Origin of the sequence: Comamonas serinivorans, assembly GCF_002158865.1 — a bacterium.
GTDB classification, from domain to species: Bacteria; Pseudomonadota; Gammaproteobacteria; order Burkholderiales; family Burkholderiaceae_C; genus Comamonas_E; species Comamonas_E serinivorans.
Window position 1 is genome coordinate 1,933,207 of sequence record NZ_CP021455.1, and the last position, 57,671, is coordinate 1,990,877.

Genomic DNA, 57,671 nt, shown 5'->3' on the forward strand with positions numbered 1-57,671 from the left:
ACTTCCATCATGACCTTGGCGCGCTCTTCGGGGCTCACGGCGGCGCTCTGGCGCTTGAGGTCCGGGTCTTCGGCGCCGAACAGCTCTTGCGTGAGCTTGAGCATGCGCAGCTCGTCTTCAGGCGGCACGCCCAGGATGTCCATGATGACGTGCAGCGGGTAGTACAGCGCCACGTCGTTGACGAAGTCCACCACCTGGCCCTGGGCGCTCAGGCTGCTCAGCTTGTCCACGCTGGTCTGGGCCAGCTGCTTGATGCGCTCGTCGAGCTTGAGGATGCTGTTCGGCATGAACCAGGCCTGCGTCAGGCCGCGCAGCTCCTTGTGCTCGGCGCCGTCCACGTGGATCAGCGATTTGATGGGGTGGCGCGTGCCCTGCGTGGCCAGCACATGGTCCAGGTAGGCCTGCGGGGCGCAGGTGGGCGAGTACGCGCCATTGGTGAACAGCGCGTTGTCGCGCGAGATGGCCATGACGTCGGCGTGCTTGGTCACCACCCAGAACGGGTGAAACGCGGGGTGGTTCAGCCGCCCCAGCGGGTTGTTGGCGCGCATCCACGCATAGGTCTCGCACAGCCCATCGACGTTGGCGTAGTGCTTGTGGTCGACGATGGCCGCGGCGATGTGCTCGGGCAGGTCCACGGGGGCTTGGGCAAGGGCGGTGTTCATGGTGGGTCTCCAGGGGCTGTCAGCGTGCTTTCAGGGGTATGGCCACCAATCCGTTGATCAAAAATAGGCAGCCAGTGTGTACTGCTGGGTGTGAGACGGTGAATGTGAGATGGTGCGTGAGGTGCGGCGGCGTCAGGGCAGCAGCACCGGCTTGATGCACAGGCCTTGGTGCTGCTCGGCCACGGCGCGGTTGATGTCGGCCAGGGGGTAGGTGGTGATCAGGCGGTCAAACGGAAAGCGCCCTTGGCGGAACAGGTCGATCAGCTGGGGGATGAACACGTCGGGGTCGCTGTCGCCTTCGATGATGCCGCGGTAGGTGAAGCCCTTGCCCATGGCCTCGATCAGCGTGCCCGGCAGGCTCATGCCCACGGCATGCAGCGGCGGGATGCCGACGAAGCCGAAGGTGCCCTTGGGGATCAGCACCTGCGGCGCGATGGCGATGACGGCGGGCTGGCCGCTGGTGTCGAGCATGAAGTCCACGCCGTCGGCCTCGATGGCGCGCACGGCGGCGGCCAGGTCGGTGTGCGCCGCGGGGTCGATGACGTGCGTCGCGCCCAGCGACAGCGCCATCTCGCGCCGCGCCGCGTTCGGCTCAACCACGAGGATGGTGCGGCAGCCCTGCACCACGGCCGCCATCACGGCCGACAGGCCCACCGCACCGCCGCCGGTGACCAGCAGCGACGAGCCGGCGGGGCAGGCGAACGAGCGCATGACGGCGCCGGCCCCCGTTTGGATGCCGCAGCCCAGCGTGCCGGCGATCTCCAGCGGCACGTCGTCCGGCACCTTGACCACGTTGCGTTCGCGGGTCAGCGCATGGCTGGCAAACGACGATTGCCCAAAGAAATTGCCCGAGACCTGGGTGTCGCCCTGCCGCAGCGACTTGCTGCCGTCGGGGCGCACGCCAGCGTAGTTCAGCGCGCCCATGGTGTGGCAATAGGCCGGATCGCCGTGCGCGCAATGGGCGCAGTGGCCGCAGGACGCAAAGCTGATGGTGACGCGGTCGCCCACCTGCACCTTGCGCACGTCTTCGCCGATCTGCTCGACCACGCCTGCGCCCTCGTGCCCCAGCACGGCCGGGAAGGTCAGCGGCATGATGCCCTGCGTCGCCGCCAGATCGGTGTGGCACAGGCCCACGCCCACGATGCGCACCAGGATCTCGCCGGCGCGCGGCGTGTCCAGCTCCACCTCCTGCAGCTGAAATGGGGCGTGGGCTTCGGGGGTGAGGGCGGCCTGAATCTTCATGGTGGATGGGGGTTGCGGGTGGCGGACCGCTTGCGTGCGAGATCGTCACGCAAGCGCAGGACAGACGGCAGGATCAATAAGGGATCGGTATCGTTTCCTTTTCGGGATTATTCGAACTTGCCCTGTCGGCGGACATTCGGGAATACCCATTGATGGGGTTCGTGGTTCGATCTTTAACCGCAGTACACATCGGTTTGCGATCAGCAGTGATCGAGGATGGCGGTGTACTGCCCAATGAGGGTCACCCGCAAAACGTGCTGGGGTGTACGGCCGGCGACAGCGCCGGCCGTTTCGCCATGGCGAGGCGGCGTGCTCGCTGCCTGGCGCTCGCGCTTGACCTGGGGGCGTGCGGGCCGGTGGCCCATGGGCGCGGTGCGGGGGCATGAGCCAGCAGCCGTGGAGGGTGGCGGGCCGGCTTGCCGGGCGCGGCGGCGGGCCTCTCAGTGCAGCCAGTCAAGGTGCGGGCAGACCGCGAGGCGGGAAGGGCAGCACGAGCCGGCTGATCAGGCCATCGCGTGGGGGCGTGACGCACGCCATCAGCGGGCCGCGATGACAGGCCATGACGGACAGGCCATGACGCCCGCGCGTCCTGTGCGGCCCAGCGGCCAACAGTTGGCGCTGGCCGCGCCGTGGGTCAGCTGGTGACAGCAGGGGGCGAGGCGGCGGCCTCCAGCCCTGAGGCGAAATGCGCCTGCATGACGGCGCGTGCGTCCGCGGGCTGGCCGGCGCGCAGGGCGGCCATGATCTGCTCGTGCTCGTCAAACGACTGCGAGATGCGGCCGCGCTTGAGCAGCGAGTGGTGGCGGTGCAGCTTCATGAGCTTGCGCAGGTCCTGCACCATCTGCGTGCGCCAGCGGTTGTCGGCCAGCTGCAGCAGGCGCAGGTGAAAGGCCTCGTTGATGCGGAAGAACTCGGTGCTCGAGGCCGGGATGCGGGCGGCCGCGGCGCGCAGTTGCTCGTGCAGCGCCTCCAGCTCGGCCATGGCGTGGCGGCCGGCCTCGGTGTCCGAGGCGACCAGGCGTGCCAGCTCGGCCGATGCGTCGCTTTCGAGCAGCCCCAGCAGGTGGTAGATGTCGTGCAGGTCCTTGGGCGACGACTCGGACACGTAGGCGCCCCGGCGTGGCTTCATCTGCACCAGGCCCTCGGCGGCCAGCACCTTGATGGCCTCGCGCATGGGCGTGCGCGAGATGTCCATCTCGCTGGCGAGCTTGAGCTCGTCCAGCCAGTCGCCGGGCGACAGCTCGCTGCGAAAGATGCGGTCGCGCAGCTGATCGGCGACCTCTTCGTACAAGGGCCGGCGGTTCAAGGACATGGGGGCGTCATCACGGGTGGGTGGCGGAGCGGGTTGGGTCGAAGCGTCTCACAGGCGACAGGGGGCGCGCCACCGGCCAGGGCTGCAGGCGGGCGGACGGCGGCCGATTCACGGGCAAACCCTTGGATTGACGCGCAAAACGCCGCCAAATGCGTGCAAGAACCGGCCGGTGAGCGCATGCGATGCCATTCAAAATTCATAATTACAGACGTGCGGCGCAGTGTACACTCAGCACCCGCTGAACCTGAAGCGGTAGGACAAACTTGTGCGCGCATGGGTGTTCAGCCCCCGTCGGGCCGTTGCTCTGGGGTCTTCTGCATGCCGTTGTGCCCAGCACAGCCCGCGGATCCGGGTGGTGAACGCCACCACCGGGTCCGGGCGGGCATGACATGCAGACGATCTCCGATCGACCGGACCGGCGCTTCCTCGCCAATTCACGGACCTGACCCGATGAGCAACGCCCCCGAATTCAAACCCGCAACCCTGGCCGATTGGGAAAAAGCCGCCAGCAAAGCCGCGCCCGAGGGCAAGCTGGAGAACCTGAATTGGGTCACGCCCGACGGCATCACCGTCAAGCCGCTGTACACGGCCGAAGACACGGCCAACCTGGCCTACACCAACACGTTGCCGGGCCTGGAGCCCTTCATCCGCGGCCCGCAAGCCACCATGTACGCCGGCCGTCCCTGGACGATTCGCCAGTACGCCGGGTTTTCCACGGCGGAGGAATCGAATGCCTTCTACCGCCGTGCGCTGGCGGCAGGCGGTCAGGGCGTGTCGGTGGCGTTCGACCTGGCCACGCACCGCGGCTACGACTCGGATCACCCGCGCGTCGAAGGCGACGTGGGCAAGGCCGGCGTGGCCATCGACTCGGTCGAGGACATGAAGATCCTGTTCGATGGCATCCCGCTGGACAAGGTGTCGGTCTCCATGACCATGAACGGCGCCGTGCTGCCGATTCTGGCCGGCTACGTGGTGGCCGCCGAAGAGCAGGGCGTCTCGCAGGACAAGCTGGCCGGAACGATTCAGAACGACATTCTGAAAGAGTTCATGGTGCGCAACACCTACATCTACCCGCCCGAGCCGTCGATGAAGATCATCGGCGACATCATCGAGTACACGGCGCAGAACATGCCCAAGTTCAACTCGATCTCGATCTCGGGCTACCACATGCAGGAAGCCGGCGCCAACCAGGCGCTTGAGCTGGCCTTCACGCTGGCCGACGGCAAGGAGTACGTGAAGACCGCCATCAACAAGGGCATGGACGTGGACGCCTTCGCCGGTCGCCTGTCCTTCTTCTGGGCCATTGGCATGAACTTCTACCTCGAAGTCGCCAAGATGCGCGCCGCCCGCCTGCTGTGGTGCCGCATCATGAAGGGCTTCGACGCCAAGAGCCCCAAGAGCCTGATGCTGCGCACGCACTGCCAGACCTCGGGCTGGTCGCTGACCGAGCAGGACCCCTACAACAACGTGGTGCGCACCACCATCGAAGCCATGGCCGCCGTGTTCGGGGGCACGCAGTCGCTGCACACCAACGCCTTCGACGAAGCCATTGCGCTGCCGACCGATTTCTCGGCCCGCATCGCCCGCAACACCCAGCTCATCATCCAGGAAGAGACGCACATCACCAACGTGATCGACCCCTGGGCCGGCTCGTACATGATGGAGAAGCTGACCCAGGACATGGCCGACAAGGCCTGGGCCATCATCGAGGAAGTCGAAGCCATGGGCGGCATGACCAAGGCCGTGGACAGCGGCTGGGCCAAGCTCAAGATCGAAGCCGCCGCGGCCGAGAAGCAGGCCATGATCGACTCCGGCAAGGACGTGATCGTCGGCGTCAACAAGTACAAGCTGGCCAAGGAAGACCCGGTCGACATCCTCGAGATCGACAACGTCAAGGTGCGCGAAGGCCAGATCGCCCGCCTGAACCAGATCAAGGCCACGCGCGACCAGGCGGCGGTGGACCAGGCGCTGGCCGCGCTGTCGGCCTCGGCCGCCAGTGGCCAGGGCAACCTGCTGGACCTGTCCATCCAGGCCATCCGTGCCCGCGCCACCGTGGGTGAAGTCTCCGACGCGATGGAGAAGTCCTTCGGCCGCCACCGCGCTGACACGCAAAAGGTGACCGGTGTGTATGCAGCCGCTTACGACTCGGCCGAAGGCTGGGAGCAGATCAAGCAGGACATCGGCGCCTTTGCCGAGCGCGAAGGCCGTCGCCCCCGCGTGATGATCGCCAAGCTGGGCCAGGACGGCCACGACCGTGGTGCCAAGGTCGTCGCCACGGCGTTCGCTGACCTGGGCTTTGACGTGGACATCGGCAGCCTGTTCCAGACGCCCGAAGAGTGCGCCCGCCAGGCCATCGAAAACGACGTGCACGCCGTGGGCGTCTCCACGCTGGCCGCCGGTCACAAGACCCTGGTGCCCGCCATCATTGCCGAGCTGAAAAAGCAGGGCGCCGATGACATCGTCGTCTTCGTCGGCGGCGTGGTGCCGCGCCAGGACTACGACTTCCTGTATGCGGCCGGCGTCAAGGGCATCTATGGCCCCGGCACCGCGATCCCCGAGTCGGCCAAGCACGTGCTGACGCAGATCGAGAAGTCGCTGGGCGTCAAGGCCTGACCGGCGATGCCCGCGGCCGCCGCGGGCATCGGCGGCTGCGCCTTGGCATGGCCGCTTCTCCAGGCCCGTCCTGTCGTGGCCTGTTGTACATTGTGTTGCAGGGGTATGGGTCTGCTGCCGTTGAAACCTGAACGGAAAGCAGCCCATACTTCTATGATCGAGCATGAGATCCCGCTTTGATTGAGGCCATGGACACCACGGACCGCATCCAGCACCTGACCGCCCCGGCATCGCCCGCGCAACAGCGCCGGGCCATGGCCAAGGCCATCACGCTGCTGGAATCGACGCGCGCCGACCACCGCGAGCAGGCCGATGCGCTGCTCAACGCGCTGCTGCCGCACACCGGCCGATGCCTGCGGCTGGGCATCAGCGGCGTGCCCGGCGTGGGCAAGTCCACCTTCATCGAAGCGCTGGGCGTGTACCTGATCGAGCAAGGCCTGCGCGTGGCCGTGCTGGCCATCGATCCCTCGTCCACCGTGTCGGGCGGTTCCATCCTGGGCGACAAGACGCGCATGGAGCGCCTGTCGGTGCTTGAAAGCGCCTACATCCGCCCCAGCCCGAGCAGCGGCAACCTGGGCGGCGTGGCCGAGAAGACGCGCGAGGCCATGCTGGTCTGCGAGGCCGCGGGTTACGACGTGGTCATCGTCGAGACCGTGGGCGTGGGCCAGAGCGAAATCGCCGTGCACGGCATGACCGACATGTTCGTGCTGCTGCAGTTGCCCAACGCGGGCGACGACCTGCAGGCCATCAAGAAGGGCGTGATGGAGATCGCCGACCTGGTGGTCATCAACAAGGCCGACATCGACCCCGACGCCGCGACGCGCGCCCGCGTGCAGATCCAGTCGGCCATGCGCCTGCTGGGCATGCACGGCAACCCCGACCACATGCACCAGGACACGGTGTGGCAGCCCCAAGTCATGCAGATCAGCGGCTTGCTGGGCCAGGGGCTCGACGGCTTCTGGGCCGCCGTGCAGGAGTTTGAGCGCCTGAACCAGGCCAACGGCCGCTTTGCCGCCCGCCGCCAGCAACAGGCCACCCGCTGGATGTGGGAGCGCATCGAGGCCGGGCTCAAGCAGGCCTTCCGGGCCAACCCCGCGGTGCAGGCGGCCCTGCCGGCGTTGCAGCAGGCGGTGCTCGACGGGCAGTGCGCGCCCTCGGTGGCGGCGCGTCAGCTGCTGCAGGCCCACGCCGCCACGGTGACCGAGGCGGCTGGCGCCAGCGGCGCGTTGGCCTCATCGGTAAATTGATTTGAGTTGAGTATCCATGTGTTTGCGTTTGATAGTGAACGGAAAGACCGGGATACCCCATTGTTCATTGTTCTGAATTTCGCGTTTGACTGGACCCCTTCACCATGAAACACATCCTGCAAGAACTTGAGAAGAAGCGCGCCGCAGCCCGTCTGGGCGGTGGCCAAAAGCGCATCGACGCCCAGCACGCCAAGGGCAAGCTGACGGCGCGTGAGCGCATCGAAGCCCTGCTGGACGAAGGCAGCTTCGAGGAATGGGACATGTTCGTGGAGCACCGCTGCCACGACTTCGGCATGGCCGAGAACAAGATCCCCGGCGATGGCGTGGTGACGGGCTACGGCACCATCAACGGCCGCCTGGTCTTCATCTTCAGCCAGGACTTCACGGTGTTCGGCGGCGCGCTGTCGGAAGCCCACGCCGAAAAAATCTGCAAGGTGATGGACCAGGCCATGAAGGTCGGGGCCCCCGTCATCGGCCTGAACGACTCGGGCGGCGCCCGCATCCAGGAAGGCGTGGCCTCGCTCGGTGGTTATGCCGAGGTGTTCCAGCGCAACGTGATGGCCAGCGGCGTGATCCCGCAGATCAGCCTGATCATGGGCCCCAGCGCCGGCGGCGCCGTGTATTCGCCGGCCATGACCGACTTCATCTTCATGGTCAAGGACAGCTCGTACATGTTCGTGACCGGCCCCGAGGTGGTGAAGACCGTGACGCACGAAACCGTGACGGCCGAAGAGCTGGGCGGTGCCATCACGCACACGACCAAGAGCGGCGTGGCCGACATGGCCTTCGAGAACGACGTGGAGGCGCTGCTGATGATGCGCCGCCTGTTCAACTACCTGCCGCTGTCCAACCGCGAGAAGCCGCCCGTGCGCCAAAGCGGCGACCCGATCGACCGCAAGGAACTCTCGCTCGACACCCTGGTGCCGGACAACCCCAACAAGCCCTACGACATGAAGGAGCTGATCGCCAAGACGGTGGACGACGGCGACTTCTTCGAGCTGCAGCCCGAGTACGCCAAGAACATCATTATCGGCTTCGCGCGCATGGACGGCCAGACGGTGGGCATCGTCGCCAACCAGCCGCTGGTGCTGGCCGGCTGCCTGGACATCAAGTCGTCGATCAAGGCCGCGCGCTTCGTGCGCTTTTGCGATGCCTTCAACATCCCCGTGGTCACCTTCGTCGACGTGCCCGGCTTCATGCCCGGCACCAGCCAGGAGTACGGCGGCATCATCAAGCACGGCGCCAAGCTGCTGTACGCCTACGCCGAGTGCACGGTGCCCAAGATCACGGTGATCACGCGCAAGGCCTACGGCGGCGCGTACGACGTGATGGCGTCCAAGCACCTGCGCGGGGACGTGAACCTGGCCTGGCCCAACGCCGAGATCGCGGTGATGGGCGCCAAGGGCGCGGTGGAGATCATCTTCCGCGAGGACAAGAACGACCCCGTCAAGCTGGCCGCGCGCGAGGCCGAATACAAGGACCGCTTTGCCAACCCCTTCGTCGCCGGCGCGCGGGGCTTCATCGACGACGTCATCCTGCCGCATGAAACCCGCAAGCGCATCTGCCGCTCGCTGACCATGCTCAAGGACAAGAAGGTCGAGAACCCCTGGCGCAAGCACGGGAACATCCCGCTGTAAGGCATCGGCATGCTGCCCCGACACGCGCCTGCTTGCCGTCGTTTCAGCGGTCCCGTCCCGGAGTGGGCGGTGGCTTCTGGCCGGCTGGATGAAGCCGCCCGCCCCGTGTTGGCGGGCGAGGCGGCGCGTGCGCGTGAACAGGGTGGCGCTCGCCTGGTTCCGGTCGCTGATTCAGGGGCCGGTGCTCCGGTTTTCAGGGTGCGATTCGGTCGGCCGCTGTGCACGCAGGACACGCCATGGAACCGCGCCTGACCCTGATCACCCTGGGCGTGGCCGATGTGGCCCGTGCGACGGCGTTCTACGAGCGCCTGGGCTTCGTGCGCGGTGCGAGCAGCAACGCGCAGATCAGCTTTTTTCAGGCTGGCGGCGTGGTGCTCGCGCTGTTCGGCCGCCAGGCCCTGGCCGAAGATGCGCAGATCGCCGCCGACGCGCCGGGTGTGCAGGCGCCGACCGGATTTGCCGGCGTTTCGCTGGCGCACAACGCGCGCAGCGAGGCCGAGGTGGACGCCGTGCTGGCCGAAGCCGTGGCCGCGGGTGCGCACTTGGTCAAGCCCGCGCACCGCGTGTTCTGGGGCGGCTACTCGGGTTACTTCGCCGACCTCGATGGCCACCTGTGGGAGGTGGCCCACAACCCGCATTTGCCGCTGAATGCGGCGGGTATGCCCGTGTTGCCGATGAAAGATGATCGGTAAACCATGCATACCCCTGAATTTTTCATGCAACGACTGAACGCCCCGGCACCTGCCACGGGGCGCAGTCGCGTGGTCGTGGCGCCGCCGCCGTCGCCTGGCCGGGCCTCGGCGGTTTGGGCCATGGGCGCTGGCGCGCAGGCTGTTGGTGCGAACCCAAGTACCTCGCACACGGGCGGGGACCGGACATGAGCGGGGCCGCCATCACGTCCACCCGCCGGGCTGTGGTGCTGCCGCCCCGCACGCCGATGCGTGCGTGGCCGCCGTCGTCCTGGCTGCTGGCCGCGGTGGGCTCGGTGCTGGCGTTGGATGGGCTGGCGCTGCTGCTGTTCAAGGGCATGGCCAGCCTGGGCGTGACGCTGCCGCTGGGGATCGGCGTGGCGCTGCTGGTGTTCGTGGTGTGGCGCCCGGCCGTGCAGACCTGGATGCGGGCCAGTCGTTGGCGGCGCGTCGTCTGGCAGCTGGCACTGGCCGCCGCGGTGCTGTGGTTGCTCAGCCTGGCGGTGTTTTTCGTCCGCCTGGCGCAGCTGCCGCATGGGGCGCAGGCCGTGGCACAGCTGGCACCGCACGCGATCATCGTGCTGGGCTCCAGCACACCCCAGGGCCAGCCCTCGCCAGCCCTGCAGGCGCGCCTGGACCTGGCGCACGAGCTGGCGCAGCGCTTTCCGCAGGCCGTGGTCGCCGTGAGCGGCGGGGTGGACTTTGGCGAGACCGTGAGCGAGGGCCAGGTGATGGGCGACTACCTGCGGGCCCAGGGCCTGCCGGCCGCGCGCATCGTGCAGGAGGAAGCCAGCACCAGCACCGACCTGAACCTCAAGCTCAGCCAGCCGCTGCTGGCCGCGCGCGGGGTGGCGGTGACCGACGCCGTGGTCGTGGTGACCAGCGACTTCCACACCGCGCGGGCGCAGGCGATTGCCCAGCGCCAGGGCTGGCAACAGGTGCAGACCGTGGGCGCGCCCACGCCGCTGTACCTGCGCTACAACGCCTGGCTGCGCGAGTACTTTGCGCAGGCCTCGAGCCGCCTGCTGGGGGAGATGTGATGCGCTCATGCACCCAGTCGAGCTCAGCCTGTGCCTGTGCCGCCCGCCGTGAAGTGGGCGGCGCGCCGTGTGGGCTGCGGGTTGGCGCGCTCACGGGCCCTGGCCCTCGTGATGGCAATGGCCAGCCCAGCGCTGGTCCACCGACTTGTTTTGTTCCGATTCCGCGCTGAATGCGCACCGATTCAACCGATCCACCTTTGTTCGAAAGCCAAGCATGTTCACCAAAATCCTGATTGCGAACCGCGGCGAAATCGCCTGCCGCGTGATTGCCACCGCCAAGAAGATGGGCATCCAGACGGTTGCCGTGTATTCGGAGGCCGACGCCGAGGCGCGTCACGTCAAGCTGGCCGACGAGGCCGTGCTGCTGGGCCCGGCGCCCTCGCGCGAGTCCTATTTGGTGGCCGACAAGATCATTGCTGCCGCCAAGGAAACCGGCGCGCAGGCCATCCACCCCGGCTACGGCTTCCTGAGTGAGAACGAGGCCTTTGCCAAGCGCTGCGAAGACGAGGGCATTGCCTTCATCGGCCCCAAGGCGCATTCGATCGCCGCCATGGGCGACAAGATCGCCTCCAAGAAGCTGGCGAACGAGGCCAAGGTCAACACCATCCCCGGCTACAACGACCCGATTCCCGATGCGCAAACCGCCGTGGGCATTGCCAAGGGCATCGGCTACCCGGTGATGATCAAGGCCAGCGCCGGCGGCGGCGGCAAGGGCCTGCGCGTGGCCTACAACGACAAGGAAGCGCTGGAAGGCTTCACCGCCTGCCAGAACGAAGCGCGCAACAGCTTCGGCGATGACCGCATCTTCATCGAGAAGTTCGTGCAGGAGCCGCGCCACATCGAGATCCAGATCCTGGGCGACAGCCACGGCAACGTGATCTATTTGAACGAGCGCGAGTGCTCGATCCAGCGCCGCCACCAGAAGGTCATCGAAGAGGCGCCGTCGCCCTTCATCAGCGACGCCACGCGCAAGGCCATGGGCGAGCAGGCCGTGGCCCTGGCCAAGGCCGTGCAGTACCAGTCGGCCGGCACCGTGGAATTCGTGGTCGGCAAGGACCAGGACTTCTACTTCCTGGAGATGAACACCCGCCTGCAGGTGGAGCACCCGGTGACCGAGTGCATCACCGGCCTGGACCTGGTGGAGCAGATGATCCGCGTGGCGGCCGGCGAAAAGCTGGCCATCACCCAGGCCGACGTGAAGCGCGATGGCTGGGCCATCGAGTGCCGCATCAACGCCGAAGACCCGTTCCGCAACTTCCTGCCCTCGACCGGCCGCCTGGTGCGTTTCCAGCCGCCCGAGCAGACCATGTGGCAGGGCGATACCGGCCACCTGCAGGGTGTGCGCGTGGACACCGGCGTGACCGAAGGCGGCGAGATCCCGATGTTCTACGACTCGATGATCGCCAAGCTCATCGTGCACGGCAAGGACCGCAACGAGGCCATCGCCAAGATGCGCGAGGCGCTGAACGGCTTCGTGATCCGCGGCATCAGCTCGAACATCCCGTTCCAGGCCGCGCTGCTGGCCCACCCCGACTTCGTCTCGGGCAAGTTCAACACCGGCTTCATCGCCGAGCACTACCCGCAGGGCTTCACGCTCGAGCACGCGAACGCCGTCGACAAGAACCTGCTGGCTGCGCTGGCCACCTACGTGCACCGCCGTGCCCGCGTGCGTGCCACGCTGATCACGGGCCAGATGCAGGGCCGCAACTATGAGCCGCGCCAGGTCTATGCCGCCATGTGCCTGGGCGAGGGCGGCAAGGTCGAGCGCAAGGACGTGCGGGCCATTCCGGGCGACAGCAAGACCGCCATGACGCTGGAGGTGGACGGCCAGACCTACGTCATCGACGCCACCTGGCAGCTGGGCGAAATCCGCGTCAACGGCACCATCAACGGCCAGCCGTTCACGGCGCAGGTCGAGCGCGGCACGCCCAAGAACCCGCTGGCGATCCGCGTCATCTACAACGGCAGCCAGCTCGATGTGCTGCCGCTGCTCGAGCGCACGGCTGACCTGTTCGTGCACATGCCCTACAAGGCACCGCCGGACATGAGCAAGTTCGTGCTGTCGCCCATGCCCGGTCTGCTGGTGGACGTGACCGTGCAGCCCGGCCAGAAGGTCGAGGCCGGCGAGCGCGTGGCCGTGATCGAGGCCATGAAGATGGAGAACGTGCTGTTCGCCACCGCCGACGGCGTGGTCAAGTCCGTCACGGCCGCCAAGGGCGAAAGCCTGGCCGTGGACCAGGCCATCATCGAATTCGAGTGAGGACTTTCGGCTAACGGTCGGCAAAGCAGCGCTTCATGCGCTGTTTTTTTCAACAAAGATTCGCTGAAGTTGGTGCGCGTTGAAGGCATCTGCTGCAGGTGCTGGAGCCAAGTGAGTGCATCTGTGTCGAACGGGCCCTTTTGCGCATGAACAGCGCTGAACAGCTCCGCAGAAGGTGTTTGGCGATTTTCGGCGTGCTGGGTATAGTGCTTTTTACGCCTTGTTTTCATGGCTTGTGGGCCTGAACTCCACTTGTCCATGCAAGGCGGCATGCGCGGTGAAGGGTGAACCCAACCCTGCACCACCCGGTAGCTTGTGATTCAACGGCCGCCTTGCACGGCCGATGGAGAGATTTTGAAAGTGAACATGGAGACCGTGAGCGCCCCCATCACGCTGCATCGCCGCTCGGCAGCGGCATCCGCTCAGACAGCCGGTGCGCCGGCAGCGCAGACCGAGGGACAACCCCGGTGGTCGGTGGAGTCCATCCAGGCCCTGCTCGATCTGCCCTTCAACGAGCTGCTCTACCGCGCCCAGAGCGTGCACCGCGCGCATTGGCCGGCCGGCGATGTGGAGCTGACCACGCTGCTGTCGGTGAAGACCGGCGGCTGCCCCGAAAACTGCGGCTATTGCCCGCAGTCGGCCGAGTTCGACACGGACGTGAAAGCACAAAAGCTGATGAGTGTCGATGAGGTGACGCGCGCTGCGCAGGCCGCCAAGGACGCAGGCGCCACGCGCTTTTGCATGGGGGCTGCCTGGCGCGCGCCCAAGGACCGCGACATCGAGAAGGTCAGCGAGCTGATCCGCGCCGTCAAAGGCCTGGGCCTGCAGTCGTGCGCCACGCTGGGCATGCTGGAAGGCCACCAGGCGCAGGCGCTGCGCGAGGCGGGCCTGGATTACTACAACCACAACCTGGACACGGCGCCCGACTACTACGGCGAGATCGTGGACACGCGCACCTACCAGGATCGGCTGGACACGCTGGCCCACGTGCGCGCGGCCGGCATCAGCGTGTGCTGCGGCGGCATCGTGGGCATGGGGGAAACCGTGGCGCACCGCGCCGGCCTCATCGCCGAGCTGGCCAACCTCGACCCCTATCCCGAGTCCGTGCCCATCAACAGCCTGGTGCGCGTGCCCGGCACGCCGCTGGCCGATGCACCGCCCATCGATCCGCTGGACTTCGTGCGCGTGATTGCGGTGGCGCGCATCACCATGCCCACCTCGCGCGTGCGCCTGTCGGCGGGCCGCCAGCAGCTGGGCGATGCGGTGCAGGCGCTGTGCTTCCTGGCCGGCGCCAACTCCATCTTCTATGGCGACAAGCTGCTGGTGACCGGCAACCCCGATGTGGAGGCCGACCGCCAGCTGCTGGCCAAGCTGGGCCTGCAGGGCCGTGCCACGCAGGTGCAGCCCGACCACCACCATGCCTGAGGCAAGGTGCCGCGCATTCGTCGTTGCAAGGAGTATGGCCGGGTTGCCGTTTGTTTTGAAACGAGCATGGCTGCATACTGCTTGCACATTGGCCTGATGGGCCATCCCGATTCATTGAGGAGAAATCATGGTTAGCCTGGAAAAACGCCCGTTCAAAGTCTTGGGCATTCAGCAGATCGCCATTGGCGGCACCGACAAGCAGCGCATGAAAACGCTGTGGGTGGACATGTTCGGCCTGGAGCAGACCGGCACCTTCAAGAGCGAGAGCGAGAACGTGGACGAGGACATCCTGGCCATGGGCAGCGGCGCCCACAAGGTCGAGGTGGACATCATGCAGCCGCTGGACATCAACAAGAAGCCGGCCGTGCACACCACGCCGCTGAACCACATCGGCCTGTGGATCGATGACCTGCCCAAGTGCGTGGAATGGCTCACCGCCAAGGGCGTGCGCTTTGCGCCCGGCGGCATCCGCAAGGGCGCGGCGGGTTTCGACATCTGCTTTCTGCATCCCAAGGCGAACGACGAGTTCCCGATTGCGGGCGAGGGCGTGCTGATCGAGCTGGTGCAGGCGCCGGCCGAGGTGATTGCCGCGCTGGGGTGAGCATGGCGCAAGCTGGTGCCGAAGTGGCGCCAGCTTTTCGTCTGAAAAGGATGCGAAAGACAAAGCCGCTCTTGGAGCGGCTTTTTTGCGTCGGCGTTTCGCGGCGGCGACCCGGGTGCCCCGTCACGGCGTGGGTTCAGGTGCCAGTGCCCCGCGTGGCGTCATCACGTAGCGGTACATCAGTGTGGTGGAGAGCTGGATGCTGGCTGAGTTGTCGTGGGTGAACGCATGATGTGGAGCTCGCCCGGTTCGAGGCGATACGAAATGGTGCTGACCTTTCCGGCGGCATAGCTGGTGTAAGGCAGCTGGACCACAGGGCCAAACGACATGTACACGTGGATCTCGTACTCGTCCAATGCAGTCGCCGTGAATGCCGGGATGCTGACCATGGCTTTACTGACGTTGCTTTGATCAAACACTTCAGCGACGACATTCGTCGCCTGGAACCAGTCCGAGGTGAGCACGGTGGACCCTGCGGTGCAGCGGTGCAGCGACCGAGGTTGCCGCTGGCGGCATGACAGACACGGTAGGTGTGGGTGGCGGCAGCTGGCAGTCCAGGCAGGCGCACCTGCTGATCCGGCTGCACAACCAGCGCTGGCGTGCTCGGTGCGGCGTGGATGACCACGTTGCCGCCCGCAGGCGGCATCAGGGTGATGTCGGCCGCCAGGGCGGAACCGGTGAGCAGGCCAGCAGGGTGAATCGGGTGTTCATGGCGACTCCAGGTGCCCGCATCAACGGGGCGAATGCGCAGAAGTGGAAACGGGCGGGTTGGTGCGTGAGGTGCGCCGGCGCGTGCGCCAGGCCAGTCCGCCCAGCAGCACGGCGAGGCCGGACAGCGCAGCGCCACTCAAGGTCGGGATGGGGGTGGCCGCAAACGTGCCGTTGGGAGACGACACGTTGATGGGGCCTGGCGTGCCGACCGTGGGGCAACCGGCACTGGCCATCCGCACCACCTGGGCGCCGGTGGCGCTGGCGCTGCCTTCGTTGCGCCACTGCTGCGCCAGCTGCAGGCTGCCGCCGCTGGCCACCTGCAGGCTGCCGCCGGGCTGGATGTGGACGTTGCGCACCTCGGTGATCGAGGCGCCGGCCCCGATGGTCAAAACGCCCGCCACCTTCAGGTCGGTACAGGCCAGGCTGATGGCGCCGGCAGGCGCATCGACCACCCCTCCGGCCGGGATGGCCCAGTCGGCCTGGGCCAGCCCGTGCGCCGTCAGGGCGCAGCCCACCACCAGCGCCTGCGGCCAGCGGGCAGCGCGTCGTGGCGCAGGTCTCCTCGTGTCTCTGTTCGGCATGGACATCCCCTGAAAGTCAGCCCCCAAGGCGGGCCTGTATCCACATGGTAACTCATTAATTCCATAAGAAAATTTTGGAATATTTGTGTTTGGGTTGAGGTGCAGACGTGAGAAAGCCGCTCCGAAGAGCGGCTTGTCAGGGGGGTGAGCGGGTCGCCGTCCCCGAGGAGGCCGCTGCGCGTGCGCAGCGGTCGGCGCGTCAGCGCAGGACCAGCACCGGGATGGCCGAGTGCGTGAGCACCTGCTGCGTTTCGCTGCCCAGCAGCAGCCGCGAGATGCCCTTGCGGCCATGCGAGGACATGACGATGAGGTCGGCATGCTCGTCCTTGGCCGTGCCGATGAGGGCGTCGGACACCACGTCCGACTTGATCACCTTGCCAACGGCTGTGACGCCTGCGCCCGTGGCCTGTTGCAGCGCGGCGTCGACGATGGCCTGGCTGTCCTTCGCCCATTGGGCTTCGATGCGCTCCGCATCCGATTCGGTGAGGCTCATCGAGCCCTCGAAGTAGGTCTGCGGGTAGCGCGGCACGACCTTGACCACGACGATTTCGGCCTTGCACAGGCCAGCCAGTCCGATGGCATGGGTCACGGCTTTTTGGGACAGGTCCGAGCCATCGGTGGCCACCAGGATTCGCTTGTACATGGTTTCTCCTTTCGTGTGAGGGGTCGAAGCTTGACCCTAGCGTATTGCGTCGATTCGTGCTGAGGCTTGATGCAAGTCAAGCGCGGCGCATGCGGGCTTGGTCGGGCGACCGGCACGGGGAGGATCCGTCGCGCGATAGGCTGGCGCGCACGGCGTGCGGCCACAGTCACCCGGTTGGCCAACGGGCGCGGCCGTGAGCCGGCCGCTGGCTCATCGGTCGGGATGCACGTCGGTGATGGGCTAGAGGTCGTGAATTTTTTAGTGGCAGTATGGTTTTGTTTTCGATGATGATTGATGAGGTTTAGGGTCATACTGCGATCAAGCTGCAGATTACGAGACCGCCTCGTCGATGTTGGGCGCCGATGAAGGCCCATGACGGGCATCGCGGCCCTGGCTGTTGCGGCCAAGGCGGGTGATGCGGGCACGGCCAACGCGCGGCGGACGGCGTCCCGGTCGTGCGCGCTACAAGGCCCAGGGCGGCTCGCGTTTGACCGACACGCGACCGGGGTTTGTACGTCGATAGGGTGCGAAACAGCGGCGTTAACGGGTTTGTGCTGAGGTGATTATTTCGTCATGTAAAAACATGGGTTGTAATTTGAAAAATTTGGGGTAAGCGCCCGCGCGCCGCGGTAAAGTTGCTGGCAGATTTCGCTCAAGGAGACAGCGCATGGACGACAAGAAGCAAGCGGCCGACAACGGCTTGTCGCAGGAAACCCGCGAGTGGATGGATGCGCTGAGCGCCGTCATCCAGAATGAAGGTGCTGAGCGCGCGCACCAGTTGCTCGAACAGCTGCTGGAACACGCGCGCGAGAACAGCATCGACATGCCGTTCTCGGCCACCACGGGTTACGTCAACACCATCGAACCCGCCCAAGAGGCCAAGTCGCCGGGCAACCTGACCATCGAAGGCCGGCTGCGCGCCTACATGCGCTGGAACGCCATGGCCATGGTGGTCAAGGCCAATCGCCTGCACCCCGAAGACGGCGGTGACCTGGGCGGCCACATCGGTTCCTTCGCCTCGCTGGCCAGCATGTTCGGCGCCGGCTTCAACCACTTCTGGCACGCCGAGAGCGCCGAGCCCGGCAAGGAACACGGCGGCGATTGCCTCTACATCCAGGGTCACGTCTCGCCCGGCATCTATGCCCGCGCCTACCTTGAAGGCCGCATCAGCGAAGAGCAGCTGCTGAACTTCCGCCAGGAGGTGCAGGGCAAGGGCCTCTCCAGCTACCCGCACCCCAAGCTCATGCCCGAGTTCTGGCAGTTCCCCACGGTGTCCATGGGCCTGGGCCCGCTGATGGCGATCTACCAGGCGCGCTTCCTCAAGTACCTGCATGCCCGCGGCATTGCCGACACGGCCAAGCGCAAGGTCTGGGTGTTCTGCGGCGACGGTGAAATGGACGAGGTCGAGTCGCTGGGCGCGATTGGCCTGGCCGCCCGCGAGAACCTGGACAACCTGATTTTCGTCATCAACTGCAACCTGCAGCGCTTGGATGGCCCGGTGCGCGGCAACGGCAAGATCATCCAGGAGCTCGAAGGCGAGTTCCGCGGCTCGGGCTGGAACGTCATCAAGCTGATCTGGGGCCACGGCTGGGACGATCTGCTGGCGCGCGACAAGGACGGTGCGCTGCGCAAGATCATGATGGAGTGCAACGACGGCGACTACCAGGCCTTCAAGGCCAACGATGGCGCTTACGTGCGCAAGCACTTCTTCGGCCGCGATCCACGCACGCTCAAGCTCGTCGAGCACCTGACCGACGACGAGATCTGGGACCTGCGCCGCGGCGGCCACGACTCGCAGAAGGTCTATGCCGCGTTCGACGCCGCCAACAAGCACCAGGGGCAACCCACGGTGCTGCTGGTCAAGACCGTCAAGGGCTTTGGCATGGGCAAGATCGGTGAAGGCCGCAACAACGTGCACCAGACCAAGAAGCTGTCGGATGAGGACGTCAAGGCCTTCCGCGACCGCTTCAACCTGCCCATCACCGACAGCGAGCTCAAGGACGGCAACATCCCGTTCTACAAGCCAGCCGACGACCACCCCGAGATGAAGTACCTGCACGAGCGCCGCAAGGCGCTGGGTGGCTACTTGCCGCATCGCCGCACCCGGGCCGACGAGCAGTTCACCGTCCCCGGCCTGGAGACCTTCAAGGCGGTGCTCGAGCCCACGGCTGAAGGCCGCGAGATCAGCACCACGCAGGCCTATGTGCGCTTTTTGACCCAGCTGCTGCGCGACCAGGCCATCGGTCCGCGCGTGGTGCCCATCCTGGTGGACGAGGCGCGCACCTTCGGCATGGAAGGCCTGTTCCGGCAGATCGGCATCTACAACCCGCATGGCCAGCAGTACACCCCGGTCGATAAAGACCAGGTCATGTACTACAAAGAAGACGTCAAGGGCCAGATCCTGCAGGAAGGCATCAACGAGGCGGGCGGCATGGCCAGCTGGATTGCCGCCGCCACGAGCTACAGCACCAGCAACCGGATCATGATCCCGTTCTACGTGTACTACTCGATGTTCGGCTTCCAGCGCGTGGGCGACTTGGCCTGGGCGGCGGGCGACATGCAGGCGCGCGGCTTCCTGCTGGGCGGCACGTCGGGCCGCACTACGCTGAACGGCGAAGGCCTGCAGCACGAAGACGGCCACAGCCACATCCTGGCCGGCACCATCCCCAACTGCGTGAGCTACGACCCGACCTTCGCGCACGAAGTCGGCGTGATCCTGCACCATGGCCTCAAGCGCATGGTCGAGCGCCAGGAGAACGTGTTCTTCTACCTCACGCTGCTCAACGAAAACTACGCCATGCCAGGCCTGACGCCCGGCACCGAAGAGCAGATCATCAAGGGCATGTACCTGTGCAAGGCCGCGGGTGACCAGGCCAGCGAGCTGCGCGTGCAGCTGCTGGGCTCGGGCACCATCTTGCGCGAGGCGATTGCCGCCCAGGCCTTGCTGGCCACCGACTGGGGCGTGGCGGCCGACGTTTGGAGCTGCCCCAGCTTCAACGAGCTGGCGCGCGACGGCCAGGATTGCGAACGCTGGAACCTGCTGCACCCGACCGAGACGCCCAAGGTGCCCTTCGTGGCCCAGCAGCTGGCCGACAACGCCGGTCCGGTCATCGCGTCCACCGACTACATCAAGAGCTACACGGACCAGATCCGCGCCTTCATCCCCGAAGGCCGCAGCTACACCGTGCTGGGTACCGACGGCTTTGGCCGTTCGGATTTCCGCTATCGCCTGCGGGAGCATTTCGAGGTCAACCGCCATTACATCGCGCTGGCCGCCCTCAACGCCCTGGCCAAGGAGGGCAAGCTGCCCGCCGCCAAGGTGGCCGAGGCCATCGCCAAGTACGGCATCGCCGTCGACAAGGTCAACCCGCTGCACGCCTGAGGGTCATGCAATTCCATTGAGGAGTAAGGCGCCACTGCCGTTCATCCATGAACGGCAATGAGGGGATACTGGCACCACGTGGCATGTCGTTTCCCCGCCTGCTTCGCTGTTCAGAAAGAGACAAACATGGCAACGATTGACGTCAAGGTTCCCGACATCGGCGATTTCTCTGAAGTGGCCGTGATCGAGGTGCTGGTCAAACCCGGCGACACCGTCGCCGCCGAGCAAAGCCTGATCACCGTGGAGTCCGACAAGGCCTCGATGGAGATCCCGTCGTCTGCGGCAGGCGTGGTCCAGGCGCTGCAGGTCCAGGTCGGCGACAAGGTGGCCGAAGGCTCGGTGATCCTCACGCTGGAGGTCCAGGGTGATGCGGCCCCGGCGCCCACACCCGCGCCTGCACCGGCCTCAGCCTCCGCACCCGCTCAGGCTGCGCCGGCCGCCGCCGAGCCTGCCCCGGCGCCGGCGGGTCAGGCTGGCCCGGTGGAGGTGCGTGTGCCCGACATCGGCGACTTCAAGGATGTCGCGGTGATCGAGGTGCTGGTCAAGCCCGGCGACAGCGTGCAGGCCGAGCAATCGCTGATCACCGTGGAATCGGACAAGGCGTCGATGGAAATCCCTTCGTCGGGGGCCGGCGTGATCGAGTCGCTGAGCGTGAAGGTGGGCGACGTCATCAACCAGGGTGATCTGATCGCGGTGCTCAAAGGGGCCGCGCCTGCGGCCTCGGGAGCACCTGTGGCCGCTGCACCCGCGGCCTCCGCGCCGCCTCCGGCCCAGTCGCCCACGTCGGCGCCTGCGCCCGCTGCTGCAACAGCCCATGCGCCGGCGCCGAGTGCAGCACCTGCGGCCCACGACCCCACGCGTTCGCCGGTGGGCCTGCCGTATGCCTCGCCCTCGGTGCGCAAGTACGCCCGCCTGCTGGGCGTGCCGCTCGACGAGGTCAAGGGGTCGGGCAACAAAGGCCGCATCCTCGAGGCCGATGTGCAGGCCTTCACCAAGTCCGTGATGGCCGGTGCCACCCAGACCAAGGCCCAGGTTGCCAAGGCGCCTGCCGGTGGCGGCGACGGCGCTGCATTGGGCCTGTTGCCCTGGCCCAAGGTCGATTTTGCGAAGTTCGGCCCGGTCGAGCGCAAAGACCTGTCGCGCATCAAGAAGATCAGCGGGGCCAACCTGCACCGCAACTGGGTGATGATTCCGCACGTCACCAACAACGACCTGGCCGACATCACCGAGCTCGAAGCCTTCCGCGTCTCGACCAACAAGGAGAACGAGAAGAGCGGCGTCAAGGTGACCATGCTGGCCTTCGTCATCAAGGCCGTGGTGGCTGCGCTCAAGAAACACCCGGAGTTCAATGCCTCGCTCGATGGCGACGCCTTGGTCTACAAGCAATACTTCAACATCGGCTTTGCCGCTGACACGCCCAATGGCCTGGTGGTGCCGGTGCTCAAGGACGCCGACAAGAAGGGCATCATCCAGATCAGCGCCGAGATGGGCGAGCTGGCCAAGAAAGCACGCGATGGCAAGCTGGGCGCCGCCGACATGCAGGGCGGTTGCTTCTCGATCTCGTCGCTGGGGGGCATCGGGGGCACGCACTTCACGCCCATCGTCAATGCACCTGAGGTCGCCATCCTGGGCCTGTCCAAGAGCAGCATGCAGCCCGTGTGGGACGGCAAGGCCTTCGTGCCGCGCCTGATGCTGCCCCTGTCGCTGTCGTACGACCACCGCGTCATCGACGGTGCCGCCGCCGCACGCTTCAACGCTTACCTGGGCCAGCTGCTGGCCGACTACCGCCGCATCGTGCTGTGAACGGCGCGACCGTGCGCGGCGAAGCGCCCAGCCGCCAGACTTGAGGCCAGGCACAGGGGCATACCTCACGGCCAACCCCTCAGGCCTGCGCGCACACCCTCGCGGCGGCCCCTCATCCGGCAGTCGTGCCTGGCCGCCGGCTGGAAATCGGCTTGCGCGTCCGTTTCTCCGGCCAAGTTGCACACCATGGTGCAGCCTGTTGACCAGGGATGCTGCATCTCAAGGCGTGGAGTATCGGTTTGTGGTTGATGAATAGACATCGAGCATGGCTGGATACCCTTCATTCTGCAAGCAACTGCGGGTTGGCAACCGATGGCACGCAGTCGTGACCCCGACGCATGGACCGAAGTACCGAGCCCAACCCTCGACCTACAACCTTTTGCAGTCGCACTGCTGAACATCACGCGTGGTGCGGGTGGTAATAGACGATGCCGCCACACAAAGCGCGTCGTCCGTCGTGGGTGTGGATGAGGCCAATGGCACTGCTCAACCAGGGCAGTGTGGTGGTGAACCTGCGCCCGCAGGGCGTGCTGGGTGACACGCAGGCAACCTCATGAGCCGCCTGCGCGAAGCCGTGGGCCAGCAGGTGGCAGGGGGCAGCATCTACCAGCAGCCCACGCGGGACCTGACGGTGGACAGCGAACCTGCCCCCCCCGAGTACCGTTTTGAAATTGAGGGTGTCAATACGGCAGAGGTGAATACCTGGGCCAAGAAAATGGTGGAGCTGCTGGGGTAGGCGCACCGAGGTGCGCCTGGGCGTTTCGGCCAGCACCATCGACGGGCGATGCCGCCAGCTTGCGGACGATGCCCATGTCGCGCCTGGCCTGGACACCGCGGTGAACCTGGTCGCCTCGACCCTCATGAACGGTGCCTGGGTCAACTTGGCAAGCTGACTAGCTCGACCAGCGTCACGGCCGACGGCCAGTGACCGCCCCGATGCAGGGGCGGCTCCTGAGCGAGTCAGGACTCCATGGCGGCGAGGCGCTCGAGTTCGTCGCACACGTCGCTCAAGCGACCCGACAGGCGCAGGCGCACCAGGCCCTGGCTGCCGTCTCCGTCCACCCAACGGATGGAGCGGAGCAGGGCTTTGGGGGTGTCACCTGCTGAGGGGCGGGGTGGCTCCGCATCCAACCCGGGTGGCATGGCGGCCGCAGCCGGCACGCTGTGCGCAGGGTTTTGCCACGCCTGCAGCGTGAGTGCGTCGTTGCGTTGCGTGAGCGTGCGCACCCCTTGTTGCATGCGGTGGGCCATGCGCGGCATGGCCTGAGAGCACAGGCGCATGCCTTGCGCCAGTTGCCGGCTGGGGCCATGCAGGCGGGCCGAGAGTTGGCTCAGGCCCGAGACGGCCTGTTCCAGCCAGATGCCAGCGTGGGCCAGGGCGTGCTGCGAACGAGCGGGGTGTGTTGTCCAAACAGTGTCATCAGCCTTCATCGGGAACCTCGTGAAACTGACGGCAGGATTGACCAGGGATCTCGCCACACAGGGTTGCATGGGCACAGGAGTGCCCCGCCGTGGCCCGGAGCCCCAGCGTCTTGCCACGCCTGCCACCTTGTGGCGAGCGGAAAACTACAAACTGATGGCGTTGCGAATGAGGCCGACCGCGCGCCCTTCGATCTCGAAGGGCTCGCCCGCGTGCACCACGATGGTGGCGTAGTCGGGGTTCTCGGCATGCAACTCGATGACGTCGTGGTTGCGGTGAAACCGCTTGACGGTGACCTCTTCGCCCAGTCGGGCGACGATGATTTGCCCGTTGCGGGCTTCGCGCGTGGCGCTGACGGCGAGCAGGTCACCATCGAGGATGCCGGCATCGCGCATGGACATGCCGCGCACGCGCAGCAGGTAGTCGGGCTTTTGGGCGAACAGGCTGGATTCGACCACGTAGGTCTGATCGACGTGCTCTTGCGCCAGGATGGGCGAGCCCGCCGCCACGCGGCCCACCAGCGGCAGCGACAGCTGGTTCAGGCCGGGCAGGGTGGCTTGGCGCACATCTTTGCCGCTGCTGCCGGTCCAGTTCTTGAGCCGGATGCCGCGCGAGGTGCCACTGACCAGCTCGATCACGCCTTTGCGGGCCAGGGCCTGCAGGTGCTCTTCCGCGGCGTTGGCCGATTTGAACCCCAGCGCAGCCGCAATTTCGGCGCGTGTGGGTGGCGCACCGGTGCGTGCGATGTTGTTGCGCACGAGTTCGAGGACCTGTTGCTGACGGGTGGTGAGCTTGGGCGTGCTGGGCATGCGTAGACTCCGGTCGGGTTGGCATTCAGAGGAATGCTACTGGTTGTTCATACAGTGCATGTATTTTTATCCAGTTTTCTGAACGATGCAAGAGCCAGCAACAAAAATCGTGGTGTTGGGCACGGGTGGCACGATTGCCGGCCTGCAGACCGCCGGTCCACCGGGCACGTATCGGGCTGGCGCCTTGCCCTTGGCCCAGCTGTTGCCCGAAGGCGCCGACCTGGAGCGCGTCGATGTGGCGCACATCGACAGCAAGGACATGGACCTGGCGGTGTGGCGGCAGCTGACGGTGCAGGTGGCGCAGGCCCTGGGGCGTGATGAGGTGGCCGGCGTGGTCATCACGCATGGCAGCGACACCCTGGAGGACACGGCCTGGTTGCTACACAGCCTGTTCGCATCTTCGGGCAAGCCCGTGGTGTTGACCTGTGCGATGCGGCCCGCCGATCACCCCGCGCCCGACGGGCCGGGCAACTGGCGTGACGCGCTGGCCGTGGCGCGCGACGGCGGGGCGGGGCACCGCGGGGTGTTGGTGGTGTGCGCCGGGCAGGTGCACGGGGCCCGCGGGGTGCGCAAGCAGCATGGCTGGGCCGTGGACGCCTTTGGCTCAGGCCAGGCCGGCGCCTTGGGCGCCGTGAACAACGGCCAGGTGCATTGGTTTCGTGAGCCGATCCGGCCCGCGGTGGATTCTGGCTTGAACGAGGCTTCTGCTGTCGGTGAGTCGCTGTGGCGCACGCTGCTGTCGCCGCCGTGGCCTGAGCAGCTGCGCACGCAGGTCCACCAAGCGCTGCTGAGGCGGGACTGGCCCTGGGTGGCGGTGGTGCACAGCGCTGCCCTGGCCGATGCGCGCAGCCTGCGGGCGTTGGTCGACGCGGGTGTGCAAGGCCTGGTGGTTGCCGGCACCGGGTCTGGCACGGTGCATCGCGATTGGCTGCCGGTGCTGGCGAGCTTGCCTGAGTCCGTGCCCTGGGTGCTGTGCAGTGCCTGCGAGATGGCGGGCATGCCCTTGACCGAACAGGCCGGGTGGTCGGCCCTGGACCTGACGCCGCGCAAGGCGCGCATCAGCCTGGCCTTGATGCAGCTGGCCCTGGGCTGAGGCAGCGCCGGCCTCGATGGGGCCGGCCCGCCGCGTCCGGCGCCAAGCCCATGGCGTAGGTTGCTTGATCGAGGAATTGCGGCGGTTGGCCGTCGGTCGGGTCAGGTTGCTAGGAGTAGCGACTTGTCGCCGATTTCACATGATCGGCAATGGCTGGATACTGCTTTGGGTGATCAGCCGCCATCACTGCGCGATCAACCACCGCCGCTGCCGCGGCGCAGGGCATCCTGCTGCTCGCGCATGCGCCTGCACTGCGGGTGGCTGCTGTTCGCGGAACATTGGCTTTGCATGCAGGCGGCCCGCGCCAGAAACGCTTGTCCCTGGCAGGCTTGCTCGGGCGATGGTCTGGGTGGCGGAGCGGGCGTGGGGTCCGCAGCGGCAACAGGGGGGGGCGCTTCAGCCACGCGCGGTGCCGGTGGGGGCTCTGGGCGCTGCGGTTTGACCTCTTTGGGTTTGGCCTTGGGTTTGGGGGCGGGCGCAGGCTTGACCGGGGAAGGATGGCTGGCAGCGGCTGCGGCGACCGGTGCCGACGCGAGGGACGGTGGCGCCGTCGCCACGGGCACGTAGCTCGGAAACTCGGCCAATGCGGGCGCGGGCGGCGTGGCGGCTGCCTCCCGCACGCTCACCGCATCGGGCAGCGCCGCACTCGCCGTGGGCGTGTGGGGCTGGAAGCTGCCGGTCGCCTGCTGGGCCGAGGTCTGGCGTGCCGCGTCTTCGGTGAAATACCACCAGGCGCAACCCAGCGCCAACACGCCGACGACCAGGGCTGCGGATGCGGGCCGCAGCAGGCCGGTTCGGGGTGTGTGGACGTCGATGCGACGGCGGCGGCGACGCTTGCGGGCGGGCAGCAGCTCGCCCGTGTTCAGGTCGACCATCAGCTTGGCGCAGGAGCTGCAGAACTTGGCGTTGCCGCGGTTCTCTGCTGCGCAATGGGGGCAAACAATGCTGGACATGCTCAGCCCACGCTCCTGCTGTGCACCGTGCGACGGCTTGGGGAGGCGTGGGAGCCAGAATTATTCCGCAAAAATGTCTCACTGTGTAACCAGTGTGAAAGTTTGCGATGAGAGGCAGGTGGGTGCGCCGGGCGGCGCACCGCACGGTCACGGCGTGGGCTGCAGCAAGCGAGCAATCAAGGCCCCTTGAGTGGGGCCGGGGATGGGCAACCAGACGCGGTGCGGGTTGCCGGGGGCGACGTCCACCGACTGGCCGTCGGCGTTGTGCATCTCGGTGATGGTCAAGGTGCGGTTGCCGCTGGGGTGGATGACCTCGATGGTGTCGCCCACGGCAAAGCGGTTCTTGGCCTCGATCTCGACCCAGCCATCATCGCGCGCGCTGCGCACTTCGCCGACAAAGTGGCTGCGCTGCAGCACGCTGTGGCCGGTTTCGTAATTCTGGTAGTCGTTCGCGGGGCGCCGCTCCAGCAGGCCGCCGGTGTAGCCACGGTTGGCCAGTCCCTCGAGCTCGGTGATGAGGTTCGGGTTGAACGGCCTGCCGGCCACCGCGTCGTCGATGGCGCGGCGGTAAACCTGTGCCGTGCGCGCCACGTAGTACAGGCTCTTGGTGCGGCCCTCGATCTTGAGCGAATCGACGCCGATCTTCACCAGGCGCTCCACGTGCTCCACGGCACGCAGGTCCTTGGAGTTCATGATGTAGGTGCCGTGCTCGTCTTCCATGATGGGCATGTGCTCGCCGGGCCGGCCGATTTCCTCGATGAGGTAGACCTGGTCGGCCTGGGGGTGGCGCTCGCCATTGCCGCAGGTGCTGAACTGCGCATCGGCTTCCTCGCGGGCCTTGTCGAAGTTGAAGCCCTGTTCTAGCGAGGTGGCCAGTGCTTCGCCGGTGTTCGGGTCCACGGCCGCCTCGTGTGTCTTGTATTCCCAGCGGCAGGCGTTGGTGCAGGTGCCCTGATTGGGATCGCGGCGGTTGAAGTAGCCCGACAGCAGGCAGCGGCCCGAGTAGGCGATGCACAAGGCACCGTGCACGAAGACCTCGATCTCCATGTCGGGGCATTCCTGGCGGATCTTCTCGATCTCGTCCAGGCTCAGCTCGCGCGAGAGGATGATGCGCGAGACACCGGCCTTCTGCCAGAACTTCACCGTCGCCCAGTTGGTGGTGTTGGCCTGCACCGAGAGGTGGATCTCGGCCTCGGGCCACTTGTCCTTGACCATCATCATCAGGCCGGGGTCGGCCATGATGAAGGCATCGGGTTTGAGCGCCATCACGGGCTCAATGTCGCGGATGTAGGTGCGAACCTTGTCGTTGTGGGCGATCAGGTTGCTGGTGACGAAGAACTTCTTGCCGCGTGCGTGGGCTTCGGCAATGCCTTGAGCGATCTGCTCCAGGCGGAATTCGTTGTTGCGCGCGCGCAGGGAATAGCGGGGCTGGCCGGCATAGATGGCGTCGGCGCCAAAGTCGTAGGCGGCACGCATTTTGTCCAGCGAGCCCGCTGGCAGGAGCAATTCGGGGGCTTTGAGCATCCCGGTATTGTCGATGAAGCGCAATTTCTTGTCCTGAGCTCGCCCCGGGTGAGATACATCTGGCAACAAGAGATAACATCTGTGCATTCCTCTCAGGCCCGCTTGTCATGGATCCCATCTTTTCGAGACCCACCACCGCGTTCGTCTGCCATCCCAGTGCCCAGGCCATCGCCCACGAAATCGACCTGGCCATGGCGCATTGCGGGCTGCTGCCGGATGACGGGCCGGACGCTGCCGCCGAGGGGCCCGTGGTGGAGCTGCTGGCCGGCGCGGGGTTGTGGCACGTGTGGCGCATCAGCCCCGACGAGGGCCTGTGGCAGCTGCGCGATGGGGGCGGCGTGCCGTTGCTGCAACAGGTCTGCAAGCGGCTGTCGGTGCCAGGGTTTGCCACCGTGTTCGACGCCGAGGACGCGGGCAGCGAGGTGTTGCTGGAAATGGACGCGCAAGGCCAGTTGCGGGCCGCTGGCGCCTGGCGTGGGGCGGACCGTTTGGGCGAGGTGCCGCTGTCGCTGCCCATGCAGCCGTTTTCGAGTGGTTTGAAAAGCCTGTGGGCGCAGGCGCAAACCCAGGCCGCCGTGGACGGCCTGACGCTGACGCCGGTGCGCGCCTTCCTGCGCATGGCGTGGCAGCGCCTGGGGGGCTCGCCCCTGGCCGACGCCGGCAAAGGGCCGCGCCCGGTCAGCACGACCCGATACCGCGCGGCCGATGCAGCGGCGCTGCGCGATTTTCTGGCGCAGAAGCAAGGTGGCCGGACCGCGCCGGCTCAGGGCGCCGACAGCCCGGCCGAAGCGGGCGTGCCACCGCCCGATCACCTCGGGGTCGGCACGGCAGCGAGCCAGACGCGGTGGGAAGCCGGTCTCGCCGCGGCCCGCGCGCGCGTCGAATCGGCGCCCGATTCAGCCGCCGGCGTGGCTTCTGATGCGGCATCACCTCCACATGCGGCCGCCTCTGATTCAGCCCAGGTGGCATCCATGCCTGAACCCGAGTCGCCAGGCGTGGCAGCCGGCGCCCAGGCAGTTCCCGTGGCGCCGCCGGTTGCTGCCGCGCCGCGTTACGCGCAGGGCGAGACCATGGCGGTGGGCGATGCGGTGGCCCTCGATGGCGGCATGAGTGGCGGCCGCCTGCAGGCTTTGCAGGGCGAGGGCCGGGATTTTCGCGCCGTGCTGGACGTGGGTGGCGGCCGCGAGCAGGCCTTTGCCGGCGCCGATTTCGTGGCGCGGGCCACGCGCGTGGGCACCGACACCCAGTCCTACCATGCTGCAGACGGCCTGGTCGTGGACACCCTCAAGGCGCGTGCCGAGCAAGGCGACGCCAAGGCCATGCTGTACCTTGGCATCCGCCTGCTGCGCGGGGCCGGCATCGACCGGGATCCGCACAAGGCCTATGCCTGGCTGACCCAGGCCGCCGACCGCGAGGCGGTGCTGGCGCAGTACCTGGTCGGCATGATGAGCAAGAACCCCGCGCGCAGTGCCCGCTACTGGGAGCGGGCGGCCCAGCGTGGCCATGCGTCCTCGCAGTTCTGCCTGGCGCTGGCGCTGCTGCACGGCCAGGGCGTGGCGCAGGACACGGCACGGGGCACGCAATGGCTGTCGCGCGCTGCCCAGCAGGGCCATCTGGCGGCCATGTACAACCTGGGCCTGCTCAAAACCGGTTCGGACCGGGCCCTGATCGAGGACGTCGACGCGCGGCTGCCGCTGTTCGTGGCCAAGGCCGAAGGCGGTGACCACGTGGCCACTTGGTTGCTGGCCCAGGCGATTCAGGCTGGCGCGCCACTCGAGCTGGACCAGGTGGTGAGCTGGCTCAGCGACGCGGTGGCCGAAGGTTTCGAACCCGCCTATGAACACCTGGCCAGCCTGGCCGCCCAACCCGCAGTGAGCACGGCAGCGCGTGATCGGGCCAGCCTGCAGCTGGCCGAGCAGGCCGTGGTGGGCTCGCTGACGGCGCGCTTTGCGCTGGGCCAGCTGCTGGTGCACGGCGATGCCGACGCCCTGGGCGAAGGGCTGCGCCAGCTGCACGAGGTGGCCGGCAGCGGCAACGTCCGGGCGAGCGACGCCATCCGCCAGGTGCAGGTCGAGCTGTTGGCCAATGTGCAGGCCCTGCTGGCCGATGCGCGGGTGGCCGGCGCTGCGTCTGCGGATGACGTCGGCGCGGATCTGTCGCGCGAAGCCGTGCGCGAACGCGTCTGGCGTGCGGCCACGGGCTTGCAGGCCATCGCCGATGGCGGGGTGGTGGAGATGGGCCCCAACGCGCGCGTGCAGGTGCAGAACCTGTACCAGGCGGCCGCGGACCTGGGCAATGCCGACGCCACGCTGCAGCTCGCCGCCTTGCGCGCCGACCCACGCTGGGAACAGGCCTTGCTGCTCGACCACTTGGTGGCGCCTGGGCTCACGCAGACCGAGTCCCTGTTGCCCATTCACGATGACGATGAGGGTATGGAGCCCTTGTCGTTTTCTCATCATCGGGAATCGGTTGATACTCCTGATCAGGGTGAGGCTGAGGCGAAGTCGGCCTTCGACACGGACATGGGTGAGGCGCGCCAGCCTGAGGGGCCGCATGAGGACGGCGAGGCGCCGCCTGCACCGGTGGACACCCCGCTGCCGGCGCTCTCCGACAGCGCTGCCGATGAGGCTGCCGCCGACGCGACGGCGTCCACGCTGCAGGCCGAGCCGGCCAGCCAGACGGGTGAGCTTGGTGAAGCCGACCTGCCCGGTGTGGAGGTCACGCCTGCCGACGACGCAGCACCCGTCGCACCGGCGCCCGAGGTGCCGCCCAAGCGCAAACCCTGGTGGAAGTTCTGGTAACGCGTGGACGCCGGGCATCAGGGCGACGCAGCCGGTTGCGCTGCCTTGCGGACTGACCCGGTTGGGGCGACGGGACTTGGCGCGCACCTGCCTCAAACAGTCCGCCGCTGCCGTGTGGCTTCGTGAAGGCGTTTCTGGGGATGCGGCTCCGGAGACACCGTCGCTTGCAGGCCCGCCAAACCGCAGGCATTGACCTCTGCCGTGTCGACCCGCATGTGGGGACCCATTGCATTGCGCGGGCGTGTCCGCCAGGCCTGTGCCGTTCGGCTCGCTGAAGAGGACGTACGGAATGGATCGGCGGAACCGCTCGCGCTGAACGACACCTGCGCCTGCTTGCGGCCCTGGCCGCCGCCTGACCCCCGCGTCGTCTCCTTACACTCGCGTCATGCCCAAGAAGTCTGCTGCTCCCTCACCGGCTGTGTCCCCCGATTCGCTTCAGGCGCCCGGGCCGGACCTTGCGGGTCTGCGTGTGGGCGAGGGCACATCGGGTCAAGCGGGGTTGCCGGCCGGTTCCGCCTCAGAGGCCGCTCATGGCCCGTCGGAGGCGCCAGACCTGGAGACACCGGCGCAGGTGGCTGACCCGGCCGAGCCAGCTGCCGGACCGCACAGTGCCGAGCTGCTGGCCCAGGTTGCCGCCTTGCCGTCGCTGCCCGGCGTGTACCGCTACTTTGACGCGCAGGATGGCGTGCTCTACGTAGGCAAGGCGCGCAACCTCAAGCGCCGCGTCTCGAGCTACTTTCAAAAGAACCACGGCGGCACGCGCATCGGCCTCATGGTGGGCAAGATCGCGCGCATGGAGACCACGGTGGTGCGCTCCGAGGCCGAGGCGCTGCTGCTCGAAAACAACCTCATCAAGTCGCTCGCGCCCAAGTTCAACATCTTGTTCCGCGACGACAAGAGCTACCCCTACGTCAAGCTGACCGGGCGTGGCGGTCCGCCCCCGGCGCGCGCCGATGTGGGCGAGGTGCGCCCCGGCGACTGGCCGCGCATCGCCTATTACCGGGGCGCCGTGGACAAGCGCAACCGCTATTTTGGGCCGTATCCCAACGCCTGGGCCGTGAAGCAAAGCCTGCAGCTGCTGCAGAAGGTGTTCAAGCTGCGCAGCTGTGAAGACACGGTGTTCGCCAACCGCTCGCGCCCCTGCCTGCTCTACCAGATCAAGCGCTGCAGTGGCCCGTGCGTGCACCACATCAGCGCGGCCGCCTATGCGCAGGACGTGGCCAGTGCCGAGCAATTCCTGCGCGGCGAAACGCAGACGGTGATCCAGGGCCTGCAGACGCGCATGCTGGACCACGCCGAGCACCTGCGCTTTGAAGAAGCGGCCCAGGTGCGCAACCAGATCGAGGCCCTGTCCGCCGTGCTGCACCAGCAGGCCGTCGAGGCCGCGGACGACGTGGACGTCGACATCATCGCCGTCAAGGTGCAGGGCGGCCGGGCCTGCGTGAACTTGGCCATGGTGCGCGGTGGCCGCCACCTGGGCGACCGCGCCTATTTCCCCTCGCACGTGGAAGATGCCTATGTGTTGGCGCGCGAAGGCGAGGGGTTTGAGGATGAGGCGATTGATCTGCCATCAGTAGCGGCCGATACCCCGGTGAATGCCCCGGCCGGTGCGCAGTCTGCTGCGCCGGCATCCGCTGCGGGATCCGCGCCGCACGAGGCACCGGCTTCACCCGATGCGTCGGCCGTGTGCGGTGCACCTGCTCTGGCTGACTCGGCTGACGAGGCCGCGCCACCGCGCATCGCGCAAGACCCCAAGGGGGTCATGCCCCTTGAGGGCGGCTCGGTCCAACCCGGCGTGCCGACCGCGACAGCCAGCGCCGCAGCGGCAGCCAGTCCAGCGCCGGTGCCGGCCGACAGCGCGGCCCGCGAGCGCATCGTGCTGGATCCGGGGCGCGCGGCGCGTCAGGTGCTGCAGGCCTTCATCGCTCAGCACTACCTGCATGTGCCCGCGCCGCCGCAGCTCATCACCAGCGAGCCCGTGGACCGCGAGCTGTTGCGTGCCCTGTCGGCCGAGCTGGGCCTGAAGCTGCGCGCCGTGCACAACCCCCGCGAGCAGCGCCGCGTGTGGCTGGAGATGGCCGAGAAGAACGCGGCCCTGCAGCTGGCCCGCCTGCTGTCCGAAGAAGGCTCGCAGCAGGCGCGCACGCGCGCCCTGGCCGAGGCGCTGGACCTGCCCATGGACGAGCTCGACACGCTGCGCATCGAGTGTTTCGACATTTCGCACACGGCCGGCGAAGCCACGCAGGCCAGCTGCGTGGTGTTCCAGGCACACCGCATGCAGTCGAGCGAGTACCGCCGCTACAAGATCGACGACATCACGCCTGGTGACGACTACGCCGCCATGCGCCAGGTGCTGTTGCGCCGCTACGGCAAGGTGGCCGAAGGCCTGCGGGTGGCCAAGGAGGAAGGCAGCACGCCGGGCGCCGACCTGCGCCTGCCGGATCTGGTGCTGGTCGATGGCGGCAAAGGGCAGGTCAGCATGGCGCGCGAGGTGTTCGCGCACCTGGGCCTGGACCTCTCGCTCATCGTCGGCGTGGAAAAAGGCGAAGGCCGCAAGGTCGGCCTGGAAGAGCTGGTGTTTGCCGATGGGCGCGAGAAGGTCTACCTGGGCAAGGATTCGGCGGCCCTGATGCTGGTGGCGCAGATCCGCGACGAGGCGCACCGCTTCGCCATCACCGGCATGCGTGCCGCGCGCGCCAAGGTGCGCACCGGCGGCAGCCGTCTCGAAGACATCCCCGGCGTGGGGCCGCGCAAGCGGGCGGCGCTGCTGCAGCGCTTCGGCGGCGTGCGTGGGGTGGAGAACGCGAGCGTGGAAGACATCCTCAGCGTGCCCGGCATCTCGCACGACCTGGCGACGGCGATCTACCAAGCCCTGCATTGACGCCAAGGTGAACACAGACACGAAGCAGCGGATTGCCGGGCAAGGCCCGCCACGATTCGGTCAGGGCACTCAACGGCGCGTGGTGCGACGTGCGACCCAGCCCAGCAGACTGGCCAGCGCCAGCAAGCTGAGTGGGCTGTTCACGGGGACGGGCGTGGGGGCTGCGGCTGCGGTCACCGTGATGGTGACTTGAGCCACCTCGCAGCGGCGGGCCGGGCCGGTCACGGCCGTGCAGACCTCATAGGTAAACGTGTCGGTGCCCACAAAGGCAGGGTTGGGTCGGTAGACCACGCTGCCGGTGGCGTCCACGAGGACGGTGCCATTCGTCGGGGGGACCGTCACAGTGGGCATGTCCAATGCCATGCTGGGCTGAGATACCGTGTCGTTGCTGCGAACGTCGATGGTGATGGGCGTGTTGACAGGGGTGCTGCGGGTGTCGTTGACCGGCTGAGGCTCAGCGGGTGCCAGCGCCAGCATGTAGTCAATGGTGGAGTGACCCGAGCGTCCCAACTCGGTGGTGCGGATCTCACACACGTCGGTGGCCTTGATGATCAAGCCAGAGACGATGCCGTTGGTGGGGGCGTTGGCCGGGCTCTCCAATTGCCAGAAGGAGTCCACCGCGCCAGCAACGGGGGGCGTCTGCGTGGGGATGCTCGACGTGGAAATCTGAAGGAATTCCACAGACGCTGCCGCATCGAGCTGCGTGCCGTCGCAGCGGAAGAACCGATATTGGCTGGCATCCGTGGCGTCCAGATCATGACTGATCAGCGTGGTGCCAACGAGCATGGGAGCGAGAAACTTCACCGAATGCACACCACCACCGGCTTCCCAAACGTTGCCTGCGGCAGCGGTGGGCAGGCCGATGTTGGCAGGACGGGTCGCCGTGCTCGACATCAGGTTCAGGTTGGTGCCAGACCACCGCAACCAAGGATGCGAGCCACTTCCGACGTCCCCCAGCCAATCGAGCGTGAAAGGCATGCCCTGCAAGGTCGCGCTGACGGGCGTGCCTTTGGCGAAAGTCACCGCCGGGTCGTCAAATATGGCGACCTGCCACCCCGCAAAATAATTGGAGTCAGCGGTCACCACCTCCGCATGCGCGCCTGGGCTCCAGAGGGTGGCAAGCGCAAGGCACAGCGGCGTGAAGGCCTTGCCTGCAGATGACGACACAGTGAAACGCATCCCTACCCCTCAAGTTGAAGGATGCATTCTTGCATGCAAGTTTCAAATGCGTACGTGAATTTGCCACCCTTCCACAGTCCGAAGTGATGTGCGCGTGCGGTGGTGCCTCTCAATGTGTCTGAAGCGCATTTTCTAACCGTGGCGCAGGGCCACGGTCTTCAGCGTGGTGAAGCCATACAAGGCCTCGAAGCCCTTCTCGCGGCCGTGGCCCGAGGACTTCACGCCGCCGAACGGCAGCTCGACACCGCCGCCCGCCCCATAGTTGTTGACGAAGACCTGGCCGCAATGCAGCTGGCGCGCCAGGCGGAACTGGCGCGCGCCGTCCCGCGTCCAGACCCCGGCGACCAGGCCATAGGGCGTGCCATTGGCCAGCTGCAGGGCGTGGGCTTCGTCTTCGAACGGCGTGGCGCACAGCACCGGGCCAAACACCTCGTCCTGGGCAATGCGGTGCTCGGGCGGCACATCGGCCAGCAGCGTGGGGGCCTGGTAGAAGCCGGACTCGGGCGCGTCGTCCACGATCTGGCCCTGCGCAACCAGCGGGATGCCGGCGACCTGGGCGTCGGAGAGGAAATCCCACACGCGCTGCTGCTGGCTGGCGCGGATGAGGGGGCCGAGGTCCAGGTCCATGGCGGCGGGGCCGACGCGCAGGGCCTCGAAGGCCTCGGCCAGGCGCCCGATCAGGGGCTCGTAGATGCTGCGCTCGATGAGCACGCGCGAGCCGGCCGAGCAGGTCTGGCCGGCGTTCTGGGTGATGGCGTTCACGATCACGGGCACCGCGGCGTCGAGGTCGGCATCGGCGAACACCAGCTGCGGGCTTTTGCCGCCCAGCTCCAGCGTGACCGGGGCGTGGCGTTCGGCCGCTGCCTGCTGGATCAGCGTGCCCACGCGCGGGCTGCCGGTGAAGCTCACGTGGTCTATGCCAGGGTGGCGCGCGAGCGCGTCGCCCACCTCGTGGCCCAGGCCCGTCACCACGTTCAACACCCCGGGCGGAAAGCCGATCTGGGCGGCCATTTCGGCCACGCGCAGGATGGACAGGCAGGCGTCTTCGGCCGGCTTGACCACGCAGGTGTTGCCCGCAGCCAGGGCCGCACCCACGCTGCGGCCAAAGATCTGCATGGGGTAGTTCCAGGGCACGATGTGGCCGGTCACGCCGTGGGGCTCGCGCCAGGTCAGCACGCTGAATCCGTCCTGGTAGGGCAGCGTCTCGCCATGCAGCTTGTCGCAGGCGCCGGCATAGAACTCGAAGTAGCGCGCCAGCGCGCGCGCATCGGCCAGGGCCTGCCGGGTGGGCTTGCCGCAGTCCCGCTGCTCGAGGGCCGCGAGCTCGTCGGTGCGGGCGCTCACGGCCTGGGCCAGGGCCATCAGCAGCCGGCCGCGCTCGAAGGCGGGCGTGCGCTGCCAGACGGTGTCGTAGGCATGGCGCGCGGCGGCCACGGCCTGGTTCAGGTCGTCGGCGTTGCCACGCTGGATTTCGTCGAACACCTGGCCATCGGACGGGTCGATGACCGGCAGGGTCTGGCCAGAGAGGGACGGTTGCTGGCCGTTGGCGATGAAGTGGTGCTGCATGGGGCGGCAGGGGTGAGCCATGTGATGCGTGCAGTATGCCGCATCTGCCGTCTGGACCTGCTGAAGCCTGCCTGTATACCCGTGCTTGCGGGTCTGATGCGCCGACGCCGGGCGTGCCGCGCTTCCGGTGGGCTGGCGTGGGCTGCAGTCACGCCGATGCCACTTGCTGAGAACCCGAGCGCGGCACGCCAACCACCCGGATTCCGCTGCATGGCCGGGCTGTCGGGGCGAGCGCTGCGCGTGCTCAGCCGTGTGAAAGGCCCCCTGGTGTGCGATGGATGCAATTTGATGCAAAAGTAGCAAAAAATCAATCCTGCACATCCCGCAACCGCCGGTGTGCAGCCGTCCGTGGCGCGCCTTGGCGGCGCAGGTCGGCAGGCGTACGCTCAGAACGAGCGCGTGCCATGGCGGGACACTCGGGGGGACCCGCGTCAGATCGGCTCCAGCTTGACGCGCTTCATCATGGTTTCGGTGAAGGCGATCTCGCGCTGGAAGGACTGCGTGTAGTGCTCGCCGTCGCGTACATCGACCAGGCCGCCGTTGCGCTCCAGCGCGGTGACGAGGTCGGGTTTGCGCAGCACGGTCTCGAAGGTCTGGCGCAGGCGGGCGACGATCTCGGGCGGCGTGCCGGCCGGCACCGAGAGCCCGCCCCAGGACACCAGGTTCACGTTCGCCACGCCTTGCTCGGCCAGCGTGGGTACCTTGGGCAGGTGGGCGTTGCGTTGGGCGCTGGCCACGCCCAGCGCCAGCATCTTGCCGCTTTGCACAAAGGGGTAGGCCACCGAGAAAACGGGCGCGCCAAACGTGACCTGCTTGCCCATGATGGCGTTCACCAGCTCCGAGGCCCCTTTGTAGGGGATGTGGTTGGCCTGCAGGTTCAGGCTGGACAGCAGCAGCTCCACGCCCAGGTGCGACGGCGTGCCCACGCCGCCCGAGCCATAGGTGATGGACCCGGCCTTGGCGCGCGCCACCAGATCGGCCAGCGTGCGGATGCCCGACTCGGGCTGCACCACGATCAGGATGTCCGAGCGGGACATGCCCAGCACGTGCTGGAAGTCCTTGAACACGTCGAACCCCGGCTGCTTGTACACCCGCATGGCCGCCGCCATAGGCGAGCCCGAGTACAGCCAGGTGTAGCCATCGGCCGGGGCGCGGGCGACCAGGCGGGCCCCGATGTTGCCGCCCGCGCCGGGCCGGTTTTCGATCACCACGGGCTGGCCCAGCGCGGTGCCCACGGCTTCGGACAGGATGCGCGCCGACGAATCGGGGCCGGTGCCCGCCAGGTAGGGCACCACCCACTTGATGGGGCGGTTGGGCCAGGCGTCCGTCGGGCCCTGGGCCGCGGCGTGCAGCGCCGGCCAGGCGCCGGCACCGGTGGCCACGCCCAGGCGCAGCAGGTTGCGGCGCGACAGGTGCGCCGAGGCGAGTTCAGGGGGGTGGGCGACAAAAGCCTGGGACGAAGTGGACATGTGCAAAGTCTCCGGGTGGCGGCGCTGGAACGTTGGCCGCTTCGTGTAAAAGGGTATGGGTGAGGCGCAGTTTTCAAAATGAAAGACAGCAGCTGATACAGGGGTGGGGCGTGTGGCCACACCCTGGCGCGGCCCGCCTGTCGCGCGGGCATGGAACGCGGCGTGGCTTGGGCCGCCCAACCAACTCCGCGGCTCAGCCGGCCGGGGCCAGCAGCTCCTTGGCGATGGTGTTGCGCTGGATTTCGCTGGTGCCGGTCAGCACGCGGTACATGCGCAGCATGCGGAACAGGAACTCGACGCGCCGGCCCTGCACGATGCCTTCGCCACCATGCACCTGCACGGCCTGGTCGGCGATGCGGAACGCGGCTTCGGAGCAGAACAGCTTGCTCATCGAGGCCTGGGCGCGGGCGTCGATGCCCGCGTCCAGCGCGCGCGCTGTTTGCAGCATCAGCGAACGGGCGGCCTGCCAGTCGGTCGCCATGTCGGCCAGCATGTGCTGGATGGCCTGGAACTGCGCGATGCTGCGGCCGAACTGCTGGCGGCCGAGTGCGTAGTCGCGCGTGTCGCGCAACGCCACCTGCGCCAGGCCCAGCATGGCGGGGCAGTGCAGCAGCCGGTTCACCGTGATGCGGCCCAGGGCCAGGCCCAGGCCGCGGCCCGGCTCGCCGATCAGTTGCTCGGCCGTCACGCGCACGCCGTCCAGCGTGATGTCGCCGGTGTGGGATTGGCCGGCCATGGTCTTGTAGGTGCTGGTCACCGTCACGCCGGGGGCGTGCAGGTCGACGAAGAAGGCGCTGATTTCGCGCTGTGCGGCGTCCGCCTCGGCCGTGGAGGCGATCAGCACCGCCCAGTCGGCGAACGGCGAGCCCGAGATGAAGCGCTTTTGCCCCGTCAGCACCCAGCCGTCGCCGTCGCGCACGGCGCGCGTCTGCACGGCGCCCGCGTCCGAGCCGGCGCCGGCCTCGGTCATGGCAAAGCAGATGGCCTGCTCGGCGCGTGCCACTGGCTCGATCACGTGCGCCATCTGCCACGGCGTGGCCTGGCGCACCAGCGAGCCGATGCGCGGCGGGCCACTCAGCTCGCCCAGCACGTGCGGTGCAAAGGGCGAGCCGCTGGCGTAGATCGCCTCTTTGATGAGCACCTGGTCGAGCACCGACAGCGCCTCGCCGCCCATGGCCTTGGGCAGGGTCATGCCGTAGAAGCCCAGCTCGCGCGAGCGTTGCCACACCTGCTTGAGCAGTGCCTTGCTGGGGCTGTTGTCGTGGCCGATGCGGTGCTCGCGGGCCAACTCGGCCAGCTCGCCGTGCAGGAAGGTGTGGAGGGCGGCGATCAGCTCGGCTGCGCGCGGCGAGCCCTCAAACGGCATCTGCAGCAGCGGCGCGGCGGGCTGGGCCTGGTCAGCGGTGGCCAACGAGGCCGAAGAGTCTTTGGCGTTCATGGGGCGTCCTTGTGAGGGTGGAGTGGAGTATTACCCGCTGCCAATGGAATGGCAGACGAGTTGTCCCAATACTGGGTGGTGAGGAAATGAGGTCCGTATCAGGTGTCAGTTGACCTTGCGGCTGAGGCTGGCCCAGTAGGGCGCCTGCACCGACTTGCGCATGACCTTGCCATTGGGGTTCTTGGGCAGGGCCTCCACGAACTCGATGTGGCGCGGGCGCTTGAAGCCGCCCAGGCGCTCGGCGCAGAAGCGGTCCAGCGCCTCCAGGTCGGGCGCCTGGCCGGGCTTGAGCACGATGTGCGCGGCCACGGCCTCGCCCCATTTGTCGTCGGGGATGGCGAACACGCAGGCATCGGCCACGCTGGTGTGCTCGTACAGCACGGCCTCGACCTCAGACGGGTAGACGTTGAAACCGCCCGAGATCACCATGTCTTTTTTGCGGTCGACGATGTAGACGAAGCCCTCGTCGTCCATGCGCGCCAGGTCGCCCGTGTGGTAGCGGCCGTTCTTCAGCACCTCGGCCGTCAGCTCGGGGGCGCGCCAGTATCCGGCGAACACGTCTGCGCCACCAACGACGATTTCACCAATTTCCCCTTGAGCCACCGGGTTGCCGGCATCGTCCACGATGTCCACGCGCGATTCGAGGAAGGGGCGGCCGCACGAGGCCAGGCGCTCGGGCATCGCGCTGCGGGCAAACAGGTGGTCCTGCACGGTCAGCGCGCACACGCCCGAAGTGGTTTCGCCAGCGCCATAGCCCTGGCTCAGGATGGGACCGAAACGGTCCATGGCCTGCAGGATGCGGGCGGGCGCCATGGGGGCGGCGCCGTAGCCCAGGCGCAGCAGGTCGGGCAGCGGGCGGTACTGGTTCTGGGTTTCGGCCAGCAGCATGCCCACCATGGTGGGCACCATGAAGGTGTGCGTGACGCGCAAGGCCTTCATGTCGGCCAGGAAGCGCGCGGGCTCGAAACCCGAGAACAGGTGGATGGTGGCGCCCTGGCACAGCGTGGGCACCATCTGCATGCCCGAGGCGTGGGTGACCGGCCCGACCAGGCCCAGCACGTGGCCGGGCAACATGGCCTCGCCGCGCATCAGGAACTTGCGCAACTGCGCCAGGCGGTTGCCGAAGGTCTGCATGGCGGCCTTGAGCACGCCGGAGGAGCCCGAGGTGTAGTGCAGCACGGCGACCTCGTGCTCGCGCACGGCCACGGGCGTGAAGGCGTCGCTGGCGCGCGCCAGCAGGCCTTCGTAGTCGGTGTCGCCCGTGCCGTCGACGCGCACCAGCGGCAGCGCCGGGTTGGGCAGGTGGGCGCGGATCTGCTCGGCGCGCTGGCCCGTGGTGATGATGAGGGCGGCGTCGCTGTTGGCGGTGATGTCGCCCACCTCGCGCGGGGACAGGCGGGCGTTGAACGGCGCCTTGATCAGCCCGGCCTTGTAGCAGGCCAGCTCGATCTCGACGATCTCGACGCAATTCGCCAGGTAGATGCCCACGCGGTCGCCGCGGCGCAGGCCCAGGGCCAACAGGGCGTTGGCCAGGCGGTTCGAGCGCCGCTCCAGCTCGCCATAGGTGACGGCGCGCGTGGCGCTGGTGACGGCCCATTGCCGCGCGTGCAGGCGGCAGCTGCGGGCCACCAGTTCGCCCACGTTGGCCACCGGCTGGCCCAGCGCCAGGCCGTGGGCGGTGTCCGGCGCGGAGACGGCGGGGTGGGGGGCGAGGGCAGAAGCGCTGGTGGGCATGGGAACAATCCTTGAACGCGCTGTGCACCATGCACAGCCTGTGGGTGGACTGTTCCAGAGATGAGGCGGTCAGAGGAAATACCGTTTGTTGATCTGAGGTCATCACTGAAAGTGATGTCTGGCCGACGATGAGGTCACCGTGCAGTGACCCCCTCGCGCAAGCCTGCCGATGGCGCCGGCCCGTTCGCTCTGCTTGGCGTTCGGCGTCTGGCCAGCGTCCATCGCGGGGCATGCCGCCGCGAGAGCGCTCGCGCTACAGCGGCGTGGCGCGCCAGATGCCTTGCCGCATCAGGTCCTGTGCATGGTCGGCCAGCGCCTGGGCCACGGCTTGGGTGGCGGCGTCCTGCGCGCGCCTGGCCTGCACCGCCAGGGTGTACTGGCGCCGCAGCACGGGGGCGACGACCTGGGCCACCAGCCAGCGGCCTGGACCTGAGCCTTGGCGCTGCCGCGCCTGCGGTTCGGCATCGGCCAGTTGCGGCCACAGCCAGGGCGGCACGTCGGTGAGCGAGCAGGCGGGCGTGAAGGTGAAACCGGCGCCGCACTGGTACAGCGAGCGGATCACGCGCGCGGAGTCGTGTTCGTGCACGATGTTCAGCCGCAGGCCCTGGGCCTCGGCGGCGGCTTCGACGGCCTGCCGGATGGCGTAGCGGCGCGGCTGCAGCACCAGCGGCAGGCCGGCCGCGTCGGCAAACGCCATGGCGGGCAGGCTGCTGCCGGCCTGGGGCTGCAGCAGGGGCGCCACGCGGCCATCGTGGTCTTGGCCGCAGATGTACATGGCCTCTTCGGCCAGCGGCGTGCAGACCAGGTCGCCCGGCGACGGGGCATCGACGAGGATGGCCAGGTCGGCGCGGCCGTCGAGCATGGCTTTGTGCACCGTGAGGCTGAGGCCGTCGATGACGAAGACGCGCACGCGCGGGTGCTGGTCGCGCAGCCGGGCGATCACCGGGCCCAGCAGCAGCGTGGTGAGCAGAAAGGGCACGGCCACGGTGACCGAACCCTCGGGACCCTGGGGCACGTGCTTGATGCGTTCGCGCATGGCGTCGGCATCGGACAGCAGGCGGCGCGCGTCCTCGTAGAGCTGGCTGCCCGCTGGCGTGGGCGTGACGCCCGCGTGGCTGCGCTCCAGCAGTTGCGCACCCAGCTCGCCTTCGAGCTTCTTGATCTGCGCGGTGAGCGCGGGCTGCGCCACGTACAGCGAGTGCGCGGCGCGCGACAGGCTGCCGGCTTCGACGACGGCGATGAAGTAGCGCAGCGCTCGCAGGTCCATGGGGGTGGCTCAACAGGTGTATGGAGGTGTTGGCGATGATGTCACATCGGACCGGCAGGGGTACTGATGGGCTCGGCTCGGATCGCCGAAACGACAGGCAATGCAAGGTGTCGCCGTGCGAATGGGCAGCGGGTCGTGTGGGTCGCCGCCCCTGGGTTGAGTTGGACCGTGCCCCCGCCGCGTAGGCGGCGTGGGTGGCGCAGGCGGCGGTTTCATGCGCCCCAGGGCTGCAGTCATGGGTGACGCGAGACCAACCTGGGGGCCGTCGCCTGCCATGCGGCTGCGGTGGCAAGCCGCGCTGGTGCATGCGACACCACCCGAAACCTGCGCACCTTGGCGCCCGCGCATGCCGCCAGCGGCGTCAGCCTGGCGCGTTTACCAGGTCCTCGCGTGTCAGCAGCAGCACCTGGTCTTCGCCGGCGCTGGTGTCCAGCCACACCGGGGCCAGGTGGGGAAAGGCGGCCTCGAAGTGCGAGCGCTCGTGGCCGATCTCGAGCACCAGCACCCCGCGCGGTGCCAGCCGGCCGGGCAACTCGCGCAGCAGCGCGCGCACGAAGTCCATGCCATCGGTGCTGCCGGCGGTGTTGCCGTCCAGGGCCAGGGCGGGTTCGGCGCGGAACTCGGCCGGCAGCGCCGCCATGCTGGCGGCGTTGACGTAGGGCGGGTTGCACAGCACGAGGTCAAACGGGCCGGGCAGGGCGGCCAAGCCGTCGGATTCGACCAGGGCGATGCGCGCATCCAGGTGATGCTGGCCGACGTTGATGCGCGCCACCTGCAGCGCATCGGGCGAGATGTCGGCGCCGGTGACCTGGGTGTCGGGGTAGGTGAGGGCGGCGATCACGGCCAGGCTGCCGTTGCCGGTGCACAGGTCCAGCACCCGCTGCGTGTGCTCACCCAGCCAGGGGTCGATGCTGCCATCGACCAGCAGCTCGGCGATGAAGCTGCGCGGGATGATGACGCGCTCGTCGACATAGAACGGCAGGCCCTGCAGCCAGGCCTGGCGTGTGAGGTAGGCCGCAGGCTGGCGCGTGGCGATGCGCTGCTCGATCAGGGCGCCGATGTCGCGCAGCTGCTCGGGCGTGAGCACGCGGCCGCCATCGGCACCGTCGGGGCCGAGGTCGGTGTCCAGCGGCAAGCCCAGGCGCCACAGCACCAGCCACGCGGCTTCGTCGAAGGCGCCCAGCGTGCCCTGGCCAAAGGCCACGCCAGCGTGGTCCAGGCGCCGCGCCTGCGCGGTGATGGCGTCGATCAAGGTCATGAGAAGAAGGCGCGAAAGAAAGAGAAGGGGTATGTGGCCATGGCCGATGGTTTGTCATCGGCCATGGCGGCATACTGTTGTGGAGTGGCGTTCAGCCGGCCAGCAGGTCCAGCGTGCGCTGGTAGATGGCCGTCAGCGGTTCGATGTCGGCCAGCGCGATGTGTTCGTCGATCTTGTGGATGCTGGCGTTGCAGGGCCCCAGCTCGAGCACCTGCGGGCACCAGGTGGCGATGAAGCGGCCATCGCTGGTGCCGCCGGTGGTCGACAGCTCGGTCGTCACGCCAGTTTCCGCGAGGATGGCGGCCTGCACGGCGTTCACCAGCGTGCCGGGCTCGGTCAGGAACGGGCGGCCGCCGATGGTCCAGTGCAGCTCGTAGTCCAGGCCATGCTGGTCGAGCACGGCCTGCAGGCGCTGCTGCAGGCTTTCGGGCGTGGATTCGGTGCAGAAGCGGAAGTTGAAGTCGACCACGCACTGGCCGGGGATCACGTTGCTGGCGCCGGTGCCGGCGTGGATGTTGCTCACCTGCCAGCTGGTGGGCGGGAAAAAGGCGTTGCCCCGGTCCCATTCGATGGCGACCAGGTCGGCCAACGCGGGTGCCAGCAGGTGGATGGGGTTTTGGGCCAGGTGCGGGTAGGCGATGTGGCCTTGCACACCCTTGACGACCAGGCGGCCGCTCATGGTGCCGCGGCGGCCGTTCTTGATCATGTCGCCCACGCGGTCCACCGACGTGGGTTCCCCCACGATGCAGTAGTCGGCCACTTCGCCCCGCGCACGCAGGTGCTCGACCACCACGGTGGTGCCGTCGACGGCCGGACCTTCCTCGTCGCTGGTCAGCAACAAGGCCAGGCCCAGCGGCGTGTCGGGCCGCGCGGCCAGGTGCTGCGCCATGGCCACGACCATGGCGGCGATGGAGGTCTTCATGTCGGCCGCGCCACGGCCGTAGAGCTTGCCGTCGCGCACCGTGGGCGTGAACGGGTCCGAGGTCCATTCCGTCAGCGGGCCCGTGGGCACCACGTCGGTGTGGCCGGCGAACACCAGCGTGGCGTGCGGGCCGCCGTGGGCCGGGGTCCGCTTGGCCCAGAGGTTGGAGACCACCTGGCCCTCGGGGCCTGAATCGATGCGTTCGCAGACAAAGCCCAGCGGCGCCAGGTGCGCGACGATGAGGTCCAGGCATCCGGCATCCGTCGGCGTGACGGATGGGCGGGCGATCAGCTGTTCGGTCAGGGTCTGGGTGGGGGACATGGGCGGGCGGGTAGGGAGGTCTAGAGGCCAGGCGAGGCCTCGAGCCCCCGATTGTCGTTCACGCGGGCCCGCCGGGTTGCCGCGTGCGCCGCCTGCACCTGGCGTGGCTGGCTCGAACGTCCCGGCGATCAGGGCTGTGATCGCCGGGTCGGCCTGGCGGCGCGCTTGCGACATGGGACCCGGCCACGCGTCCGCGCCACGCATCCATTGCACCAGCCCCCTGGTGCGGGGGTAGAGCTGCGCCTGCCTGACGGCGCGGCGCGCGGCGCTGGTGCCGCGCCACCTGTCGTTTCGGACGTGGGGGCCAGAGCGGGGGCGAAGGCAGCCTGGCTGTTGGGGAGCGCACCACGTGCATGCAAGATCCGCGGCTCGCGCTTCCCGGCGTAAGCGGGCATCACGTGAGGATTGGGCTGGCAGTATGCGGGTGTTGCCGTTTCAAAGTAAACGCATGGCGATGGATACTGCGATGGCTGCCGGTGTACCTTGGCCTGAGCGATGTCACCGGCCTCGCCGTGCCGGCACCACCGGGGCTGGGCGCGCCGATGGACGTTGCGCGAATGCGCCGGTCGGGTGACCCGTGACCATGCGCCTGTTCGATCACCGGATGGCCGGGGCCACAATGGCCCAGGGGGCGCCCGCTGGATGCCTCGCGGCGTCGGATCCCTCGTGGGCGGGCGTCGCGGCCTCAGGCTGTCACTGGCCGCCGATGCGGGAGTCGCCCACGCCGCCCATGGCGCTGGGGCTGAACTGCGAGCTGGAAAAGCGCATGCGCGAATCCTCGAAAGGCGCTTGCGTGTTGGGGAAGCGGCTGTGCTGAAAGCCCGAGGGGCGCACCTCCAGCGTGATGTCGGTGAACGAGGGCTCGTCGCTGTGTTCGGCCTCTTCCTCGGCCTGGGACTTCTTGGTGAAGTCGTTCTGCAGGCGCCACATCAGGTTGGTGGGCGAGTCGGCGTAGGCGAGCGCGTCCTTGCGGTCCACGATGCCCTCGTGGATGAGGCGGGCCAGGTCGGCCTCGAAGCTCTGCGAGCCCTCGGCCATGGAGTTGTCCATGGCTTCTTTGACGCCGGCGAAGTCGCCGCGCTCGATCTGTTCGGACACCAGCTTGGTGTTGAGCATGACCTCGACGGCGGGCACGCGACCGCCCTGCAGGCTGTGCAGCAGGCGTTGTGACACCACGGCCTTGAGCGCAGCGGCCATGTCACCCAGCAGCGTGGGCCGCACTTCGACCGGGTAGAAGCTCAGGATGCGGTTGAGCGCGTGGTAGGAGTTGTTGGCGTGCAGCGTGGCCAGGCACAGGTGGCCCGATTGGGCATAGGCGATGGCGGCCGACATGGTTTCGCGGTCGCGGATTTCGCCGATCATGATGACGTCAGGCGCCTGGCGCAGGGCGTTCTTCAGGCCCACGTGCAGGTTGCTCGTGTCCGAGCCGACTTCGCGCTGGTTCACGATGGATTTCTTGTTCGTGAACACGAATTCGATGGGGTCCTCGATGGTGAGGATGTGGCCGGGCACCAGCTGGTTGCGGTGGTCCAGCATGGCGGCCAGCGAGGTGGACTTGCCGGTGCCGGTGGCGCCCACGAACAGGATCAGACCGCGCTTTTCCAGCACCAGGCGCTTGAGCACGGCGGGCAGGGCCAGGTCTTCGATGGACGGGATGTCGGCGTTGATGAACCGGATCACGGCCGCATAGGTGCCGCGCTGGCGCAGCGCGGACAGGCGGAAGTTGCCGACGCCGTGCATGGGGATGGCCATGTTGAGCTCGCCGGTTTCCTTGAGCTCTTCCATGCGGTTGGGCGGGACCACGTCGGCCAGCAGGTTGAGCACGGCCTCGGGCGGCAGCGGCTGCGGGTTGATGGGCACACAATCGCCGTTGATCTTGATGGTGGCGGGGGCGTAGGCCGACAGGTAAACGTCGGACGCGCGCTTTTCCGCCATCAACAGCAGGATGCGTTCCATCATCGTGCGGGCAGTGCTCATGGTGTGGTCCTTGGTGGGGCACCCGGCCGCGGGCCGGCCGGGTGGTTGGGGAATCAGCCCCGCAGCAGGTCGTTGATGCTGGTCTTGGAGCGGGTCTGCGCGTCCACCGTCTTGACGATGATGGCGGCGTACATGCTGTAAGGCTGGCCGTTGGCGGTCTGCTTGGGGATGTTGCCGCTGACGATGACGCTGCCGCTGGGCACGCGGCCGTAGCTGATTTCGCCGGTGTCGCGGTTGAAGATGGGGGTGCTCTGGCCGATGTACACGCCCATGCCCAGCACCGAGTTCTCTTCAACGATCACGCCTTCGACGACCTCGGAGCGGGCGCCGATGAAGCAGTTGTCTTCGATGATGGTGGGGTTGGCCTGCAGGGGTTCCAGCACGCCGCCCAGGCCCACGCCGCCCGACAGGTGGACGTTCTTGCCCACCTGGGCGCACGAGCCCACGGTGGCCCAGGTGTCGACCATGGTGCCTTCGTCGACGTAGGCGCCGATGTTCACGTAGCTGGGCATGAGCACGGCGCCCTTGCCGATGTAGCTGCCGCGGCGCGCCACGGCCGGCGGCACCACGCGCACGCCGGTGGCCCGGATGGCGTCAGCGCTCATGCCTTCGAACTTCGTCGGCACCTTGTCGAAGAAGTTCAGCGCGCCCGAGGCCATCAGGTCGTTGTCCTTCAGGCGGAAGGACAGCAGCACGGCCTTCTTGATCCACTGGTGCACGGTCCACTGGCCCAGGCCTTCGCGGGTGGCCACGCGCAGGCGGCCGGCGTCCAGCTCGGCGATCACATGGGCCACGGCTTCTTGCACGTCCTTGGGGGCCGAGGTAGGCGACAGTTCGGCGCGGGCTTCCCAGGCTTGATCGATGGTGGTTTGCAGTTGTGCGGTCATACGAATCCGTCAGAAAGAAAAACAGGAACCAAAAACGGGGTCGGTCCGGGCGGAGGCCCGGCCGGAGGAGGCAGGCTGCGTCAGCCGCGGCCTGCCTTGCAGAAGGCCACCAGTCGCTGGGCGCCTTCCACGCAACGCTCGGTTTCGGCCACGAGCGCAATGCGGACACGGCCTTGACCCGGATTGCGTCCCTCAACCGTTCTGGCTAAGTAACTTCCTGGTAAAACCGTAACATTGTATGTACTGAGCAGCTCGCTGGCGAACGCGGTGTCGTTCCCATCCCACGCCGCCGGCACGCCGGCCCAGAGGTAGAAGCCGGCATCGGGCAGGCGCACGTCCATCACCTCGGCCAGCAACGGGGTGACCGCTGCGAACTTGCGCTTGTACTGCTCGCGGTTGTCCTGCACGTGGGCTTCGTCGGCCCAGGCGACCGCGCTGGCGGCTTGGATGGCGCCGCCCATGGCGCTGCCGTGGTAGGTGCGGTAGAGCAAGAACTTGGCGAGGATGTCGGCGTCGCCGGCCACGAAGCCTGAACGCATGCCGGGCACGTTGCTGCGCTTGGACAGGCTGGTGAACAGCACCAGGCGCTTGAAATCGGTGCGGCCCAGCTGCTGGGCCGCCTGCAGGCCGCCCAGGGGGGCTTCATCCTGGAAATAGATCTCGCTGTAGCACTCGTCCGAAGCGATGACGAAGCCGTACCGGTCGGACAGCTCGAACAGCAGCTGCCATTCGTCCAGCGGCATGACGGCACCGGTGGGGTTGCCCGGCGAGCAGACGAACACCAGCTGGGTCTTGGCCCAGACCTCGGCCGGCACGCTGGCCCAGTCGACGCCGAAATTGCGTGCCGGGTCGCTGGGCGCGTAGTAGGGCGTCGCGCCGGCCAGCAGCGTGGCGCCTTCGTAGATTTGGTAGAACGGGTTGGGGCAGACCACGGTGGCGCCTGGCTGGCTGCCGTCGACCACGGTTTGCGCGAAGGCGAACAGGGCTTCACGCGAGCCGTTCACGGGCAGCACCTGCTTGGCCGGGTCCAGGCTCACGCCATAGCGGCGCCGAGCCCAGTCGGCACAGGCCTGGCGCAGGCTCAGGTCGCCCGCCGTTGCCGGATAGCCCGACAAGCCTTTGGCCAGCGCATCGGCCAGGGCCTGCTGGATGAAGGCGGGCGTCGCGTGCTGCGGTTCACCAATGCCAAAGCTGATCGGTGCGTATGCGGGGTTGGGCGTGACCGAGGCAAATTGCCTGCGCAAGCGCTCAAAAGGATAGGGATGGAGCAGGTCAAGGCGAGGATTCATGGCGCAATTATCTGCGCGGTGTTGTTTGATGATCCGTCAAGTGCGCTTGATTCGTCTGAGGCCAACCACGGCCGCCAGGAAGGCCAACATGCCCAGGCCCCAGTTGGAGAGACTGGGAATGATGCGTGGCTCGTTGGGGTTCACAAAGACGGCACTCACATTGCAACGTCCGCGCAATGGGCTGATCACGTATGGGCTGCTGGTGCTGGGGGTGCCATCACAGCCACTGACAGCGGTCAGTTGATAATTGGGGCCAGCGGTGATGGTGCACACGGAGACGCCGCCATAGGTGCTCGGCGTGCAAGTGCCACTGCCAGAGCCGGACACAGCGATAACGTAGGGCTGGAAGACTGTTTGCCGGCCCGTCCGAATGTCATCGACTGCGGTGTGAACAGCAGGACTTGCAGGATCGCCAGAGATTGTGATGCGCGTGATGACTTCGCCATCCGTGCTGGCTAGAAAGCCGACAAAGGGATCGCTGCTACTGCGATTGACCACCAACAAGCCCCCGAGGTTGGTTTCTGCCTGGATCCGAACGGAGCCCGATGTCGCCTGCCAAGCAGCGTCCAAGCCGAACACATTTGCACTGAAGGCGTTGGGATTGCCTTTCGGGAAATCAATTTGCAGCGTGGCCTGACGAGGTGAGGTCAACGCATCGGTGGCATTCACGATCGCAGCTGATGACGTGATGTTCATGGCGAAGATGTCCACGGGGTACGGCCCTTGCCGGACCACTGGCAGTGCTTGCGCTCCACTTTGCCAGTCGCTGGCCGTGTATTGATTCGGCACGGGCATCAAGGCTTTCTCGAAGAGTGCTCGCGAAGAGCTGTCAAACTCGAGCAAACCTGCTTGTGCACTTCCAGTGCAACACGCTGCGACGATTAAGGGGGTGATGAAACGGCTCAACGCAGTCTCCAGAACGAAATCGGGGATTGCCAAAGGCTGGCTGCATGAAGTGGTCAATGTATCATCGGCCCCCACCGTTCTGGTTTGCTATGTTTTTCGAAGCAGTGATTCCTCGTGCGCCTGAATTCCATCAAGCTAGCCGGCTTCAAGTCCTTTGCCGAACCCACGCAGTTCATGCTGCCGGGCCAGCTCGTGGGCGTGGTCGGGCCCAACGGCTGTGGCAAGTCCAACATCATGGATGCGGTGCGCTGGGTGCTGGGCGAGTCCAAGGCCAGCGAGCTGCGGGGCGAGTCCATGCAGGACGTGATCTTCAACGGCACCAACCACCGCAAGCCGGCCAGCCGCTCCAGCGTGGAACTGGTGTTCGACAACAGCGATTACCGGGCAGGCGGGCAGTGGGGGCAGTATGGTGAGATCGCCGTTCGCCGTGTCTTGACCCGGGACGGGAACTCCTCTTATTTCATCAATGGCCAGGTGGTGCGTCGGCGTGATGTGCAGGACGTGTTCCTGGGCACCGGCCTGGGGCCGCGGGCCTACGCCATCATCGGCCAGGGCACGATCAGCCGCATCATCGAGTCGCGCCCCGAAGAGCTGCGGCTGTTCCTCGAAGAGGCTGCCGGCGTCAGCAAGTACAAGGAGCGCCGGCGCGAAACCGAAAACCGGCTGGCCGACACGCGCGAGAACCTCACGCGCGTCGAAGACATCCTGCGCGAGCTGAACACCAACCTGGAGAAGCTCGAAAAGCAGGCCGAGGTCGCGCAGCACTACACCACCTTGCAGGCCACCGGCACGCGGCGGCTGCACCAGCTGTGGCTGCTCAAGCGCAACGAGGCCGAGGCCGACCAGAACCGCATCCGCAGCCAGGGCAACGAGGCCGTCAACGAACTGGAAGCGCGCACGGCCGAGCTGCGCCATGTCGAGGCGGACATCGAGAGCGTGCGCCAGGCCCACTATGCCGCCAGCGACAGCGTTAACCGCGCGCAGGGTGAGCTGTACGCCGCCAGCGCCGAGGTCGGCAAGCTCGAAGCCGAGATCCGCTACGTGGTGGAAGGCCGGCGCCGTGCCGAGCTGCGCCAGAGCCAGTTGACCGAGCAGCAGGCCGAGTGGCAGCAGCGCCGCGAGGCGGCGCTGGCGGACATCGAAGCCGTGGCCGAGCAACTGGCCCAAGCGGACGAGCAGAGTGAGACCCTGGCTGCGCAGGTGGAGGAGCAGGCCCTGGCCTTGCCCGATCTGGAAGACGGCCTGCGCCAGGCCCAGGCCCGCGCCAGTGAACAGCAGGCCACGGTCACCCAGGTGCAGCAGCAGCTGCAGGTGCTGTCGGCCGAGCAGCGGCACGTGGGCGAGCAGGTGCGCCAACTGGAACAACGCCGCGAGCGACTGGTGGGCGATCGCAAGGCGCTGGCGGCGCCCGATGAACAACGCCTGCTCAACCTGCGCGAGCAGCTGGACGAGGCCAAGGCCGAGCGCGATGCCCTGGAAGCGCGCATCGCCGAGTTGCAGCAGCAGGTGCCGGACCTGGACGAAGCCCGCCGTACACGCCAGCAGGTGCTGAACACCGAAGCCGCGCGCCAGGCCGAGCTGCTGGCGCGCATGGAGGCGCTCAAGGCCTTGCAGGAGCGTGTGAAGACCGACGGCAAGCTGGGCCCGTGGCTGGCCAAGCACGGCTTGGACGGGTTGCCTGGCCTGTGGCAGCGCCTGAAGGTCGAGCCCGGCTGGGAGCCCGCGCTGGAAGCCGCGCTGCGCGAGCGCGTGGGCGCGCTCGAGGTCAGCCGGCTGGAGCTGACGCGCGCCTTTGCCAACGACGCGCCGCCCGCGCGGCTGGCGTTTTTCACCCCCGCCACGCCCAAGGCGCCCGAGGGCGAGGGGCGGCTGCCGTCGCTGGCCTCGCGCCTGCGCCTGGGGGATGCAGCCTTGCAAAGCCTGCTGGCCGACTGGCTGAACGGCTGCCTGACCGCCGACAGCCTGGACGAGGCGCTGGCCGCGCGCAGCAGCCTGCAGCCCGGCCAGCTCATCCTCGTGCCGCAGGGCCATGCGGTGGACGCCCACAGCGTGAGCTTTTACGCGCCCGATTCCGAACAGGCGGGCATGCTGGCGCGCGCGCAGGACATCGACAACCTGGAGAAGCAGCAGCGCGCACAAGGCCTGATCACCGACGAAGCAAAATCGGCGCTGGCCCGTGTGGAGGCGCAGTATCAAGATGCCAACCAACGTCTGTCATCGGAAAGGCGCAATACTGCCGAAACACAAACCCAGGTTCACCACCTCGAGGTCGAGGTGCTGCGGCTGACGCAGCTGGCCGATCAGGCGCGCGCGCGCAGTGCGCAGATCGACGGCGACCTGGCCGAGCTGGATGCCCAGCTGGAAGCGCTGCAAGAGCGCCGCGTGACCGCGGAGGCGCGTTTCGAGGAGCTGGACATGCAGCTGGCCGACAGCCAGGAGCGGCACGCCAGCCTGCAGGATCGCGTGAGCGAGGCCGAGCGCAAGCTGGTCGCCTGCCGCGAGCAGCAGCGCTCGGTCGAGCGCCAGGCGCAGGAAGCCACCTTCGCGGCGCGCGCGCTGCAGGCGCGCCAGGCCGAGCTGCAGCGCACCATCGCGACTGCCGAACAGCAGGACCGCAGCCTGGCCGACGAGATGAGCCGGGTGCTGGAAGAGCTGGGCCGCCTGAACGACGCCGCCGCGCAAGGCGGGCTGCAGGAAGCCTTGGCGCTGAAGCTGGAACACGAGCAGACCCTGGCCGCGCGCCGCAGCGAATACGACGACCTCACGGTGCGCCTGCGCGCCAACGACGAGCGCCGCATGAAGCTCGAGCGCGAGCTCGAGCCGCTGCGCCAGCGCATCACCGAACACCAGCTGAAGGAGCAGGCCGCGCGCCTGGGGCTGGAGCAGTACAGCCAGATGCTGGACGACGCGGGCGCCGACCGGGACGCGCTGCAGGCGTCCATCGCGCAGGAGGGCGTGCGGCTGCAGGGCCTGCAGTCCGAAATCGACCGCATCAACCGCGAGATGAACGCGCTGGGCGCCGTGAACCTGGCCGCGCTGGAGGAGCTGGGCGTGGCGCGCGAACGCAAGGTGTTCCTCGATGCACAGTCGGCCGATCTCGTCGAGGCCATGACCACGCTGGAAGACGCAATCCGCAAGATCGACGCCGAGACGCGCGAGCTGCTGGGCAGCACCTTCGACACCGTGAACGCGCATTTCGGCCGCATGTTCCCCGAGCTGTTCGGTGGCGGGCAGGCCAAGCTGATGATGACCGGCGACGAGATCCTGGATGCCGGGGTGCAGGTGATGGCGCAGCCGCCCGGCAAGAAGAACCAGACCATCCACCTGCTGTCGGGGGGCGAAAAGGCGCTGACCGCCATCGCGCTGGTGTTCGCCATTTTTCAGCTCAACCCGGCGCCATTCTGTCTGCTGGACGAGGTGGATGCGCCGCTGGACGACGCCAACACCGAACGCTACGCCAAGCTCGTGGCCCACATGAGCCAGGAGACGCAGTTCCTGTTCATCAGCCACAACAAGATCGCCATGGAGATCGCCGAGCAGCTCGTCGGCGTGACCATGCAGGAGCAGGGTGTCTCGCGCATCGTGGCCGTGGACATGGAATCTGCCATGAACATGGCAGAAATGGCATGAGGCCGATGCGCCGTCTGGCCGGGGCTCACTACAATTTCCACATGAGTATGACCGTGCGGGTTCGTGTGGAGGCGGCTGAGCGATGAGTTCCTTGCAAGTGGGTTTGGCCATCGCCGGTGGCCTGGTGTTGGCGGGGCTGGTGGCCCACAGCACCTGGATGTCACGCCGCGCCGAGCCGCGCCGCGCCGTGGATGAGTCGGGCGAAGCCAAGACCACCTTCGAGCCGATTGCGATGCCGGGCGGTGGCCTGGGCTCGGGCGCCGTGCTGTCGTCGGCCAATCACCTGCACGACAAGCGCCTGCGCATCGACCCGCTGATCGACGTGGTGGTGCCGCTCGCGCTGGACCATTTGGTGTCGGGCGATGCCGTGCTGGCCAACCTGCCTCATACGCGCCGCGTGGGCACCAAGCCCTTTCTGGTCGAAGGCCGCAACGACGCCAGCGGCCAATGGGAACAGGCCGAACCCGGCCGGCGCTACAACGCCTTGCAGGTGGCCGTGCAGCTGGCCAACCGCAAGGGCGCGCTCAACGAGATCGAGTTTTCTGAATTCGTGATGAAGGCTCAGGCCTTTGCCGACGCGCTGGGCGGCTCGCCCGAATTCCCCGAGATGCTGCACGAAGTGGCGCGGGCGCGCGAGCTGGACCAGTTCGCCAGTGAACACGACGCGCAGCTCAGCGTCTGCCTGCGCGCGCGCGGGGCGGCTTGGAGCCCCGGCTACATCATGCAGCAGGCGGCGCGCCAGGGCTTTGTGGCCGGCGCGGTGCCGGGCCGCATGGTGCTGCCGGGCTCGCAACCCGGCATGCCCGTGCTCAGCCTGAGCTTCGACACCCAGGCCGCCTTGGCCGAAGACCCCAACGAGGCCGCGATCTTCGAGCTGGCCCTGAGCCTGGATGCACCCCATGTGCCGCGCGAGGAAGAACCCTTTGCCCGCATGGGCCAGGTAGCCCTCGCGCTGGCGCAGGAGATGGAAGGCGTGGTCACCGACGACCGCGGCAATCGATTGGTGAACGAAGCCATCGAGGCCATCGCCATCGACCTGGCCCAGCTCTACGACGAGCTGGATGCCCACGACCTGTCTGCGGGCTCGCCGCAGGCGCGGCGCCTGTTCAGTTGATTTTCTGGGGTATGCGCATGTTGGCGTTTCATATGAGACGCCGACATGGCTGTACCCCCGAATGTTGTGCCGCGCGGGCCACGGTCATGGTCTCCAAATAACGTCAAGGTTTGAACATGGCCTGCGTTGCTGCTGCTCATGGGCAATCGCGAACGGCCCCACGGCCGCAGGCCGGTTGCTGCAATTGAGGATGTGTGGCCGAGCCAGACCACTTGACGCGGCACAGCAAGAACAGCCGACGCCATTGCACCAGCTTTTGATCACCGTTTTTGTGATTACTGTGCAAACAGCGTTAATTTACTGCTATACTTTCAGCTTCGACACGAAACAAGCCGGAGAGGTGCCGCACGCGTGCTCGATCAGCTTGGCAAGTCGGTGCTGGAATTCGGCGGCTACAGCCAAGATGTGATCTACCAGATCACCAGCCTCATGGGTGGGCGTGGACTCGTTCAATTCGGTGTACTCCGCTTACGTCCAGGCGTTCTACACCGAGCAGGAGCAACTTGATCTGCTGCAGCGTCAACTGCAAGAGCAGTTCGGTGCGCTCAATGTGACGATGCCCAGCACGATTGAGGGTTCCGGTCCCTGGTCGAGTCGCTGGACCTGAACGATGAGGCGTCACGCAGCCTGTTTGCCTCGCTGCTGAGCATCATCCTCAGTTCGCGCAGTTCGTGACGGCCATGGGCACGGTGGAGGAGGTGGTCGAAGAGGTCACCAAGACCGTCGCCGACCTGTATGCCGAAGCCAAGTCGCGCACCGACGGCAGTTTCGCGGCGTACCAGAAGAACCAACAGAAGGTCATCGACCAGTGTCGGATGTTCAGACCGCTGCCGAAGAGGCTGCCGAAGAAGCGCGCAGCCTCTTCGACCTGCTGCACGACAGCGTGCGCGAGCTGTACGGCAACGTGGACAGCACCGCGCCATGCAAGCCGACCAGGGCAATGCGTACATCAGCGCTGCCCTGGCTGCTGCGCGTGCGACCGGCATCCTGCCTGACTATGAAGCACTGAGCGATGCAATCAGCGGTGGCGTGGCGGTCTGGTGTCGTCAGGGTTCGACAGCAAGGCCGAGTACGAGGCAGCCCAACTGATCCTGGCCGCAGGCTGTCAGAGCTGGAGGGCTACGCAGACAGCCAACTGACAGAAGCCGAGCGCCAGGCAGCCTATGCCCAGGAACAGAATCGACCTCATCAACAAGGAGATCGCGCTTCAGCAGGAAATGATCGCTGCAATCCGCGAGGGCAACGAGTTCCAGGGAACGATTGCCGAGTTGGCCCAGGCCATCCTTGATGAGCGCGCGGCGAAGGAAGCGCTGGAAGCCGAGAGGGCTGCGGCAGCAGGCAAAAAGGGAGCGGGCAGTGGTGGCTTGAGCTTCGGCGTCGATGGCAAATTTGTCGGAAGTGGTGACCAGGGGAAATGGTTCGCGACTCGCCAAGACGCAGAGGATGAACTGCGGCGCATCAACGCCGCTGGCGGCTATGGCTATGTCCGCATCAGCGGCTCAGGCTGGGAAGCGTTCGAAATGGGGTCCGGCTTTTCGGAGTACGGCGCCATCAAGAGCTTGGCCGACCTGATCCGTTCGGGCGCCTCCGGTGATGCTGTGCTCGAGGCCGCTGTGGGCAAACAGGTGTCGCAGCTCACCCGAGCAATGGGGTTTGCTGACGACAAGGCCATGGCCGACTGGCTGCGGGAACAGGGCTACACCGTCGGCTCAGGGCGGACTGATCGGTCCCCGGAACAGCTTTGCAGTGGGCACCAACTTTGTCCCCTACGACATGGTGGCCCAGATCCACCGTGGAGAACGAATCATCCCTGCTGCTGACAACAGCGCGCTAATCGCCGCCGTGAATGGGCGAGATGGCGGCATGCAAGCGCAACGCACTGAACAGCAAATTGCGACCCTTCAAAAGGGATTCAGTGCAACGGTTCGCGAGCTGTCTGACGTGAAAAACCTACTCAAGCGGCTGGCGACTGTCAGCGAAGCCACATATCAAAAGGCATAAGGGGGATAGATGGCCAATCCATTGCGGGTGCTTCGCCGTTGACCATTACGCCTGCCCAAATCGTATTCACCAATGTTCCGGACACGGATTATGCGGAGTGGGGCAGGCACAACCTATGCATCTGGCGATAACGTCAAGAAGGGCGTCAATGTTTACAGAAGCCTGATCGACTCGAATACCGGTAACGACCCAGCCGACCAAATCAACAACGCGGCCAAATGGAAGTTGATGGGCGTCATCAACCGAATGAAGCCCTTTGACGAAAAGCTCAGCACAAAAGTCCGTCAGGCCAATTCAATCATTTATCACCTTGATGTCGGGAGAGTGGCAACCTCGGTCATCATCAAGGGAGTTGAAGGGGCTGAATCCATAACCTTGAGGGTGGTGGTTGACAGCACAGTGATCTACACCTTAACTGTGCCGATGTTCGCTGTGCCGACTGAATCAGGCTTATGGCATTGGCTATATGGAAATCGTGAGGATGGGACTGATGCCAACTTCTTCAATCTGCCCACTTACACGGGAGCCACGCTTGAAATTGAAGCAACAGGAACTGCTGACTTGGCGATTGGCGTGATCGCAGTCGGAAGCCTTGTTGAGTATGGTGAATATGTCCTCACGGGTTCGGGTGTGAGCATCAACAACTTTGCGCTCGGTGGTTACGACGACTGGGGCGACCCCATCATCAATCAGCTTTCATGGTCTAAAACTGCAACCGTGGATGTTCTGCTCAGAAAACGCGAGGTGGATGCGCTGCAAAAAATGATTGCCAAGGCACGGTTTAGTCCATCTATTTGGATTGGCTCAGAGGACTACGAGTCCTTGAATATTTATGGATTTGTGGAAAGCTTCGATATCCCACTGGCTTGGGAATACCCAGAGGCGAGATTGACAATTAGGGGTTGCCAGAATGACGGTGCCGTATGTTGATACAAATTTCGATGGCCCAAAACTCGGACACCCCTACGGTGTTCTCGGGAAAGGCTGAGACGGCGGGGAGCAAGCTAAACCCATGGGGTGAGCAACTTAATGACCTGGGCGATTATGTCAATGCGCGCGCTGACGATGCCGAGACATCGGCGACCCAGGCGGACGAGCACGCCAGCCGCCGCCGAGCGCCTCGCCGATGTGCAGACCGCTGCAGCAGGCGCATTCGCTGCTGCCGCCTACAAGGGGGAATGGTCCACCCTGGTAGGGCCGCTGGCTGTGCCGGCAACGGTCACGCATCAGGGCCGGCTCTGGTATTTGAAGCAGGCCCTTGCCGATGTGAGCACGCAGCCCCCCTGCGCTCGGCTCCACGTATTGGGTGAGGTGGCGCGCAATGAATACACGATTTTGCCGGCCCAGCAGGGAATACAGCCGCCGCAGACCGTGTGCTGTACCG

42 protein-coding genes (1 of these 42 running past the window's edge) are annotated in these 57,671 nt (G+C 66.9%); 19 read left to right on the forward strand and 23 right to left on the reverse strand.

The window, feature by feature from the left end; translation table 11 throughout:
• From CCO03_RS08185 to CCO03_RS08195, 3 genes are all read right to left on the reverse strand, one after another.
• On the reverse strand, window positions 1–662 hold the 5' portion of the coding sequence (locus tag CCO03_RS08185) for a cytochrome P450 (RefSeq protein WP_087279657.1). It extends 643 nt beyond the left edge of the window; the window shows 662 of its 1,305 coding nt (coding positions 1–662); it begins with the start codon at window positions 660–662; its stop codon lies off the left edge, out of view.
• A gap of 132 nt (window positions 663–794) precedes the next feature.
• On the reverse strand, window positions 795–1,904 hold the full coding sequence (locus tag CCO03_RS08190) for an NAD(P)-dependent alcohol dehydrogenase (RefSeq protein ID WP_087279660.1): 1,110 nt from the start codon (window positions 1,902–1,904) through the stop codon (window positions 795–797).
• Window positions 1,905–2,538: 634 nt separating this feature from the next.
• A complete protein-coding gene (locus tag CCO03_RS08195) occupies window positions 2,539–3,216 on the reverse strand; it encodes a GntR family transcriptional regulator (RefSeq protein ID WP_087279662.1) in 678 nt (225 codons plus the stop codon).
• A gap of 450 nt (window positions 3,217–3,666) precedes the next feature.
• Here CCO03_RS08195 and scpA point away from each other — a divergent pair, with 450 nt between their 5' ends.
• The 8 genes from scpA to CCO03_RS08235 all read left to right on the forward strand — a co-directional run bounded on the left by scpA (window position 3,667) and on the right by CCO03_RS08235 (window position 14,728).
• Window positions 3,667–5,829: a methylmalonyl-CoA mutase gene (gene scpA / locus CCO03_RS08200; RefSeq protein ID WP_087279665.1), complete on the forward strand. Its 2,163-nt coding sequence runs from the start codon at window positions 3,667–3,669 to the stop codon at window positions 5,827–5,829.
• A 188-nt stretch (window positions 5,830–6,017) separates the two neighbouring features.
• Window positions 6,018–7,076 carry a methylmalonyl Co-A mutase-associated GTPase MeaB gene (meaB, locus tag CCO03_RS08205; RefSeq protein WP_087279667.1) on the forward strand — a complete coding sequence of 353 codons (1,059 nt, stop codon included), beginning with the start codon at window positions 6,018–6,020 and terminating at the stop codon, window positions 7,074–7,076.
• Window positions 7,077–7,180: 104 nt separating this feature from the next.
• Complete coding sequence (locus CCO03_RS08210) at window positions 7,181–8,713, forward strand: acyl-CoA carboxylase subunit beta (RefSeq protein WP_087279670.1); 1,533 nt, start codon at window positions 7,181–7,183, stop codon at window positions 8,711–8,713.
• Window positions 8,714–8,949: 236 nt separating this feature from the next.
• On the forward strand, window positions 8,950–9,405 hold the full coding sequence (locus CCO03_RS08215; protein WP_087279673.1) for a VOC family protein: 456 nt from the start codon (window positions 8,950–8,952) through the stop codon (window positions 9,403–9,405).
• Between the two features lie 185 nt (window positions 9,406–9,590).
• Window positions 9,591–10,442 (forward strand): YdcF family protein, encoded by an 852-nt coding sequence (locus CCO03_RS08220; RefSeq protein ID WP_236904087.1) that lies wholly within the window; start codon window positions 9,591–9,593, stop codon window positions 10,440–10,442.
• A gap of 214 nt (window positions 10,443–10,656) precedes the next feature.
• Window positions 10,657–12,702, forward strand: coding sequence for an acetyl-CoA carboxylase biotin carboxylase subunit (locus CCO03_RS08225; protein ID WP_087279676.1), 2,046 nt, complete (start codon window positions 10,657–10,659; stop codon window positions 12,700–12,702).
• A 366-nt stretch (window positions 12,703–13,068) separates the two neighbouring features.
• Window positions 13,069–14,127: a biotin synthase BioB gene (gene bioB, locus CCO03_RS08230; RefSeq protein WP_087284431.1), complete on the forward strand. Its 1,059-nt coding sequence runs from the start codon at window positions 13,069–13,071 to the stop codon at window positions 14,125–14,127.
• A 127-nt stretch (window positions 14,128–14,254) separates the two neighbouring features.
• Window positions 14,255–14,728: a VOC family protein gene (locus tag CCO03_RS08235; protein WP_087279679.1), complete on the forward strand. Its 474-nt coding sequence runs from the start codon at window positions 14,255–14,257 to the stop codon at window positions 14,726–14,728.
• Window positions 14,729–14,907: 179 nt separating this feature from the next.
• Here the strand turns inward: CCO03_RS08235 and CCO03_RS08240 are convergent, their stop codons facing one another.
• From CCO03_RS08240 to CCO03_RS08250, 3 genes are all read right to left on the reverse strand, one after another.
• Window positions 14,908–15,192, reverse strand: coding sequence for a hypothetical protein (locus CCO03_RS08240; protein WP_087279682.1), 285 nt, complete (start codon window positions 15,190–15,192; stop codon window positions 14,908–14,910).
• A gap of 267 nt (window positions 15,193–15,459) precedes the next feature.
• Window positions 15,460–16,020 (reverse strand): hypothetical protein, encoded by a 561-nt coding sequence (locus tag CCO03_RS08245; RefSeq protein WP_157667565.1) that lies wholly within the window; start codon window positions 16,018–16,020, stop codon window positions 15,460–15,462.
• 199 nt (window positions 16,021–16,219) lie between these two features.
• Window positions 16,220–16,663, reverse strand: a complete 444-nt coding sequence (locus CCO03_RS08250) for a universal stress protein (protein WP_087279688.1) — start codon at window positions 16,661–16,663, stop codon at window positions 16,220–16,222.
• 667 nt (window positions 16,664–17,330) lie between these two features.
• Between CCO03_RS08250 and aceE the strand changes: the two genes are divergently transcribed.
• The 3 genes from aceE (at window position 17,331) to CCO03_RS08265 (ending at window position 22,584) form a co-directional block, all read left to right on the forward strand.
• On the forward strand, window positions 17,331–20,045 hold the full coding sequence (aceE, locus tag CCO03_RS08255; RefSeq protein ID WP_087279690.1) for a pyruvate dehydrogenase (acetyl-transferring), homodimeric type: 2,715 nt from the start codon (window positions 17,331–17,333) through the stop codon (window positions 20,043–20,045).
• 126 nt (window positions 20,046–20,171) lie between these two features.
• Complete coding sequence (gene aceF, locus CCO03_RS08260; protein ID WP_087279692.1) at window positions 20,172–21,848, forward strand: dihydrolipoyllysine-residue acetyltransferase; 1,677 nt, start codon at window positions 20,172–20,174, stop codon at window positions 21,846–21,848.
• A gap of 553 nt (window positions 21,849–22,401) precedes the next feature.
• Window positions 22,402–22,584, forward strand: coding sequence for a hypothetical protein (locus CCO03_RS08265; RefSeq protein WP_087279695.1), 183 nt, complete (start codon window positions 22,402–22,404; stop codon window positions 22,582–22,584).
• A gap of 224 nt (window positions 22,585–22,808) precedes the next feature.
• On the opposite strand, the gene CCO03_RS08270 is transcribed toward CCO03_RS08265, so the two are convergent.
• Both CCO03_RS08270 and lexA read right to left on the reverse strand, forming a co-directional pair.
• The gene (locus CCO03_RS08270) at window positions 22,809–23,279 is read right to left on the reverse strand and encodes a hypothetical protein (RefSeq protein WP_087279698.1); all 471 of its coding nucleotides are present in this window, start codon (window positions 23,277–23,279) and stop codon (window positions 22,809–22,811) included.
• 135 nt (window positions 23,280–23,414) lie between these two features.
• Window positions 23,415–24,077 carry a transcriptional repressor LexA gene (gene lexA, locus CCO03_RS08275; protein WP_087279701.1) on the reverse strand — a complete coding sequence of 221 codons (663 nt, stop codon included), beginning with the start codon at window positions 24,075–24,077 and terminating at the stop codon, window positions 23,415–23,417.
• Window positions 24,078–24,162: 85 nt separating this feature from the next.
• Between lexA and CCO03_RS08280 the strand changes: the two genes are divergently transcribed.
• Window positions 24,163–25,170, forward strand: coding sequence for an asparaginase (locus CCO03_RS08280; RefSeq protein WP_087279703.1), 1,008 nt, complete (start codon window positions 24,163–24,165; stop codon window positions 25,168–25,170).
• 194 nt (window positions 25,171–25,364) lie between these two features.
• On the opposite strand, the gene CCO03_RS08285 is transcribed toward CCO03_RS08280, so the two are convergent.
• Together CCO03_RS08285 and trhP are read right to left on the reverse strand one after the other, a co-directional pair.
• Window positions 25,365–26,123 carry a zinc ribbon domain-containing protein gene (locus CCO03_RS08285; protein WP_087279707.1) on the reverse strand — a complete coding sequence of 253 codons (759 nt, stop codon included), beginning with the start codon at window positions 26,121–26,123 and terminating at the stop codon, window positions 25,365–25,367.
• A gap of 147 nt (window positions 26,124–26,270) precedes the next feature.
• On the reverse strand, window positions 26,271–27,647 hold the full coding sequence (trhP, locus tag CCO03_RS08290) for a prephenate-dependent tRNA uridine(34) hydroxylase TrhP (RefSeq protein ID WP_087279710.1): 1,377 nt from the start codon (window positions 27,645–27,647) through the stop codon (window positions 26,271–26,273).
• A 107-nt stretch (window positions 27,648–27,754) separates the two neighbouring features.
• On the opposite strand from trhP, the gene CCO03_RS08295 reads away from it, so the two are divergent.
• Complete coding sequence (locus CCO03_RS08295; protein WP_087279713.1) at window positions 27,755–30,448, forward strand: tetratricopeptide repeat protein; 2,694 nt, start codon at window positions 27,755–27,757, stop codon at window positions 30,446–30,448.
• 571 nt (window positions 30,449–31,019) lie between these two features.
• The gene (uvrC, locus tag CCO03_RS08300) at window positions 31,020–33,329 is read left to right on the forward strand and encodes an excinuclease ABC subunit UvrC (protein WP_418236055.1); all 2,310 of its coding nucleotides are present in this window, start codon (window positions 31,020–31,022) and stop codon (window positions 33,327–33,329) included.
• 69 nt (window positions 33,330–33,398) lie between these two features.
• On the opposite strand, the gene CCO03_RS08305 is transcribed toward uvrC, so the two are convergent.
• From CCO03_RS08305 to CCO03_RS08360, 12 genes are all read right to left on the reverse strand, one after another.
• Complete coding sequence (locus tag CCO03_RS08305) at window positions 33,399–34,508, reverse strand: Ig-like domain-containing protein (protein ID WP_087279720.1); 1,110 nt, start codon at window positions 34,506–34,508, stop codon at window positions 33,399–33,401.
• 132 nt (window positions 34,509–34,640) lie between these two features.
• Window positions 34,641–36,074: an aldehyde dehydrogenase family protein gene (locus CCO03_RS08310; protein WP_087279723.1), complete on the reverse strand. Its 1,434-nt coding sequence runs from the start codon at window positions 36,072–36,074 to the stop codon at window positions 34,641–34,643.
• 431 nt (window positions 36,075–36,505) lie between these two features.
• Window positions 36,506–37,543 carry a Bug family tripartite tricarboxylate transporter substrate binding protein gene (locus CCO03_RS08315; protein WP_087279726.1) on the reverse strand — a complete coding sequence of 346 codons (1,038 nt, stop codon included), beginning with the start codon at window positions 37,541–37,543 and terminating at the stop codon, window positions 36,506–36,508.
• Between the two features lie 193 nt (window positions 37,544–37,736).
• Complete coding sequence (locus tag CCO03_RS08320) at window positions 37,737–38,981, reverse strand: acyl-CoA dehydrogenase family protein (protein WP_087279729.1); 1,245 nt, start codon at window positions 38,979–38,981, stop codon at window positions 37,737–37,739.
• Window positions 38,982–39,086: 105 nt separating this feature from the next.
• On the reverse strand, window positions 39,087–40,715 hold the full coding sequence (locus tag CCO03_RS08325) for an AMP-binding protein (protein ID WP_087279731.1): 1,629 nt from the start codon (window positions 40,713–40,715) through the stop codon (window positions 39,087–39,089).
• Between the two features lie 253 nt (window positions 40,716–40,968).
• A complete protein-coding gene (locus tag CCO03_RS08330; RefSeq protein ID WP_087279733.1) occupies window positions 40,969–41,982 on the reverse strand; it encodes a LysR family transcriptional regulator in 1,014 nt (337 codons plus the stop codon).
• A gap of 361 nt (window positions 41,983–42,343) precedes the next feature.
• Window positions 42,344–43,240: a 50S ribosomal protein L3 N(5)-glutamine methyltransferase gene (prmB, locus tag CCO03_RS08335; RefSeq protein ID WP_087279735.1), complete on the reverse strand. Its 897-nt coding sequence runs from the start codon at window positions 43,238–43,240 to the stop codon at window positions 42,344–42,346.
• A gap of 91 nt (window positions 43,241–43,331) precedes the next feature.
• Window positions 43,332–44,483, reverse strand: a complete 1,152-nt coding sequence (gene dapE, locus CCO03_RS08340) for a succinyl-diaminopimelate desuccinylase (RefSeq protein ID WP_087279738.1) — start codon at window positions 44,481–44,483, stop codon at window positions 43,332–43,334.
• Between the two features lie 693 nt (window positions 44,484–45,176).
• Entirely contained in the window at window positions 45,177–46,460 is a 1,284-nt protein-coding gene (locus CCO03_RS08345; RefSeq protein WP_087279741.1) for a PilT/PilU family type 4a pilus ATPase, read from the reverse strand.
• A gap of 53 nt (window positions 46,461–46,513) precedes the next feature.
• Window positions 46,514–47,347 carry a 2,3,4,5-tetrahydropyridine-2,6-dicarboxylate N-succinyltransferase gene (dapD, locus tag CCO03_RS08350; RefSeq protein ID WP_087279745.1) on the reverse strand — a complete coding sequence of 278 codons (834 nt, stop codon included), beginning with the start codon at window positions 47,345–47,347 and terminating at the stop codon, window positions 46,514–46,516.
• Window positions 47,348–47,427: 80 nt separating this feature from the next.
• A complete protein-coding gene (gene dapC / locus CCO03_RS08355; RefSeq protein ID WP_087279748.1) occupies window positions 47,428–48,636 on the reverse strand; it encodes a succinyldiaminopimelate transaminase in 1,209 nt (402 codons plus the stop codon).
• 36 nt (window positions 48,637–48,672) lie between these two features.
• Entirely contained in the window at window positions 48,673–49,542 is an 870-nt protein-coding gene (locus CCO03_RS08360) for an IPTL-CTERM sorting domain-containing protein (protein ID WP_157667566.1), read from the reverse strand.
• Window positions 49,543–49,656: 114 nt separating this feature from the next.
• Between CCO03_RS08360 and smc the strand changes: the two genes are divergently transcribed.
• The 3 genes from smc to CCO03_RS19580 all read left to right on the forward strand — a co-directional run bounded on the left by smc (window position 49,657) and on the right by CCO03_RS19580 (window position 54,893).
• On the forward strand, window positions 49,657–53,172 hold the full coding sequence (gene smc, locus CCO03_RS08365) for a chromosome segregation protein SMC (protein WP_087279753.1): 3,516 nt from the start codon (window positions 49,657–49,659) through the stop codon (window positions 53,170–53,172).
• A gap of 82 nt (window positions 53,173–53,254) precedes the next feature.
• Complete coding sequence (locus CCO03_RS08370; protein ID WP_087279756.1) at window positions 53,255–54,286, forward strand: cell division protein ZipA C-terminal FtsZ-binding domain-containing protein; 1,032 nt, start codon at window positions 53,255–53,257, stop codon at window positions 54,284–54,286.
• Between the two features lie 439 nt (window positions 54,287–54,725).
• Entirely contained in the window at window positions 54,726–54,893 is a 168-nt protein-coding gene (locus CCO03_RS19580) for a hypothetical protein (protein ID WP_157667567.1), read from the forward strand.
• Window positions 54,894–54,941: 48 nt separating this feature from the next.
• Here the strand turns inward: CCO03_RS19580 and CCO03_RS08375 are convergent, their stop codons facing one another.
• Window positions 54,942–55,163, reverse strand: coding sequence for a hypothetical protein (locus tag CCO03_RS08375; RefSeq protein WP_087279759.1), 222 nt, complete (start codon window positions 55,161–55,163; stop codon window positions 54,942–54,944).
• Between the two features lie 286 nt (window positions 55,164–55,449).
• Between CCO03_RS08375 and CCO03_RS08380 the strand changes: the two genes are divergently transcribed.
• Both CCO03_RS08380 and CCO03_RS19585 read left to right on the forward strand, forming a co-directional pair.
• Window positions 55,450–56,106 carry a hypothetical protein gene (locus CCO03_RS08380; RefSeq protein WP_087279761.1) on the forward strand — a complete coding sequence of 219 codons (657 nt, stop codon included), beginning with the start codon at window positions 55,450–55,452 and terminating at the stop codon, window positions 56,104–56,106.
• Between the two features lie 253 nt (window positions 56,107–56,359).
• Window positions 56,360–57,217, forward strand: coding sequence for a hypothetical protein (locus CCO03_RS19585; protein WP_205690377.1), 858 nt, complete (start codon window positions 56,360–56,362; stop codon window positions 57,215–57,217).
• The last annotated feature ends 454 nt before the right edge of the window (window positions 57,218–57,671 follow it).

Bases quoted from the DNA above. Each gene is read 5' to 3' on its own strand.
- CCO03_RS08280 (WP_087279703.1), top strand. From the start codon at position 24,163: ATGCAAGAGCCAGCAACAAAAATCGTGGTGTTGGGCACGGGTGGCACG.
- CCO03_RS19585 (WP_205690377.1), top strand. From the start codon at position 56,360: ATGTTCCGGACACGGATTATGCGGAGTGGGGCAGGCACAACCTATGCA.
- CCO03_RS08235 (WP_087279679.1), top strand. From the start codon at position 14,255: ATGGTTAGCCTGGAAAAACGCCCGTTCAAAGTCTTGGGCATTCAGCAG.
- aceE (WP_087279690.1), top strand. From the start codon at position 17,331: ATGGACGACAAGAAGCAAGCGGCCGACAACGGCTTGTCGCAGGAAACC.
- CCO03_RS08220 (WP_236904087.1), top strand. From the start codon at position 9,591: ATGAGCGGGGCCGCCATCACGTCCACCCGCCGGGCTGTGGTGCTGCCG.
- dapE (WP_087279738.1), bottom strand. From the start codon at position 44,483: ATGTCCCCCACCCAGACCCTGACCGAACAGCTGATCGCCCGCCCATCC.
- CCO03_RS08345 (WP_087279741.1), bottom strand. From the start codon at position 46,460: ATGAGCACTGCCCGCACGATGATGGAACGCATCCTGCTGTTGATGGCG.
- CCO03_RS08320 (WP_087279729.1), bottom strand. From the start codon at position 38,981: ATGAACGCCAAAGACTCTTCGGCCTCGTTGGCCACCGCTGACCAGGCC.
- CCO03_RS08190 (WP_087279660.1), bottom strand. From the start codon at position 1,904: ATGAAGATTCAGGCCGCCCTCACCCCCGAAGCCCACGCCCCATTTCAG.
- CCO03_RS08250 (WP_087279688.1), bottom strand. From the start codon at position 16,663: ATGTACAAGCGAATCCTGGTGGCCACCGATGGCTCGGACCTGTCCCAA.
- meaB (WP_087279667.1), top strand. From the start codon at position 6,018: ATGGACACCACGGACCGCATCCAGCACCTGACCGCCCCGGCATCGCCC.
- lexA (WP_087279701.1), bottom strand. From the start codon at position 24,077: ATGCCCAGCACGCCCAAGCTCACCACCCGTCAGCAACAGGTCCTCGAA.
- CCO03_RS08310 (WP_087279723.1), bottom strand. From the start codon at position 36,074: ATGCAGCACCACTTCATCGCCAACGGCCAGCAACCGTCCCTCTCTGGC.
- CCO03_RS08325 (WP_087279731.1), bottom strand. From the start codon at position 40,715: ATGCCCACCAGCGCTTCTGCCCTCGCCCCCCACCCCGCCGTCTCCGCG.
- CCO03_RS08245 (WP_157667565.1), bottom strand. From the start codon at position 16,020: ATGCCGAACAGAGACACGAGGAGACCTGCGCCACGACGCGCTGCCCGC.
- bioB (WP_087284431.1), top strand. From the start codon at position 13,069: ATGGAGACCGTGAGCGCCCCCATCACGCTGCATCGCCGCTCGGCAGCG.
- CCO03_RS08270 (WP_087279698.1), bottom strand. From the start codon at position 23,279: ATGAAGGCTGATGACACTGTTTGGACAACACACCCCGCTCGTTCGCAG.
- CCO03_RS08305 (WP_087279720.1), bottom strand. From the start codon at position 34,508: ATGCGTTTCACTGTGTCGTCATCTGCAGGCAAGGCCTTCACGCCGCTG.
- scpA (WP_087279665.1), top strand. From the start codon at position 3,667: ATGAGCAACGCCCCCGAATTCAAACCCGCAACCCTGGCCGATTGGGAA.
- prmB (WP_087279735.1), bottom strand. From the start codon at position 43,240: ATGACCTTGATCGACGCCATCACCGCGCAGGCGCGGCGCCTGGACCAC.
- CCO03_RS08265 (WP_087279695.1), top strand. From the start codon at position 22,402: ATGAGCCGCCTGCGCGAAGCCGTGGGCCAGCAGGTGGCAGGGGGCAGC.
- dapD (WP_087279745.1), bottom strand. From the start codon at position 47,347: ATGACCGCACAACTGCAAACCACCATCGATCAAGCCTGGGAAGCCCGC.
- CCO03_RS08370 (WP_087279756.1), top strand. From the start codon at position 53,255: ATGAGTTCCTTGCAAGTGGGTTTGGCCATCGCCGGTGGCCTGGTGTTG.
- CCO03_RS08380 (WP_087279761.1), top strand. From the start codon at position 55,450: ATGCCCAGGAACAGAATCGACCTCATCAACAAGGAGATCGCGCTTCAG.
- CCO03_RS08285 (WP_087279707.1), bottom strand. From the start codon at position 26,123: ATGTCCAGCATTGTTTGCCCCCATTGCGCAGCAGAGAACCGCGGCAAC.
- CCO03_RS08295 (WP_087279713.1), top strand. From the start codon at position 27,755: ATGGATCCCATCTTTTCGAGACCCACCACCGCGTTCGTCTGCCATCCC.
- CCO03_RS08315 (WP_087279726.1), bottom strand. From the start codon at position 37,543: ATGTCCACTTCGTCCCAGGCTTTTGTCGCCCACCCCCCTGAACTCGCC.
- CCO03_RS08215 (WP_087279673.1), top strand. From the start codon at position 8,950: ATGGAACCGCGCCTGACCCTGATCACCCTGGGCGTGGCCGATGTGGCC.
- aceF (WP_087279692.1), top strand. From the start codon at position 20,172: ATGGCAACGATTGACGTCAAGGTTCCCGACATCGGCGATTTCTCTGAA.
- CCO03_RS08195 (WP_087279662.1), bottom strand. From the start codon at position 3,216: ATGTCCTTGAACCGCCGGCCCTTGTACGAAGAGGTCGCCGATCAGCTG.
- dapC (WP_087279748.1), bottom strand. From the start codon at position 48,636: ATGAATCCTCGCCTTGACCTGCTCCATCCCTATCCTTTTGAGCGCTTG.
- CCO03_RS08210 (WP_087279670.1), top strand. From the start codon at position 7,181: ATGAAACACATCCTGCAAGAACTTGAGAAGAAGCGCGCCGCAGCCCGT.
- trhP (WP_087279710.1), bottom strand. From the start codon at position 27,647: ATGCTCAAAGCCCCCGAATTGCTCCTGCCAGCGGGCTCGCTGGACAAA.
- CCO03_RS08225 (WP_087279676.1), top strand. From the start codon at position 10,657: ATGTTCACCAAAATCCTGATTGCGAACCGCGGCGAAATCGCCTGCCGC.
- CCO03_RS08330 (WP_087279733.1), bottom strand. From the start codon at position 41,982: ATGGACCTGCGAGCGCTGCGCTACTTCATCGCCGTCGTCGAAGCCGGC.